Origin of the sequence: Streptomyces sp. NPDC101178, assembly GCF_044767965.1 — a bacterium.
Lineage (GTDB): Bacteria > Actinomycetota > Actinomycetes > Streptomycetales > Streptomycetaceae > Streptomyces.
Map to the genome: position 1 here is coordinate 1 of NZ_JBIWOZ010000006.1, position 57,671 is coordinate 57,671.

The following is a 57,671-nucleotide window of genomic DNA, read 5'->3' on the forward strand; positions in this document are numbered from 1 at the left end:
CCCGCGGAGCGGGTACCCCATCGCTGCGCGATGGGCAAGCGAACCACCGGGCTGCGCCCGGTGGTTGCGCTCCCGCTCCGCGGTTCGCGCTGCACCTCGCTGCGCGAGGTGCTCACCACCCGGACTGCGTCCGGGTGGTGACGGCCTGTCCGCTGCGCTCCCAGGCCGAACCTTGCTGCGCAAGGCCTGACCGGTTCTCCGCTTCGCTCCGCACCGGGTTGGGCCGGTCCGCTGCGCTCCCCCGCCCAACGGCCCTTCCGGCTTCGCCTCCAGGGCAAACGGCCCGCTGGCGCGGGAATCCGGGGTCGCTCGTTCGTGTCGGGTTCTAGTCTAGTGGCTGCTCGGATAGATGCAGCATGTATCGTTGGCAGAAATCTGAGACACCCGCCAGTCACTCGGGAATCTCCCAAGTTCCGAGAGGATGGTCAGATGACCGGTTACCGCCAATCTGCCGGACCAGATTCCGCGCTGAGCAGTGATTCGATGCGTCGGGTGACACAGTATCCGGCGGGTGCGAGCGCCCGGTTGGGACTGTTCGCACTCCTGGAGCGCCGGGGGGTGCCCGCGAGCGAGGCGGACGACCTGGTGGCCGGGGCGCAGTGCGAGGTGGTGGAGCTGGACGGCATGGTGCCGGCTTCTCGGGTGTGCTGTGTTCACGGACGGCTGGGACAAAGGCGTGATGGCGGTGTGCGAGGCCCTGGGGGCATCGCGGGCCGGTACTGGCCACGGCACGGCGGCCGATCGGGCGGGTCGGCTGAGCTGGCCGTGCATTTCGCGGACGTGGGGCAGCGTGAACGGGCGGACCTGGGGCGGCTGGAGGGGTTCGTCCGGGAGTCCGTGCTGCCGCGCGCCCATCCACACACCACGGCGCGGCGCCGGGTGCTGGGCGAGGCCAGTGGAAAGCCCGGCTGGCGCAGGGCGGGTGCGTCGATCTGGAACGGTTCGGGTGCGGCCTGCGTTCCGCACGCGGCCATCGAAGGACCACAGGAATAGGAATCGGGGAGGGCTTAGAAATGATTTTGATTCCGCTCAAGGAGCACCAGGTCGACCAGAAGTCGAGCTTTCGTAACTGGGTCGGATTTCCTGCAAGATCTTTTGTGCCTCCGGAGGGTGCGCGTGCGATGGGGGTGTCCGCGACCGGGTCCGGTAAGACGGTCACCAGCGCTTCGTGCGCTCTGGAGTACTTTCCGGGCGGGCGGATTCTGGTGATGGTGCCCACGCTGGACCTGGTCGTGCAGAGTGCCCAGTCCTGGCGGCGGGTCGGGCATCGCGCGCCGATGGTCGCGGTCTGCTCGGTGGACAAGGACGAGGTTCTGGAGCAGCTCGGGGTGCGCACCACCACCAACCCGATCCAGCTCGCGCTGTGGGCGGGGTCCGGGCAGGTGGTCGTGTTCGCTACGTATGCCTCTCTCGTGGACCGTGAGGACCCCGCCGATGTCTCTGGGCGTGGGGCTGTTCCTGGGCCGTTGGAATCGGCTCTGGCGGGCGGGGAGCGGCTGTACGGGCAGCGGATGGCTCCGTTTGACCTGGCCATTCTGGACGAGGGGCACATGACGGCTGGGGACATGGGGCGGCCGTGGGCGGTGATCCATGACAACAGCCGGATCCCTGTCGACTTCCGGCTCTACCTGACCGCGACCCCGCGGATTCTCGCCGCGCCCCGGCCGCAGCGTGGCCGGGACGGGCGGGAGGTGGTGGTCGCGTCGATGGAGGACGACTCCAGCACGTACGGCACCCGGATTTTCGATCTCGGGCTGGCGGAGGCGGTAGAACGCTCGATCCTTGCGGGGTTCGAGATCGACGTGCTGGAGATCCGCGACCCGGACCCGGTCCTGGGCCTGTCCGAGGACGCCCTGCGTGGCCGTCGCATGGCCCTGCTCCAAGCGGCGCTGCTGGAGCACGCGGCGCAGCAGAATCTGCACACCACCATGGTGTTCCACCAGCGGGTCGAGGAAGCCGAGGCGTTCGCCGGGCAGATGCCGGCGACTGCCGCCGAGCTGTATGCCGCTGAGGCATCCGCGGCTGCGCTGGCCGGTGCGGAGGCGCTGCCCACGTCGTCGATCGACGCTGAGCTGTACGAGCTGGAGGAGGGCCGTCATGTGCCTGCGGAGCGGGTGTGGGCGGACTGGCTGTGCGGGGACCATCCCATCGCGCACCGACGTGCGGTGATCCAGCGGTTCGCCAACGGCATCGACGCCCACAACCGGCGGGTCCACCGGGCGTTCCTCTCCTCGGTACGCGCCCTCGGGGTCGGGGTCGACATCACCGGACTACGCGGAGTGGAGGCCGTGTGTATCGTCGGCTCGCGCAGCTCCCAGGTCGACATCGTCCAGAACATCGGACGTGCCCTGCGCCCCAACCCCGACGGCACGGCCAAGACCGCACGGATCATCATCCCCGTCTTCCTCCAGCCCGGCGAGGACCCGAAGGACATGGTCGCCTCGGCCAGCTACCAGCCCCTGGTCGACATCCTCCAAGCCCTGCGCTCGCACTCGGAACGCATGGTCGACCAGCTCGCCTCCCACGCCCTCACCGGCAGCACCGAACGCCGACGCATCCACCTCCGGCCCGCTCCCGCGGCCGGCCCGGAGAACGAGGACACGCCCGCGGAGGCTGGCGAGGAGCAGCAGGAGGTCGACCGGGTCACCTCCATCGTGGTCAACTTCGCCTCCCCCCGCGACGCCGCCGACATCGCCGCCCTCACCCGCTGCCGCGTCATCCGCCCTCAGTCCCTCGTCTGGTTGGAGGGCTACCAAGCCCTGGTCCGGTGGCGTGCCGAAAACGGGATCACCGGCCTGTACGCCGTGCCCTACGACGTCGAGACCGCAGTCGGAACGACGAAGGCGTTTCCGCTTGGGCGATGGGTCCATCAACAGCGGAAAGCACTGCGGGCTGGTGAACTCGACCCCCACCGCAAGACGCTGCTCGACGAGGCCGGGATGGTGTGGGAGCCGGGCGACGAAGCATGGGAGAAGAAGCTCGCCGCGCTGCGGTCCTACCGGCGGGCCACCGGGCATCTCGCACCCCGGCAGGACGCTGTCTGGGGCGAAGGCGAAGGGGCCGGGGAGCAGCTGGCCATCGGACAGCTCCTCGCCAACCTCCGCCGCAAGGGCGGGCTCGGGAAGGATGCGGAGCGGGCCACGGCGCGCGCGGAGCAGCTGGCGGAGATCGACCCGGACTGGAACTGCCCCTGGCCACTCGACTGGCAACGCCACTACCGCGTCCTGGCCGACCTCGTCGACGCCGACGGCGTGCTGCCTCACATCGCCCCCGGCGTCACCTTCGACGGCGACGACATCGGACGATGGCTGGAGCGGCAGAAGAACCCAGGCGCGTGGGCGCAGCTGTCGACCGATCAGCAGGAACGGCTGAGCAGGCTGGGCATCGAGCCCGTCGAGACGCCCCCTCCCGCCCCGGCGGCTGCGCGGTCGACGAAGGGCCAGGGCAAGGCACAGAAGGCGTTCCAGCGTGGCCTCGCGGCCCTCGCGCAGTGGGTCGAACGGGAAGGCCAACGGCCTGTGCCGAGGGGTCACGCCGAGGAGATCTCGATCGACGGCGAGACTGAGCCAGTGGTCGTCAAGCTCGGCGTATGGGTCTCCAACACGAAAACCCGCCGCGACAAACTCACCCAGGAACAGCTCAACGCCCTCCGGGAGCTCGGCATCGAATGGGCATGAGGCGTACCCAAACGCGCACACCAATCACCGCACAGAAACCGTACCAACCAGTCCTCTAACGAGACGGCGGGAAGCCCTATCCGCCAGTAGGTCTCGTAGGTCCTGGCAAGCCTTTCGGCAGGTCTCAGTGCTCCGGCAGATCCGATGAAGCGAACCAGTGGGGGAACGGCCCGGCGGGCGGGAAGGCGAACGGCGGGGTGCCATCGGTGAGCAGGCGCAGCACGAACTCGACGGTGCCGCAGTCGAAGCGCTGCCACTCACCGTAGGCACCAGGACCGGCCAGCCATAGGCACACAGACGTGCCCTTCCACATGAGCGGGCAGCCAGTAGTGCAGTTCGGGCGCGTGCCCAGGCGGCGTGCAGACGGGCGCACAGTGCGGAGGCGTCCATGCGGCCAAGTGAACAGCACGCCACTGACAACGGCCGGGGGTGGGTTCGCCACATTCCCGGACCTGCCAGCGAAGGAGTTGGGCCTGCTCCCAGACGGCAGCCGATCACGAGGTTCGGTACCCGAAGGCACATTGGCCGGTCTACGGGCGCCAGAACTTTAGGCGACGACGGAAACTGGCTGCTCGTCGCGGCTGCTGCTCGCCGCTGTCATGGGCTGCCAGGAGGCGGCGGTCCCGGTCCTGGTTCTGATCGATTTCCGATGGCGAGTAGCGGCGGCTCCAGCGGATGCGGCCGTCGCGGATCCAGTAGTGCGAACGGCAAGGGAAGGACCAGTTGCCGATCGAGGGGGTGAGGGAGACGTTCTCGCCGTTGTAGGTGAGGGACCACTGGGCTGGGGAGAGTGGTGTGACGACTTCTTGGCCGCAGCCGCAGCAGCACAGATGGCCGCAGATGCGGTAGGGGATCGAGATGTAGAGGACCCCTGCGTCCATGGTCGGGGGGAAGGTCTCGGTGAAGACCGGGCGCAGGGTTTCTTGTGGTGTCACGGGAGGTCCTCGTTGGCGATCTCGTTGGTGATCAGTGAGTACGTGGTGTGGGCCTCGTCGGTGGCGTCGGCGTAGATGCCGAGAGAGCGTTTCCAGCGGATGACGGCCAGGATGGCGTTGAGCGCGTTGAGGTCGGCGGTCTGGATGTTGCTTGCGTAGGCGTCGCGTTCGGGTGCGGGCCGGGGAATGCGGCGGCGTGCGGTGTCTCGGCGGCCGGGGAGGCTGGTGGTGATGCGGAGCAGTCCGCTGAGGTTGCCGTCGATCTCTTCAATGCCCATGCCGACGTCGATGAACGGCACATCGTGGGCTTCGAGCCAGTCCATGACGGGCGGCTTGCTGGCGGCGTCGTCGGAGGCGAGAAAGACGAACGTCGTCCCGTCGAGGAGGTCAAGGTTGTCTTCGTCGATGTACTGCGCGCAGCAGGTCACACCGCGGTGCATGTTGGTGTAGACCGAGGCGAAGTAGGTGGCCTTGGGCGGGCGGGCGCGAAGGGTGTCGAGGGTGGGAGCGCCGGGGGCGCGGAAGGCGTTGTGGTTGTCGAAGGTGTCGCCGTCGATGAGGAGGATCGAGTCGACCTCGGTCTTGGCGACCTGGTCGAGGATGTAGCTGCCGCTGCCGCCGAGGCCGACGATCGCGATGCGCTGGCCCCGGAAGCGGCGGTTGACGGCGGTGATGCCGGCGCGGGACGTGGCGGTGTCGCGGTAGGCGAAGGGGCTGTCGTCCTCGATTTCCTGCCACGCGGCGCCAGGTGTGGGTGTGGCTGTGGGGTCGAGGGCGTGGGCGTGGTCGGCGACGATCCGGGCGTATGCGGTGATCTTCGTGTACTGGTCGGGGTAGCCGTCCGGGGGCTTGCTGGACAGCATGAAGTTGGCCTGCATGCCCTCGGTGATCACCCTGATGTCCGGGTTGGCGAGGGTCAGGGGAAGGCCGTGCTCGTCACAGGGTGTGGAGCCGCCGAACCAGATGCGGTGGTCGGTGCCGGCGACGAGGAAGTCTCCGGCCACCGTGACGGGGTGGGCGAGGAAGCCGCGCTCGACGGTGCGGTTCTCGGTGACGTACGGGATCCGGGCGATGATGTGGCCGGCGACGATGGTGATGTCGTAGCCGTCGTCGAGGAGGCGGGAGAGGTCGGGGTCACGAGCGAGAAGTGCGGTAGACATCGAAGACCATCTCCTTCTTCACTCGGACGCTGTGGCCGGCGGTGAGACTGCCCGTGCCGTGGCCGTCGTGGCCGCGGCTGTAGCGGACGGTGTAGGTGTCCTGGTCGTTCGGCTGCTGCCCGGGGTAGGCGAGGTTGACGACCTGCTCGTAGGTGATCTCCTTCGCCTCCCAGGTGTGGGGGCGGGCGTTGACGATGATCGTGACGGGCTTCGGCTTCTGGTTGTCCTGGGACATGGGGTCCTCCTGAAGTGGGGAGCGTGTGTTGGGACCGGTGAGCGCTGGGGCGTCTGGCGGGACGCTGTCCTGACGTTGGGTCCTGGACGAGAGCTACTTCTTCTTGGGCTTCTTCGAGGTCGACTCGTTGACGGTCGTCGACGGGCTGCGACGGACCGTCGACTGCTTCACGAACCGGCCCGTGATCGCACTACGGCCACGCTTGCCGCTGGATGCACTGCTCTTGCCTGCCATGGGCTTTCCCTTCGACGAGTGCTTGCGACCCTGACGGTCAACAAGTTTCATGCACCTAATAGGTGCATGAAACTTGTTGACCTTGATCCGGAGGATAGCATGGAAGCAGTAGGTATACGGAAGAGGATTCTGAGGTCGCTGGTGGAGATCGTCTTTGAGGACGCCGAGCTCGCCCGTGTCTGCAACAGCGGCCCCGCCCGGAGAGGTCGATTCGGCCACGAAGGCTCGACCACGCTGCTCCGACGCCTCGGCCAGATGTCAGCCGCCTACCAACTGGCTGACCTGCGGCATATCGCGGCAGCGCGGCTGCGACCCGCCGCCAACGGTGACTGCTTCACTCGGCTTGTGTCGCTCGGCGCTCACGGAGACCTCGTCGTCCGCCCGCGGGACGACCCACCTGCCACCCTCGATGACGGCACCCTCGACGAGCACGCCGTACGCGCAGTGATCGTCACCGCGATCCACTGCCCCTGACCCGCCCTCAGGCCCGCCCCGCAGCCTCGCCGACCGAGAGGCACTCACGTGACCCCGCCCGCCGCCACACACCAGCCATACCGCCCGGACGACGTCCTGCCCCCAGGCGACACCCTCAAGGAGCAACTCGAAGCACTGGGCATCCCCCAGGCCGATCTCGCCCGCCGCACCGGACTGTCCACCAAGCACATCAACCAGATCGTCCAAGGCAGCGCCGTTCTCACTCCGGAGACCGCACTGCTCCTGGAGCGCGCCGTCGGCATCCCAGCCTCCCTCTGGAACCAGATGGAAGCCGCCTGGCGCACCCACGTCAGCCGCGCCGAGAGCCGCGAAGCCCTCAGCAGCCAGCTCGACTGGCTCAAGCGCTTCTCCCTGACGGAACTCGTCAAGCGGGGCATCCTGCCGACCAAGGAATGCACCGTAGACAACCTCGAACGCCTTCTGACGTTCTTCGGCGTCGCCGACCCCGAGGTCGCGGAGAGCGTATGGCGCGGCTACCGGACCGCATTCCGGCGCTCCACCGTTCTCAGGCCCGACGACTACGCCACCGCCGTCTGGCTGCGTCAGGCCGAGATCGAAGCCCGCGAACTGATCTGCGCGCCATTCGACCGCACTGCCCTACTGGACCTCCTCCCCCAGCTGCGTGCTCTGACAATCGAAGAACCCGCAGTCTGGCGTGCCGAGATCACGCGCCTGTGCGCCCAGGCCGGCGTCGCCGTGGTCCTCGTTCCCGCGCCCCCCAACAGCCGCGTCTCCGGCGTCACCCGGTGGCTCACCCCGGACAAGGTCGGCGTAGCGCTCAGCGACCGCTTCAAGAAGGACGACCACTTCTGGTTCACCCTCTTCCACGAGCTCGGTCACGTCCTCCTGCACGGCAAGCGCCTCACCTTCATCGACGACACACACCGCGACAGCGACACAACCCCCGAAGGGGACCGCAACGAAGCCGAAGCCGACGCCTTCGCCGCCGACACCCTCATCCCACCGGAACACGCCACCGCCTACCGCCGACTCGCCCAGCGGCCCACGCCCTTCACCAAGATCGAGTCCTTCGCCCGTCAAGCCGGTATCGCCCCCGGCATCGTCGTCGGACGCCTCCAATACGACCGCGCCCTGGACTGGACACACGGCAACAAGCTCAAACGAACCATTGAGATCACGCTTTCAGGCGACCTTGCAGCCAGCCAGTAGCAAACCTCCGCCCCTCACCCAGCTAGGCAGGAAACGCCGGACTCGCTGCCTCGGCCGGACCTCTGTTCTCTTCTCGGATCATGCGTCGGAGGCTGGTGCGTGCCGCGCCCAGGTCCGCCTCAAGGCTCGTCACTCGGCTGTGGAGTGCGTGGTTGTCCTCGGTTGTCTGGCGGAGGGTGTCTTGGAGTCGCTGGTTGTCTTGGGTGAGGTGGTCGACGCGTTCGGTCAGGTCCTTGGTGGCGAGGGCGTCGAGTTGCTGTCCGAGCTGGTGCCGGAGGGCTTGCCGCATCCGCTCCTTCTCGTCGCGGAGGTCTCGGACCTCCTGCCTGGCCAGCTCGAGTTCCGTGCGCAGAATCGCGTTGGGGGTTCGGGTGTCTGCGGGGCGGGTGGCTTTGGGCTGTTGGCGTTGCTGGGCGGCTTCGATGTGTTCGCGGATGCCTTCGGTGTAGGTGAGCCAGGTGGAGACGCCGGCGGTGCGGGCAACCGCGGTGTGCGTGATCCTTTTGCCCTGTTGTTCCAGGGCGGTGAGGGCGGTGAGGGCGCGGTGGCGTTTGTCGAGGCTGTCGCGGCGGCGGGCCTGGACGAGGGTGTGCGCGTTGCCGCGGGGGTTCATGCCGGGTTCGTCCTCGTGATCACGGTGAGGGGCAGGAGGGTGTGGGTGCCTGCGCGAGCCTTGCGCAGGATGGCGCTGGCTTCCTCGATCTCCTGGCGTTCGGCGTCGGGGAGGGAGGCGAGTTGTCGGCGCATGCGGTCGGTGACCTGCTCGAAGGCGCTGATCTGGGCGGTGAGGGCGGTGGTGACGAATTCGGCGGCGTCCATGGCTTGGGCTGTTTCGCGGTCGGCACGGAGTTCGTTGATGTGCTGTTCGATCGCTGTGAGGTAGGAGGGGTCGGGACGGTAGTAGCCGCAGCCTGCGCATTGGAAGCGGATGGGGCAGGAGCTGCCGCCGGCTTTGACGTTGCTGGGTTCGGTGCAGCCGCCGTAGGGGACGGCGACGGAGCGCAGTTCGTAGGCGGACTCGGAGCAGGGGCTGGGCCGGCCGTGGTTGTCGACGACGTGTGCGGAGAGTTTGGTGACGGCGTCGCGTTTTCGTTTGAGGGAGACGGTGTAGTAGCGCTGGGTGGTGCTGACGGACTTGTGGTCCATCAGTTCGCGCAGGACGTCGAGGGGGGTTCCGGCGTCTGCGTGGCGTTGTGCGTAGGAGTGGCGGAAGGCGTAGGCGTAGATGAGGGCCCGATCGAAAGGCAGTGGGTTGCCGTGCGGGTCGGCGCCTTCGCCGTGGAGGTGGGGGATGGAGTCGACCCAGTGGCGCAGGGTTTCGCCGAGGTAGCTGGTGTGCAGGTAGGGGCGGGTGGCGAGGTGGGTCAGTGCAGGGAAGAGGAAGGGTGTACCGGCGGGCGGGAGGGTGGGCTGCAGCTGTTCGCGGCGGGCTCTCCAGGTATGGATGGCTTCGGCGGTGGATGCGGTGATGGGCAGGCGCCGGCGGTGACGGCGGGTCTTGTGGTTGTTCCAGACCAGGGAGATCTGGTCGTTGCGGGTCTCCAGGCAGTCCAGGGGCAGGGAGAGGACTTCCAAAGGTCGTCGCCCGGTGTCCCTGAGCAGGATGTACAGGGTGCGGTACATCAGCTGCAGGTCTGCGGGGGCGAGGGTGCGCTGGCCTCGGGCCTTGCCCTGTCCGAGGGTTCCGAGGTGGGCGTCGAGCTGGCGGATCACCGGCTCGGGGATGGCTTTGCCGATCTCGTCCTCGTTGGCCTCCTCCTGTGCGATCCGGTGGGTTGCAGGGTCGCGGACGAAGGCGGCTGAGAGGTTTTCGGTGGTCCCGGAGCGCCGGCTGTAGTCGATCAGGGCGAAGAAGTGGCTGGCGATGGACATCCGGTAGTTCCAGCCCGCTGGTTCACCGTCCAGTTTGAGCGCGGTGCGGAACGCCTCGACCACCGCGGTGACATCGTCGTAGCGCAGCCGTGCGGGGTCGTCGGTGCCCGGGCGGGGCGCGAGCGCCCGGGAAGCGAGCTCCACCCCGCGCAGCGTGCGGCCGAACTCGTCCGCTCCGGGGCGCTGCTGGATCGTCCAGGTCCGCAGCAGATGGCGCAGCCAGCGTTGCCGGATCGTGCGCAGGTCGACGGACTTGGGGGTTCTGATGCCCGCCGGTGTACGGGACCGCTGGCCCAGTGCCCGCAGGTCCAGGATGTCGTCCTTGGCCGGCGCTGTTCCGGTGTACTCGGCATGGGCGGCGTGGACCGCGGTGCGGACGCGGGTGAGAAGCCTGAGTACGGCGACGGTGGAGCGCGGGCACATCTGCTCGTCGGTGACGGCGCTGACGAGTGTGGCGGTGCCGGCCAGGTCGCGGACCATGCGGCGGACCTGAGCAGGCTCGAAGACCCGCAACCAGGGTTCTGCCTGCTGCAGTCCGTAAAGGACCTCAAAGCGCAGCGGTTCGGGCAGAGGAAGGAGGCTGAACTGGTGCGGGGCGAGGTACGGGGGCTGCTGCGCTGCCCACGGGGCTACCGCGGCGTCAGGGTGGGAGCGGCGGTGTTCGCGAAAGCGCTTCGCGTGGTGACGGCACAGGCCCCGGCCGTAGAGGCCCGGCAGCGGGCAGGCGGGGGCCGGGCATGCAGGGGTGTCGGTGTAGGGGACTGTGGTGTCTTCCCACCGGCCGGGGTGCCTGCGGTTGGTGTGGGTCTTCCACTGGGTGTAGTGCGTGAGGCACAACTGCCGGCAGTGGCGTGGGCGGACACAGCGCTGCCCGTCCTTGCTGAAGCCGCACTGGTCCGGTATCCCGCCGAAGGGCACCCGGTTGCGTTCGGGCGCGAAGGTGCGGGCGAACTCCTCAGCCGGCTGGGGCGACGTCTTCTGGTGCTCCCTGCAGAAAGGACAGAAGACCCCTGCCGGGGAGACCACGGTGTCGCACACGTTCGTGCGGCACAGCGACACCGAGCTCCGGGGCTCATGGACGCTGCCGGTGAAAAGCCAGCAGTCCGGCCGCCACTCAGCAGGCCGCCATACGGTTTCCAGTCGGGCCATCAGCCACGGCCCCCACCGCCTTTGGTCGGAGTCCGGCGGGACAGCGGTGCGCGGTGCGGGTACCAGTGCGGTCACGGAGGGGAGGCTCACGGGCGTTCCTTGAGGGAGTCGACGTACTCGACGGCTGCGCGTGCTTCGGCGTCGTCGACATGGCGGTAGCGTTCCATCGACAGCGGTGAGGCGTGGCCCAGCAGCCGCTGCACCACATCCCGGTCGACTCCGTCGCGCAGCCATCGGGTCGCCGCCGAGTGACGCAGCATGTGCGGGCGGCACGCGTGCCCCGCGGCGCGGGCCAGGCGGTCGAACATCTCCTTGGTGTTCGGGTACGACATGGCACCGCCCAGCGGCGGGCGGAACAGGTTCACCAAGACCATCTCCGACTCTGCGGCCTGGGCCACCCGGTCCCGCTCGTACTGGTAGTCCGTGTACAGCGCGACCAGGTCGGCGGTGACCGGCACGTTGCGGGGGAAGCGGGACTTCGCCAGGGCCCGGTTGGGGTTGTCGGTGCGGCGGCGGACATGCACGTGCGGGCCCTCGATCCCGCAGCCCACCGCGCGCGAGGAGGCCAGCAGGTGCATATCGCCGCGGTGCAGACCGAGCGCCTCGCCGATCCGCAGCCCCGTACAGGCCAGCAGCGCCACCAGGAAACGGTCCCGCGCTCTCGGGGCGGTGGCGATCATGTGGCGGATCTGCTCGTCGCTGAGGTCCTCATAGCCCGGCTCAGCGATCCTGAAGCGGAACGAGGCCGCCTGGACCTCTCGCCGCCGGCCGGACTCGCCCGTGTCGTAGCCGGGTGGAGTGAAGCGCAGCAGCTTCGGCTCCGACAGCAGGGTGGTCGTGGAGGCCGGCACCCAGCCGTGCGTAGCACCGAAGCGTAAGAACTCCGCCACCGCTGTCATCACCGCGTTCGCCGTCGCCCGGGAACGGAACCGAACCGGCCCCGGCCAGTCCTCACCGCGGCGGGACGGCAAGGGCGCCTCGACGAGCCACTGCTGCAGTCCGGCAAGACCGAGGAAGCCCGGCGTCTTCCAGTCCAGTCGCCGCATCAGGCAGTAGTTCAGATAGAGGGCGACTCTGCCGGCGTAGACCCGCTCGGTATTCGGCGAGCAGTCCCGCGCCCGCAGCGAAGCGAGGTAGGCCACCGCATCGGTCTGCAGACCGTAAGTCCGGGAATCGACCACCACCCAACGGGTCACGCCCGTTGCCGGAGACAAAGCCCGCTCCGCTACGTAGATCCGTTCCACGTGCCGAACGTAACCACCACTCCCCCACGCACACACCGGAGTTCACCCGACACCATCCCCGCAGGTGACAACCCAAACAAACATCCCTCACACTCGAACCACCCCTAGATAAAGGCCCTTGCGTTCGCATGACGAACGTCTGGTCGAGGAGCTCGCTTCCCGCGCGCTGACGAGCGGGAAGCGCAAGGTCCACGTCCGGCGTGACGAGAACGGGCAGATCGTCGAAGCCGGCGGCGAAGGTGACGGCGGGGACCAGGGGGACGACGACACCCAGGCCGCTACCGAAGCCGCCCTGCTCCACTTCTCCAGCCCCCGCGACGCCGCGACCATCGCAGCGTTCCTCCGGACGCGGGTCTACCGGCCGGAGTCGTTGGTGTGGCTGGAGGGATACCAAGCCCTCATCCGATGGAGGGCGGAGAACGAGATCACCGGCGTCCACGCCGTCCCCTACGACGTCGAGACCGAGGTAGGGGCCACGAAGGCGTTCCCGCTTGGCCGATGGGTCCATCAGCAGCGGAAATCCCTGCGGGCGGGTGAGCTGGAGGAGCGGCGCAAGACCCTCCTGGACGCGCCGGCAGCCGGGATGGTGTGGGAGCCGGGCGAGGAGGCCTGGGAGGCCAAGCTCGCCGTCCTGCGGTCGTTCCGGCGGGCCACCGGGCACCTCGCACCCCGACAGGACGCCGTGTGGGACGACCCGGCCGGCGGCAGCCCTGTAGCCATCGGGCAGCACCTGGCCAACCTCCGCAGGACGGGCGGCCTGGGCAAGGATCCGGAGCGGGCGGCGCGGCGTGCGGAGCAGCTGGCCGCGATCGATGAGGACTGGAACTGCCCCTGGCCGCTGAACTGGCAACGCCACTACCGCATCCTCGCGGACCTCATCGACGCCGACGGGCCCCTCCCGTACATCGCACCCGGCGTCACGTTCGACGGCGACGACATCGGCACCTGGCGATGGAAACAGCAGAACGCCGGCGTCCAGGCCCAACTGATGCCCCAGCAGCGCGAACGCCTCGCCAAACTCGGCATCAAGGCTGAGCTCCCCGAGACCGCCGCAGCGCCCGCCCGTACGGCGACGGGAACAGGGAAGGGGCCGAGCAAGACGCAGCAGGCCTTCGCGCGGGGTCTGGCGGCCCTCGGGCAGTGGGTCGAGCGGGAGGGGGCCGACCGGCCTGTACCCCGCGGCGCGGTCGTCCAGGTAGCCGTCGATGGCGAGGCGGAGCTGGTACCCCTACGACTCGGCGTATGGCTCTCCAACACCCGCGCCAGGCGGGACCGGCTGAACGCTGATCAGCTCGCAGCCCTCGCCAACCTCGGTTTCGACTGGGCATAGGGTTTCTCGCGGCAATGGAACGGGGCTGCATCGCCCGGTCTGCGGAGCGCTGGAGGGGGTTTCAGGATGGCTGAGACAGAGTGGGTAGCCGGTGAAGTGCCGTGGGCCCGGCGCAGTACGGGGCACCTCCCGTGCTACTTCTGCGGCGGGCGCACGGCGATTCTGGGTTCCGGTGACCGCCCGGATGACCCAGGCCGGCTGGAGGTGTACTGCGACAACCCAATGTGCGATGCGCGAGAAATGGTCGTTCTGGTCAAGCGCGACGGCGCAGGGGATCCTGACCGCGCTGACGTTCGTGCCCTCCGTGAGGTTGACCGGCCGTGCGAGACGCCAGCGGCTCTGGACGTCATGGCTCGCTACGAAGACAACAAGAACATCACGGCACGACGACTGAGCACCACTTCCCTCGCGCTGGTCGTGGAGGCGCACGAAGGAAAGTAGGCGGCGGCAAGGACACCGCAACCACCGGCGCTCAACGCCACCTGGCCAATGACACAAAGCCGGCCCGGACCAATCGGTCCGGGCTGGCGTGTTGCTCGGAGGCGGCCCTACAGCGTCGTGCCGCCATTCCGCCTCGCTTTGGGATTTCGTGGGTCTGGGGCTGTGCCTCGACGCCCGGGCTGGGAATACTGGCCGCAGATACCCGTTGCGGGGAGGGAATTGCTGTGCACCGCCATGAGCCACATACGCCAACGACGGCAGAGGCTGTCCGTGATGGTGCGGCGCTGGTCCGCCCACAGGCCAGGGACGGTGGGCCCTCAGCCGTGCTGATGAATCTGCAGCGCACCGCGGGCAATGCTGCGGTGGCGCGCATGATCGCAGCTGCCCGGGCGAACGAGGAGGGGCCCGTGGGGCGCGCGCCGGTGGTGCAGAGAGCGCAGGAAAAAATAGAGATGCGGCCCCCGCCCCAGGCCGGGTCGGAGACCTTCGGCGGCCCGCTCCAAGAGGACGACCTGCGCCTGCTCACCGAGGCGGTCCACGAAGTCCAGCAGATCGTGAACAGAGCTCGTGAAGAGGATCCGGACAGGAAAATACTGCTCTACATCGGCGTCGGAACCGGCAACCCGACGGGAGGCTGGGGCAACAACACCGTCGGTGGTGTCGGCGGAATCACCGATGAGGACCAGAGCTCTCCCGGCTTTCTGGCGCAGGCCGGGGAGGCGGACTACAAAGTGATCTCACTCAACTTCCAGGTTGGTACGGGCAAGGGAATTTCCCCGTCCGATGGCTCGGGTCCCGTGGTGAAGCTCACGGTGCCAGCCCGGTTCCCGCTCAACGCGGAAGACGAGGCGAAAGCGCAGGACGCCATGACAGCCCTGCATACGATAGCGGACCAGGCCGACCGGTTCGCCATCATGAACGCCGTCACACAGGCTGACTACCAGCCCCTGTTGAACCTGATGGCCGCCAAGAAAGGCGGCCGCGCCGCCTACCTCAAGTCGTATATGGCAACGGGAAAGACGAGCGCCTATTCCCCCATGAGCAAGAAGACGGGCCAGCACATCGAAGACAGCACATTCGCCTCCATGAGCGACGTCTTCCTCGCAGACCAACAGGAATAACGCCCTGACGGGCCCCGCGTACGCATGAGGCAACCCTGCGCGGTGCCGACAACTCAGCGCAGACGTGCCGGCAGGCGGTTCAAATTCTTGCGGCAACCTGACGCCATATATGCGCAGGCGCTGCCGATCGCGGTCAACTGACCGCGCCATGCGGGGCATTTCGCCTCCTCTGACCAGAGCGAAGGCGGCAGGCTCGGCCGCTCCATCCAGCGGCACGCTCCCGCACAAACAGTCCCCGGCACTACGCCCGGGGGCCGCGCACCAATGGGGTGTGACTGAGCGCTTCAGTTGGCGGGTGAGTGGTTGAGTTGGCGAGTTGAGCACTGCGGTGCTCTGATGCCCTGCATGTCGAAGCTGTGTGAATCCGGCGACGGGAAGCCCGCGACACGGATGGGCGGGACCAGGTGCCAAGCCTGCTATCGCTACTACAAGAACCACGGAACCTTCGAACGAACCGGCCGTCGGCCTCCGATCAGTATGGAGGTGGTGCTTCAGCACGTGGAGCACACCGGGTCGGGATGCTTAGTTTGGAAGGGCACGACGGACAAGGGCGGCCGCCCGCTGTACTACGACGGTGGCCGCTACGCGGCAGGAGAGAAACCCCTCGTCTTCGTTCAGCGCTGGGTGTTCGAGTACTACTTTGACGAGCCGCTGGCGCCAGGGCAGACCGTCACACGCGACTGCGAGAACAAGCTTCTGTGCGTCAACCACGAACACGCCCGCTTGTGGCGGAACCTGGGAAGCATGGCCTTCGTCAGCCACGATGCCCGGGACGGTGACGACGTCCCTGGCACTGGCAAGTGCGCGAACGGTCACCTGTTCGGCGACGACAACGTCCCCTACGTCAACCCAAACACCGGGCTGCGCAGTTGTCGGCGCTGTACACGCGACTCGAAGCTGCGCGGACGCGGGATCGACCCGGAAACGGTGCCTTACAAGCCCTATCGGAGGGACGGCACGCGTTGCAGAAGTGGTCACGAGTACGTCGTGTACGGCTTCAAGGACCGCGGGGAGGGCCGTGTCTGTAACGAGTGTGTTCGGATCAAGAATGCGAAGAGCAACCTGAAGCAGAACTACGGCCTGACTTTCGAGGATGTCGCCCGGATGCTCATGGATCAGGGTGATGCCTGCGCGACATGTCTGTCCCCCTTCTCAGAAGTCGATCCTGACAACCACCGGATGGGCGACGCCAATGTTGACCACTGCCACGCTCGTGGGCACAACCGCGGGCTGCTCTGCATGGACTGCAACATCGCCCTCGGTAAGGTCAAGGACAACACGGACACGCTCAGCAGGATGATCAATTACTTGACTGCATGATCTCTGAGCCGCCGACCCGGCCGCTCACCCGCCAACTGAAGCGCTCAGTCACATCGGGGGCCACAGGTGTCGGTGCGGGCTGCTCTTTACAGGTCGAACTCCAGGTGCTCGATGTCCGTGAAGCGGACCTCGTCCAGGGAGCCGGCGCGGCGGCCGCCGTCCTGGAAGTAGACCTCCTTGAGCGCTTCGGCGGCGATCTCCTGGAGGCGGGTGTCGTTGGCGCCCTGCTCCTGGGCGTCGAAGAGGCGGGCGGCGTGGACTGGTGGGAGGGCGAGGGTGAGGTGGCGGATGCGGTCCTGGTCGGTGGATCCGATGGGGGCGGTGTAGCCGAGGCGGGCGCGGGTGTCGATGATGATGCCGTGCGTGGACGCCGCCTTCGCCTTGGCCTTGGCCCGGATCTGCGGCTGCCACCGGGCCTTCACTTCACGGTCTATGCGTCCGGCGAGGTCGGGGCGGGGTTTCTTGATTTGGTTCTTCACGTACCGCTCGACGGTGCGCTGGGAGACCCGGAGCATCCGGGCGACGGCCTTGGTGCCGCCGAGCTGCTTCACCAGATACCGCATCTGCGCACCCGCGCTCTTCGGTGCCGGGCGGGTGAACGCCTTCTGCACCGCCAGGGTGAGACCATCCCCGATCAGGCTCATGCCGGTCTTCTGTGTTCTCGGGCCCGTTGCTGATGTTCTTGCCGTCCGGGTTCGTCTCGTCCCACAAGTCCTTCGAGCAGACGATCGTGACCCGGGCAACGCCGGCGGCCTTGGTCAGCCGGTCGTCATGCTTCGCCAGAGACTGAGTGCAACCTGCCAGCGCGAGGCAGGCGAGAGCGGCGACGGCCAATTTCGCACTGACAGATGCCGCCTAACGGTATTCGTCAAGGCTTTCATCAAGGGACGTGAACTCTGTTGAAGCCACCAGCCCTGGCGTGTCCATTACTTCGGCGACTAGTTCAGCATTTCGCTTCATGCACTTCCGCCAGTCCGGCAGGGGAGATGGTTCGATCGTCCACTTCTCCTCGCTTGGATAGATCCCGGAGCCAGGGCTGATCACTGCTATCGGGCCAAACCTTAGCTCCTTTCCGCCGTCATGCTCCAGGACAACGTCCATGACTCCATACCAAGGGCTATCCGCAACTGATACGGTTTGCGGCCCCACACTGAGCATGAATTTCTCATAGTCGTTGGGCGGTATTTTGTGAGTAAGTTCAGCAGATAGACTGAAAGGAACCCGGTACAGATAGTAATCTTTCCGATTTTTCTGCAGTGGCTGGCCGTCAGGAACCTTAAAGGTGTACTGCCCGGTAAAACTGAGTCCCCCACCCATCGAGTAGCAACCTTCCAAGTATCCGCCTCTCGAAAACACGAGAGTGGCTTTGGATATAAACGATGGAGCTGTTTCAAGGTTCCTGACGGTTACTGCGATGTTCGCAGCGGGCCCCTCCCTCTTCCCTAAATTCCGATCCCCTCCCAAAACTTCCCCTTCAATGTCCTTCAGATCCGCAGTAACCTTCGCCAGTTCCAGCTCCGCTCTATTTTGGGAGTCCTCTCGGGAAATCTGGTTAGCCTGGAGTGAATTCCGCACCTCGGCAAAAGCTATGACTAACGCGCAGATTGCGACGTAGGCCCCAATTATCTCCATCCAAGATCTACTCCGGTGAGCTTCTCTGATCCGGCGGAAAAAAGGATTCCGTTGCGACGGCTCCGGCGGCTCCCCACTCGTACTCACTGGCATCCCCCTTGCGCGTACCTACTTATCGAAAAATCTTCCGGATGAATCGCTGGGATGGCAAGACCGCCTACAGCGGAGCCCCGCGCGCTCCCGGTGTCGGAGGCGGGTGCGACGATGAACCGATACCCACACACAACTACTGACGGCGTTCAGCGAGGCCGACCGGCGGAACCTGCCCGTCACCGCCATCGACCTCAGCGGACTCACCTTCGCAGAGAGCTCCCTCCTCAGCGCCCTGCTCCACGCATAGCGCCGCTACCCACCTCAGAACGACGCCTCGTCCTAAGGCGAACGCGGTAAACCGCTCCTCCGGCTCCTGGCCTGCTCCCGAATCTGCCGCTCGATCGCGGCCTGCATGCTGGGGCCCGGTCTCCGCTGCGCTGCGTCGGCCGTCTCGCCTCTTGTGTCAGTGGCGTGCCTTAGCCTCCAACTGTCAAGGCTCATAAGGTTTCACACCCCGGGGGCAGGATGGCCAGGGACGCCCGTCTGGTGCAGACCGCGGTACTCGACACCGCCGACTCCGAGGATCCGGTGGAGTGCCCCACCGAAGCTCCGGAGATGCTGATCTTCCGCCGCGAGCATCTGGAGCGGACCTTCTGGTGCGGGACCTGGCTGGGCGGGTGCGGCGGGGAACTCACCACCAAACTCTGCACCGGCAAGGTCTGCCATTTCGCGCACAAGGCCGACCCCGACGCCATGGACTCTCCCTGCCGCAGGAGGAGCACCGGGGCTGCCGGCACCGGCAGCGCCGACCACCTCTACATCAAGGCCGCCCTGACTGACTGGATGGCCAGCCACAACACCCCTGGCACCACCCGTATCCCGCAGGACCCCAGCGGACACATGCGACTGGGAGCACAGGTGGCCGCTGAACCCGCCGGTCACCTGCCTCTCCTCTTCATCCTCGACGAAACCGCGATGCCTGCCCTCGGAGAGAGCACCGAGGGCATGGTCTTCGGGGAGAACGTTGAGCCCCCTTCCCGGGTCCTGCGCGAGCGCGGGTTCGTGCACCGGGTGCGCTGTGTCCCCGACGGCGCACACCGGCGTACTCAGATCGGTACCGAGGGCGCCGACGGCTCCGTCGACTGGCGTGACCTGACCGCTGACCATGTGCAGTTGACCGAGCACGGTCTGAGTACCGAGGCCTCGACGGAGATCCACCGACGCCGCACCGAAACGATCCCGATCGGCGCCCGCACCCCACGGCCGGCCGCACAGGAGACCCCGGTCCTCCGCCCTGCCCCCGTCGCCGAACCGGCCGAGGAAAGCGACCGCGACGAACTGGCCGCGGCTCTGCGCACCGCTCTGAAAGAGAAGGCCGGCATCACCCAGCTACAGCGACACCTGGAACGCATGGAGAGCGCGGTTCGCAGCGGCGCGACCCTCACAGAGACCAAACTGCTACGCCACGCCCATGACACGCTGATCCGCTTGCGCCGCGGGGTCGGTGCCCCCGCACCGGCAGCCAAGCCCCGGAAACCGGCGCCCGCCAAGCGCAGCACCCCGCCGTCGGTGCCGTTTGCGCGGCCACGAGCCGTCAGGCCCTCAAGCTCGTCGGAACAGAACGCGCAAATCTCCCGCCCCAAGCTGGAACGGGACACAGACGCGGCGGTGCACACGGTGCGCAGGATCCTTCGCAAGCACTCCAGAGGGCGGACCAATGTCCTCGACAATCGCGGAGTCAGGGCCGACTTCGCAGCGGCCTTGGACCTCGCCCAGGAGAAGCTGCTGTACGGCGAGCGGACCAGTGCGAAAGCCCTCCTCGCCCCATGGTCCGCTTCCTCCCAGCGGCCAGCTGATGAGAAGGCAGGCTTGAGCCCGCAGGTGCTCAGCCGCACGGCCGTCGCCATCCGCGGAGCACTCAAGAAGGCTGCCCGCGCACAGCGCACAACGAGCTGGGAACAGCTCAAAGACCAGCTCGGCTCCGCGCTGCCCCACATGACGCCGGCCGAGCGCACGAAGGTTCTCACCCTCGTCGACCAGAGCAGTGCCGCAACGGACCAACCCCTGCTCTCCGTACTCGTCGCCGCCAGCTCCCCCGCCCTGGCACAGTCCTACCAACAGGTCGTACTGAACCTGGGCATGGCCGTCCCCGACGATGACGAAGGCCTTGCCGATGTCATCGAGGCCGACACCGATCACGTCCACCGCTTCTGGAAGCACCGGTAGGAAGCTCCGTTCACCACGGCCAACGGCGACCGATCCAGGCACGGTTCACGGCCCGTTGATGACCAAGGCAGCCGTTCCGGCCTGCCGGGCGGCACACTCCGCGCGGGCTCGCCGGGGGCGACGGCCTCGGTCACCGTGGCCTGGCAGGGACCTGCACACGGGCCTGGTGGTCCGTGGCCCTGACGCCCGGATTCCAAGACGCGTGCCGCGCCACCGCCACAGTCAAGGCTGCTGCCAGGCAGACCCGTCCATGCCGCCGCCGCGCCCCGGAAGAAAGTTACGGAGCACGGCGGCGGTCGTTCAGGAGGCGGTAACGCCCCATCCGGGGTCCGGGTCCTGTTGGGCGGTGCGCGGGTTCGGTGTGGTGGTCATGGCCGGAGCGTACGCCCGGCAAACCGCTGAGAACAGCCCCGGACTGCTGGTCGCCGGCCCCATCGGGTACCCCGTAAGGGCGATCCGCTTCTCCCGCCGACGTGTTCCACCCTTCAGAGCCCGGACCGGGCAGTAGAGGTGAACAGTGCACCGCGATCCCAGTACCACCCTGACGGAGACCTTCACCGAGACCTTCGGTGAGCATCCCGACAACTGGCCGGACGGCGTCCTGCTGTCCCTCCCCTACTTCGGCATCGTCCTCCAGTGCCTGTGCGACGAAAACATGGATGACGACGAGACGGCCGACTTCCTGAGCCGCGCAGAAGCAGCTCTCCTGGACGACACCCCCGCCCTCTTCCCGCCCACCATCTACAGTGCCCGCCTCGCCGGCAACCTGCCGTCCTGGTGGTCCACCCACAGCGACCGCTCTCAACTCCGGCTGTCGGCCTGGACTGCCCTGACAACGGCCCACCAGATGCTGAGCGAAGAGCGAGACACCTTCCGCTCCTGCATCACGGCCGCGCTCAGCGCCTGCGAACTCATCGAGGAGCAGCAGATCAGCGCCAACCTGCGGGCCTTCGCCGGGCGAACGGCTAGCTGAGCACCGACCACGAACAAGGCCAACCCGAAGAGCCACCGGGCGGGCCCCATCGGCGCGGCCGCCGCAGTGATGGTGGCCAGCCCGGCCCGTCGGCGGCCGACCGCCTGCCGACGAGCGCGCAGCGCCGCCTGGGCTGTGACGACTACCGCTGAGTCAGCCCCTTCTCCGGCCGGCAGACCCGGCACGGCTCGACCTCCGGCATCTCCAGCGCGATCAGCGCGTCGTCCCGGCTGATGTACCCGCCGCCCCCCGGGTACGCTGCGCAGTCACCGCGGTGGAGCAGCGCCGGGGCGTCAGGCTGCTCGGCCTGGAGTTTCCACCGGAGCCCGGCGTGCGCCTGCTCGCGGCGCCCGCGCTCCCGGACCTCTTCGGCTTCGAGCTGCTGGACCCGCTTCTTCGCCTGCCGCAGCTGGTACTCCAGCCACTGGACCACGGCCCGGTTCTTCTCCAGCGGCGTCGGCCCCCGGTCCGCCTGGTCCAGCTCGTACGGCCCCGGCCCCTCAGACACCGTTCGTCTTCTTCGCGGGGAGCTCGCCCGCACGCGACACGCCCACGCCCTGGAAGGCCGGAGCGCAGGCCTGGAACTCCCGCCGGCGGGCACAAGAACCACCAGTCCCGGAGCGCAGCGCCCACCAAGTCCGGTCCGGTGTTCCGCAGGCAACCCCCCGCCCCGCCGAACACCCGCTCCGGGACCACACCCCCCAAACGAACCTCCACATAACCCCGGCCATAAGCAGCACCAGGCCGAGGGACACGGTGGACCACCGGATGAAGCGGGGCGCCGGAACCGCCCTGACCGGCATCGAAACCGGCGACGTCGGTGCCGATGTCTGCGTAGCCGGTAGTGTGCTCCGGTCCGGCCAGCGCGTTCAGAAGGCGGACATCGGCGGCCGAGCGAATCTTTGGTGAGGTCGCCCTCGCCATCGGTGCCCAGCTGCACGATTTCCCGCCCGGCCTTGGTCAGGGGGCGCAGCACGGCCTGCTCGTGGATGATCGGGAAACATCCGACCTCGCCGACCTCAGGGTCGTCACGTACGGCTCCGCCGAGGACGCTGACGTAAGCGTCCGCAAGGTTCTCCGTGAACGGGCCGACCGTCCACGGCCCGGGAACAAGCGGCACATCCCCACCGTGATGGATCCCAAGGCTGAACGACCCGCACACGTGCACATGACCACGGCGGTCATCACCCTTGCCCTCGGGCTGTGGCCGGCCCAGCCCGGTCTGAAGTCGTAGAGCGCTGTTCTGCGTGTCCTGCTGCCAGGACACGCAGAACAGCTCACACCAGGTCCGGCTTCGCCGTGAAACCGGGTGACTCACGGTTGTCAGGGGGCGATGTTGATGCTGTCCCAGATCAGGAGGGGGTTGGTGAAGGTGGGGCCGGTGCTGGTGAACCGCCACAGGCCTGCGCGGTAGGTGTTGTCGGGGCGCTGGCCGTAGTCGTACAGGACGTGGATGTCTGCCTTGCCGTCGCCGTTGAAGTCGCCGGTGACGGGCTGGGTGCGGTTCCAGTCCCAGGAGCCGGTGCCAGAGGTCCACTTGGTGACCGGGGCGTCGAAGCTGTCGCCGTTGCTGGTCCACAGGGTGGTCTGGTTGCGCCCGTCGGCGTGCTGGCCGTTGTTGTAGAAGATGCCGATGTCCGCCTTGCCGTCGCCGTTGTAGTCACCGGCGAACGGCTTGGACCGGGCCCAGTCCCATGACATCGTCCCGGAGTACCACTGCTCGACCGGCGCGTTGAACCCGGCGCCGTTGCTGCTCAGGGTCCACAGCCTGGTCTGGTTGCGTCCCTCGGCACTCTGGCCGCTGTTGTACAGGACCGCGACGTCGGTCTTGCCGTCGCCGTTGTAGTCGCCGGGCACGGGCAGGGACCGGTCCCAGGCCCAGGAGAAGCTCGAGGTCCACTTCACCGCAGGCGCGGTGAAACCGTCACCGTTGCTGGTGAACGTCCACAGCCGTGTGACGCTACGCCCGTCGGCAGCCGTGCCGATGTCATAGAGGACACCGACGTCGGCCTTGCCGTCACCGTCGAAGTCGCCGGCGAACGGCTCCAGGCGGTCCCAGTCCCACGAAGTGGTGCCGGATGACCACTTCATCACCGGGGCGTTGAACCCGGTGCCGTTGCTAAGGAAGGTCCACAGGGTGGTACGGAAGGTGCCGTCGGTGTTCTGACCGTTGTTGTACAGCACAGCGACGTCTGCCTTGCCGTCGCCGTTGAAGTCACCGGCGACAGCCTTGGACCGCTCCGCTTCCCACGACCCCGGCCCAGCCGCCAGGTTGTCCCACGCCCGCACCGGGTTGTACGAGCCCGCAGCCGTACTCGTGAACTTCCACAGAGCCGCATGCCGCGCCCCACCGGTGACCGGCGGGTAGGCATGCAGGACCGCGGTGTCAGCCTTACCGTCACCGTCGAAGTCACCCGACAGCTCCTGAGAAGCGGCAGCACTCTCACCCGCCTGCCCCCAGCGCGCGCCCGTCGCCATGGCGATCCACGGTCCGAGCCCGTCCACCCGCGTGTCGAGCGCACTGGTGCTCACGTTGCTGGGAACGGTACCGAGGCAGCCCGCCTGCCCGGACCGCGAATTGATCCCGACCAGTTCCGGCGTGCCGTTGACGGTGCGCAGAGCGGGACCGCCCGCGTCGCCCTTGCATACGGTGGCGGTATCGGAGCCGGTCAGGGTGACCGAGGTGTCGGTGGTGGAGGCCACGGTGAAGACACCGGTGTGGAGCTTCTTGGGCACCCACTCGGTCTTGGTCCGGCCGAAGCCCGCCTTCGTCAACTCCTCACCCTGGGCAGCAGGCGTGGTGGAGATACGGACGGGTCTTATCACCGGGTCGGTGATGGCCTTCGCGAGCCGCACCAGAGTCAGGTCACGGTCCGGGTGCGGCACGAGGTCAACGGCCTGCTGGACACTGCCGCCGGCCTGCGTGAGGTCGACACGGCCCACAGTGACGGTAGTTGCGACGGGCGGCTTACCGAGGGAGGGCGCCCCATCGGGGGAGAAGCACGAGGACGCCGTCAGCACCCACTGCGGGGCAACGAGAGCCCCCGTGCAGGCGGACTGCTGTCCGACGTTGATCTTCGCAACGAAGCTGAGCTGCGCGGGAGCTGGGGTCCCGTTGAGCGCACTGGCGGGTGCGGACGCAAGCACCATCGCAGTAGCGGCGACAACGGTGGTACCCCACAAAAGGCGGGAACGTATCGCGGACATGAGATTCCTTTGAATTCAACAGTTGGAAAGGTCGACATGACCAGCGGGGCAGGACTGGCCGAAGTGCAGTGCGAGCAGCGCATGACCTGTGATGAGGGAGAGGCGGCGCGTGGCCGCATTGTCATCGGCGTGCTTTTCCGCGCGTGGCACGTCTCACGAGCGGACGAGGCCTGCGACCTGGCAGGCCCGGCCCGGCTAGGGGCGCAGACCGAGGGTCTTGGTGGCCATGCCTCAGCCGGTGACGCGGATCTCGACCAGCACCGATCGCAGGCCTGTGTCGCCGGACTCGCCGACCGACGTCAGGTCGTCGGCCGGTGCGTTGACGACCGTTGTGTCGTTGGTGCCCTTGGGAGTCAGCTTTGCCTGAACGGGTGATGCCCCGGTCCAGATGTTGAACGTGTCCGGTAGTTCCATCGTTAGGTAGCCGGTCTTGGCGTGGGTGTGGAAGCAGAACTTCCTTGTTCCCGTGTGGGCCTCGACCCAGATATTCGCCGTGTCCGCACGGCATTCACCGAGGTCGGTGATCGAGGTGAGGGTGATGTGCCCGTCGCCGCGCTTCAGCTTGATGCCCCTCTCCGCCAGGAGCCCATCTGCGCCGGGGTAGGTGAAGTCCTCGACCGCCGCCGGCATATCAGCGGCCGCACGGGGAGCAGCCGGAGCAGCACTCCGGGGTGCGGCCAGTGCAGTCGCGCCGAGCCCGACCACGAGCGCAGCCGTCGCGCCGCCCAGCATCAGCTTCCGGCCAGGGGATATCGCCATGTTGAGATCTCCAGAAAGGTTGAACGCGTGAAGAAAACGTAAGGGGGCAACCCCACATGTTTCACAAAAGTAAAGCAGATGTAAGATCCACCCAGCGCGCCGCCCCTCCCGCACCTAGCGGGGCCTGCGTGACGGCTTGACCCGCCTCACGTCCACGGCACCCGGGCTAGTTCATACCCCCGCACCGCATATCGAAATACTCAAAAATGGACATATACGCCAATCCTTGTCTATTTCTTGAAAAGTTGCCTTTCCTTTGAGAAGGATCGCCGGGTGAAACACCAAAACCACCTCATATCGCTGAGTCGAAGAACCAAAACCCCGGGGGCCAGAGCAGCCCGAGGGCTTGGCTTCCGTGCAGCATGCGCCACCACGATGGCCGTCGCATTGGCTGTCGGCTTGCTATCGGCATCACCAGCAGTGGCAGACGAAGACCCAGAGATCCCCGCGCTTCGCAGTCAAGTTGTCGAGCTATGGGAAGTGGGGGGGACTGGTATCCGGGAGGCCGCTGAGCAAGCACTCCTAGGTTCAGACGAAGACATTCGGGCGTTCCTGACAGACGTGCCTGCACTTCAGGTAGTTGATGACCGGGTGGATGCTTCCCGGGTGGTGAATGTTGGTGGCACGTCAGTTCGGGAGGCGGCAAAGAGGGCGCTCGCCGGTACGCCCGAGGACGTGCAGGCGTTCCTGGCCGACGGCTGGAAGGCCCCGCATGAGGCGGATCAGCGGGCCGAATCCTCCAAGTTGATCAACTTCGGTGGAACGGCTGTGCAGGAGGCGGGCAAGGCCGCGCTGCAGGGCACACCCGAAAATGTGAAGCAGTTCCTCGAGGTCGAGCAGTGGACCGCGCAGGAGTCCGACGACCGAGCCGAACTCTCCAAGATTTACGGCGCAGGTGGCCCGAACGTGAGGGCGGCGGCCAAGCTGGCGCTGCAGGGCACCTATGAGGACGTCCTTGAGTTCTTGGATGTCGGTCAGTTCGTGGCACGTAACCGTGACCAGGAACATGCCACGATCGCGCAGCTGATCCAGCAGGCCGAGGCGGCCGGTAAGCAGGCCAAGCAAGCTACCGACAAGGCCAAGGAGTCCTCGGCCAAGGCCGTGGCCGCCGCGGTGCTCGCGGAGGAGGCCGCGAAGCGGGCCGCCAAGGAGACGGAGGCTGCGAAGGACGATGCGCAGCGCGCGTCGGTGAAGGCGAAGCAGGCCGCCGACGCCGCCCGCGCTGCTGCCGATGCGGCCCAGACTGCGATAGGCGCGGCGAACGCCGCCAACCGTTCCGCTCGCCGAGCCGCTTTGGCTGCCGCGCAGACCGCCAACGCGGCTGTGGCCGCTGCCGAGGCAGCCAGCCGGGCGTCGAGCGCGGCCATCGCGGCCGGTATGGACCGGGACAAGGCCGGTGAGGCCCGCACACGTGCGGCCGAAGCCAGGAAGGCCGGCGACCTGGCCCGCAAGTCCGCGAAGGCTGCCGAGCAGGCCGGCCTTGCATCCCTTGCTGCGGCAGATGCGGCCGGAGCGGCGCTGTCAGCGACCGGCAACGCCCAAAACGCAGCCGATGCCGCCGACGAAGCGGCTGGCCATGCGGAAGCCGCTGGTGGTTCTGCGGCGGAGGCCAGGGCTGCGGCGGCCGAGACTCGCCGTCATGCAAATGAGGCGCACCGTGCAGCGACCGCTGCCGAGTCGCTGGCCCGCAAATCGGCCGCGGCTGCGAACCAGGCACGCGACGCAGCCAACGCTGCGGCTGCCCATGCTGATAAGGCTGCTGATGCGGCCGAGGACGCGGCCAACTACGCGTGGAAGGCGTCGGAGCAGGCAACCAAGTCCAGTGCACAGGCCAAGCTCGCAGATGCTGCGGCAACAACCGCTGAGCGAGCCGTCGCCCTGGCGAAGACGACCTTTACCCTGGCCCGGGAAACCGAGGCCGAAGACCTTGCCACGCGCACCAATGCCGCTATCGAGCGGGCCAATACGCAGCAGGCGGTTACGTACGAGTTCACCCGGGACGTGGCCAAATCGGTCGCGGACGGACAGGCGATCGAGGACGATATCAAGGACCTCGCCGCCGAACTCGCCAAGCCCGGAGTGGACAAGACCGCTATCGCCAAGCAAGGCCGCGAGATCGCACTTCGTGCGATGAAGTACTTCGGCTCTTGGCGCCAGCAAGCCGCTGCCCAAGCCCTGAGTGGCACCGACGAGGACGTACTCAACTACCTGCGCACCGGCTGGCAGGCCGGTGCCGCGGACGAAATGCGTCAGCAGGTCGCCGACCTCTCCACCACCAGCCCCTATGAGGCTGTACGTACCAGAGCGGCCGAGGCGTTGAAGGGTACGGACGAGCAGATCCGGGACTTCTACCTGACCGGGCAGCACGAAGTTGCCGAGTCGTACTACCGCGCGGAGGCCAGCAAGATCCACAACACCGGTGGCACCAGCACGAAGGAAAAAGCGAAGGCGGCATTGGCGGACGGCAGCAGCACCGCACTGCGTGCGTTCCTGAACAACACGCAGTACTCCGCCCGCAATACCGATGAGCGGGCCGCGGCCTCGAAGCTCCACAACGACGGCGGCCCCGAGGTCAAGTCAGCTGCGAAGATCGCGCTGAACGCACCCGCCGACGAGCTCCACACCTTCATCCAGGCCGGCCAGTACATGGCCGACCGCAAGGACCAGCTCGCCTACACACACATAGCTCGGGTCGACCGGCTCATCGCCGAAGGCGAGAAGATCGCCTCCAAGGCCCGGGAAGACAGCCACCGTGCAGCCCAGGCTGCATTCATTGCCAACAACGCGGCCGCGGACGCGGAAAAGTCCCGGCTCGCAGCCGTAGCCAGCGCCAAGAAGGCAGCCGGCTACGCGACCCAAGCAGACGCTGCCGCAGCCCGCGCGGAGACCAGCGCCGCGCAGGCCAAGGCATCCGCCACCACGGCACGCAACGCAGCCGACCGTGCCCAGCAAGATGCTGCCAAGGCCGAAGAATCCGCCGCCGATGCCGAATTTTCAGCCAGCTACGCGCGAGCATCTGCCGAAGAGGCCCATCAGTCGGCTGACGATGCACGTTACGCAGCTCTGGATGCAGGAAAAAGCGCCGATGAGGCCAAAGCTGACGCGCAGGCAGCCTGGGATGGCGTCGTCACAAAGCGGGAAGCCGAACTCGCAGAGCAGCGCCGGCTAGCCGCCGAGCAACGCAAGGTAAAGCAGGAGCAGAACAAGAAGCCTAAATGCTTCATCAACATGTACCGGGACACTCTCCCACCCTGCATTATGGGTGACGTAGATATTATCATTCCCAAGGTTGATGAGGTCACATCCGAGATATTCTGGGAACTCACCGGGCTAAATGACATCAAGCGATGCGTAGCTGACCCCACCCTCAGCGACTGCCTATGGGCGGCAGTAGCTGTGACTCCGGCAGGTAAAATTAAATCCGTCAAGAGTCTCGGCAAAATCGAAGATATTATCGATAAATCGCGCGCGGGGCGGGTAATCAAGTGCGCAACGTGTTTCCTCGCTGGGACAAAGGTGCTCATGGGGGATGGCACCCGAAAGAACATCGAGTCGATCAGACCGGGCGACATGGTCACCGCCACGGACCCGGTTGCCGGAAAGACTCAATCTCGCGCCGTTGAGAATCTCATCGTCACGGATCAGGACCAGTCCTTCAATGAGCTGACAGTCAAGACCGGTCGCGGAATCGAGTCCTTGATCGCGACGCATGAGCACCCCTTCTGGTCACCCACTCGCGATGAATGGGTAGAGGCGGCGGATCTCGAACCGGGTATGGACCTCAAAACGGCAGACGGAGCACGTGCCTCAATTGAGGGAAATCGCCCCTTCATCGAGAAGGCCCGCACGTACAATCTCACGATTGCGGTGGTGCACACCTACTACGTGATGGCGGGTAATGCTGCCATCCTGGTGCATAATGAAGTCTGTGGTGTAAGGATATCCACAGCTGGCAAGGACTGGCCCACGAAGGGTGCGCACGCACACGTTGGGGCGGATGAGATCGGTATCTTCCCCACCGACGGCGGTAGGATCGGCGTCAAGCCGCTACGCATGAGTCACGGATGGGCATCCGATAAGAGTGTTGAGAAGGTACTGGATACGCTTAATAACAGTAAGCCTCTGAGGGACGATCTGATCGCGAAGGCGAGGTCCGCACTGACAGAGATGAACGCCCACAACTGGGGTAACGCCAAGAATCGCGCAGCAGAAATGCACTTCCTGATCAAGGCGCTGGAGAAAATGGGATGAAGTGTCAAGAACTCATGGCAGAGATTATCTGCACTGGAGCTGCGCTAGGCTTCAGGGTGGGCGCGAGGCTTAGTGAAGTGGCCGAGGATATGCCACTCCAGTATGCGGATGACATTCAAGGGAAAAGAGAAAATAGGGTACTGCGTCGGGACTATGGAATCCTGGAGGTGACCTGCATCGATCAGCCTGACTGGGTAATTCAGTCGGTGACTGTCCAAGTGCATAGGCTGGCTTCACTTCCGGGCCTCCGGCGCAGTATGTCCGAAATCTTTCAGGTTGACTGCGAGCCTTACATAGCCTGGTGGGAAGTAGAAGAAGAACTCCGGAAAAGGGCAGATCTCCGGCTCATAGAGCGTGAGCTCAACTACCCTGGATACCGTATCGTTCACGCCGACTCGACCGGCGTATCCGCCTACGTGGTGAAGGATCCCGAAGTGGAACGTGGGACTTACCCAGCAGACGGCGACCTGTGGAGCCTTGAGGTAATCTCTCCAGATTTCATGTCGTAGTCATCACGATCCCCTCTCAAGAGCCGTGGGGAATGACGGTCGGCCTGCATAGCCCATACGGGTTGTGCAGGCCGCCAGCGTTTAATGCGATTAACCTCGGGCTTTCACCTGGACCGCTGTCCGACAGGTGATCGCGAAGCAGAACGGGCATCCGTTGCAGGTGAACCGGCGCACGGCAGCAGCGGCTACACAATGAGCCTTTTCCAACCTCACGCTGATGCGTGGTGAAGGACGACGACGGCCTTCACCACGTCGGTGATGCGGTTGGTGCTGCAGCGGAGCTTCCGCAGGAGGCGCCAGCCCTTGATGGTGGCCATGGCCCGCTCGCCGAGGCAGCGGATCTTGACGTGGGTGGTGTTGTGGCGACGCTTCCACCGCTTGAGGCGGCGGCCCCGAAACGGTACGCGGACGGGTCCGCCGGCGCCTTGATAGGCCTTGTCCGCCCAGCATTTGAGTTCCGCATCGGCGAGGGCTTCGATGATGCCGTGCTGCCGCGCGGCGGTCAGGTCGTGAGTCGAGCCGGGCAGAGCCGGCAAGGCCCAGAGCAGCCGTCCGAACGGATCGGTGAGGACCTGGACGTTCATGCCGTGGCGTTTATGTTTCCCGGAGTAGTACGGGGTGTCGACGGCGATGCGGTCGATCGGCAGCAGGGTGCCGTCGAGGATCACGAACGCCTTCGTCCGGATCGTCTTGATCGCCTCGGTCAAGGGCGGGGCGAGGGCGGCCAGGGCCTCGACGGCTTCACGTATGTAGCGGTAGACGGTCGCGATCCCGATGCCGAACCCGGCAGCGAGCTGGGCGTAGGTGTCACCGCACCGAAGATGGGCCAGGGCGAGCAGTGCCTGACGTGCGGCGGAAGGCGCCGTCATCGTGTTCCGATCACCTGCCGCCGGGCTGTCAGCTGTCCGGTCAGGAACCGCAGGGTGCGGCTGGACAGATCAATCGAGGACGGGTGGACAAGCACGCGAAGCTCCTGGCGGATAAGGGTGATCTTGGTCGAGAACCCGTCTACCAGGAGCTTCGTCGTTGCGCAGGACAGTTCAACTCGCGCTCAGGCGGCACAGCTTGAGAAGGGTTCGTTGCCCCCATCGTGGCCGATGGGGTGCGGGTGAAGTGGGGGACCTGCGTCGGTGCGGCGTGCTGCGGTTTCCCATGAAATCCGGTGGAGTCTCAGCGGCCGGAGGTGGTTGGGTCCTGCTCAATGCTTCGCTGACACGGTCCGGCACAGTGCGAGGCGCAAGGTCCGAGTCGCAGCGCGGTCTCGCCCGCGTGTCGTCGAGTGATGGAGGTTTCGCGGTGGCTGGTTATGGGGCGCTTTCCGACGTATACGAGTGGCTGATCGGGGACGACAGGTTGACCCCCACCGAGGCAGCCGCGGTTTACTACAGTGATGTCGTGGGCTCTGTGCCGCCCAACGCGCGTGTCCTGGACTGCACATGCGGAACCGGCCAGCTCGCCGTCGGGCTGGCGAGTCTTGGCCTGGACGTGGTCGCCGCAGATGCCAGCAGTGGGATGGTTCGCCGGACCGAGAAGGTCGCCGACGAGCAGGGTGTCTCGCTTCGAGCGCTGCGCGCGAGCTGGGACGAGCTGCCCGACCACCTGGAGGACTCCACGTTCGACCTGGTGTTCTGCGTCGGCAACTCGCTCGGGCACGCCGAGGGCGCAGCCGGGCGCCCGAACGCACTGGAAGCGATGTCGCGGCTGCTGAATCCGGGCGGACGCCTTGTGCTGCACTCTCGCAACTGGGAGCTCGTGCGCTCCGCCGGCTCACGGGTAGACGTCCGTGATCGACTCATCCGCCGCAACGACCGCGATGCGGTCGTCAGCTACTACTGGCAGATCGAGCAGCGCTGGGAGGAGGAACACTTCCTCGAGATCGTGGTCGCCCAGATCGAGCCTGATGGGGCAGTGCGAGCATGCTCGGAGCGGTTGTCCATCTGGCCCTACCAGTACGAGGACCTCGTGGCGCAGTTGCGGAGTGTCGGGCTCACGGTGCAGTCCACGACCTTCGCCCCCGAGAGCGATGGGTACCTGGTGGTCGCCGGCCGCGACCAGGCGCGAGGCACGTCGGAGCCGGCGCGCTGATCCGTCTTTCGTCGTCGTTGCCGACCTGCCGGCTCTCGACCGCCTGCAGCGCCTCGCGAAGTGTTCAGCGCTTGAAGCGGCTGCTGCGGGTGCGGTCCTCACCCTGTATCTGACCTGCTCAAGCTGAGGTTGGAAACAGCTCAAGGTTTACGCGTAAAGATGAGGTGGCCCCGGAGGAAGGCCCGGGGCCACTCGGATATCGCTGAGTCGTGAATTGTTTTCGGCGGGTGCTGGGAGCGGTGAGGGGTTATCGGAGGAAGCCGAAGAGGCCGTTCTTTTTGGCTTCCTCTCGTGCTGTGGTTTCTTCGGCAGCGAGCGCTTCGGCTTCCTGCTGTGCGGTGCGCTCGGTGCGGCCAGCCCTCACCACCAGGAGCACCAGACCGATCCACGGCGGGCACGGTCGGCGCGGGAAGCTGTGCGGGTCCAGGCTTCGCGGGTGGCGGCCTGGACACCGCTGAAGTGGGTCCCTACTTGCGCAGCTGGCGCCAGGTGGACGGCCCGACCTTGCCGTCTCGTGTGATACCTCTGGCAGCCTGGAACTCCCACACCTTGTTGAAGGTTTGCGGGCCGAAGTCCCCGTCTACGGGGAGTACCTTGCCGTGGTAGTTGAGGAGGCACTGGATTTCCCGGACCCGGTCGCCGGTGGCTCCCTGGACGACAAGGACGTTCCACGCCCAGCTGTAGCCGGCGGTGAGTCCGTCGTAGTCCACGCCGTCACGCCACACGACAGAACACGCGGCCTGCGCCGAGACGGTTGCGGAGTTCCGCTCTACCTCAGTCAAGGCCACTGCTGCACCGGGACTGGCCAGCACAGCCCCGAGCGCGAGAGCGGAGCAGAGAGCGGCTCCGGTGAACGCGCCACGGGAGCGCGTCAAGGACCCTTTGCCTCGCAGTAACTGCATGCTCATTCGTTTCTCCTTGATTGGTCCGCTGTGCCGTGCATCAAGCTGGCTCAGGCTGATGCGGCGAAACACTGGCACGACAGGAAAACGCATACCAGCGACTGCGACGCCATCTGGACAAACCGAAGATGGCAAGCAGCAGCCTTGTTCAGCCACAGACCGTAATCTTTCAGTACCGGCGGCTATCAGCAGCCGATGATCTTCTGTGTTCCACCCCAGAACCCGCTGTAGCTAGATAACCGACCGCTCGAAATCCCGGGTCTCTGCTCACTCCCACACTCACATACCAGGTCAACCGGCCTACCCAAAAACAGGAACCTTGTAGAAACCATCACAGAGGCGTGGAAGAAATCGCTCCAAGACAAAGCGCAAGCGGCACCCGCGGCACAAGGACCTTCGAAGCACGGTCACCACCATGACCTCGTCTTGAGGACCAGGGAATTCGCTCAGCGGCCGAAATCCCTTGATCGTCATCGAAGTTAGTCGCCGTCAACCTGGCTCGGAGTGACGGTCTCGGGTCACCACAGAGACCCCTCGTACGAACAGCCGGCTCCCTGACAGGGCGGGGACACACCACGGCTGGCAGCCGGGTAGATCCGAGGGCTCGCGATCGCGACCAGGTCCGCACCGGCCACGCAAACGCCGCCGCGCCCGGTAACACGAGTCTGGTCACAACCACGCGGGAACGTGGCTGCGCATGGTCCCAATGGTCGGCTGGGGCCGAGCGGAACCCCTGGACGGGCGCTGCACCGGCCCGGCGACATGCCCTGCTGTCCTGTCGTATCCGGCAAGGTGCGCACCGAATCAGAAGGTTCCGCATTCGGCTCAAGTTGCCTATTCAGCGGCGGCGGAGAAGGAGGAGGGGCCGGAAGTGAAGTCGCCGGATTTGCCGCTGCCGGAGTCAGGGCCCTGGCCGGAGGCGGAGACGGGTTCGTCGGCGGAGGAGGCGAGCTGTTCGGTTGCCGCAAGGGGAAGGCTCAGGTTGCCACATTGGTTGATGGGACCGCCGGTGGCTCGGTGGCCCATCAGGGGCCTGAGAGGCCGCCGAGCCTCTCTGCCCGCCCGGCGCCCCTGGATCGCGGCGGCCACCGGCCGACACGATCACCCACAGCCAGCGCAGCGCCCCGCCGGCTTCCGAGACCGCCACCACCCCACTCCCCCACAACACCGGGAACAGGAAGGGCAGCAGAAGAGGAAGTCTGGGTAACTCACCACAACGATTTGTGGGCTGGCCAGCGGGAATGACCGAGGCCACCATTTTTGAGTGTCACCCCCTCTGTCACCCTCCATGTCACCGCCTTCGTCACCGCCTGCGTCACCCGCTGTGTCACCCCCTTTGCCACCCGGTTGACGCGGGACGGCTGGACCGGCCGCTCGCCCGTACAAGCGGCTGGAAGGGGCCGGCGGCCCTCAGGGGCCGGGGCCGCCTCGCGGGACCCTGAGAGACCGCTGAGCGCTCTTCCCGCCCCATCCCCGGAGCGCGGCGGCCAGCCGACCGGCTGACCGGGCCGAGCGAACGGACGGGCGGGCGCGGTCGGTACGCGGAGCCGGCACAACGCGCGGCAGGAGCCCGCACACCGCAGACGGCTCACCACGCCGCACTCACCACGGCATGGTGAGTACTGCATGGTGAGTACGACGGACCGCGTGGTGAGTAGCCGGGAGCAGGGCGCTGTGACCTGCCGCGGTGAGTGCGGCCAACGTCGTCGCGGACGTCAGGGAACGCCCGGTACATCACCAGGAAGACGCACGCCGGTCAGCGCCAGGAGGCGCGGGGCGCGGGGCGCGGGGCTTGGCGCCCCTTGAGCTACCGCGGGCTGGCGTGCCAGACCCGCCGCCCGCCGGAATTCACCGCCTCACGCGCTGATGTATGCCGACGAGGGCCAGGAGCCAGGGGCGCTGTGGCCGTCAACCGACCGGAGGGCGAACCGCCGACCGATCCGCTGCGAGTCCTGCCTTTGGTGCCGGCACCAAAGGCAGGAGGAAGGATCACGTGCAGGGCGGGGTGCAGGGGCAGGGCGGGTGGTCGGCGGCGTCGTTGATGTGGTTGGTGTGCGGAGCGTCCGGCTCCTCCGAGCGCGTGGTGCTGCCCTCGACGATCTGCGGGACGGCCGGCGGAGTCGTGCTCCGGCTCTTGAAGTGAGCGAAGAGCGCTGCCCCGGTCGCGCAGACGAGGTTGGCGGCGATGTTGCCCGGGAGGTCGAGGAGGAAGCCGACGAGGTACGGCTGGAGCGATGTGAACGCGCTGAGTGCTGCGTCGATGAAGGTCATGCCTCAATCTCAGCCCGCCGCACCCCGCTTGCTCCAGCCACCCGAACGGTCTCGGCAGGACTCGGACGCAGCGGTTGGATGTTGGACGGAGCGGGCCTGATCATGAACGATCCTGTTGTTCAAGATTGTTCGACAATTTCCCAGACCGTCCGTCTACTCGCTCTCTAAGCTGCGGTGATGACAGCTCAACAGCGACCACGGGAGACGACACAGCGATGACAGTGCCGGCCGATGCCGCTCCAGAAGACAGTGCGGCCATCGTGGCAGCCGCGGCTGCTCGGGCTGCCTTCGCCCGAGATCTGACCGCTTTCCGCATCCGCTCGGGCGAGCCCTCCTACCAACAGATCTCCAAGGCCGCGACCCGACACCGGGTGACGCCTTCCGGGATCTCAGACATGCTCTCCGGCAAGCGTCTGCCCACATACGAATTCCTGATCGAGTTCGTACGCACCGTCGAGCAGCTCGGCACAGACATCACCGGCACTCCCCGGTCCGACACGCTCGTCAAGCGGTGGTACGACCGCTGGGTCAGCGTCAGAGACCTGGAGGAAGAGGTACGGGCGCCCAGGAAGCGCGTCATCGACGCCCTCATCCAGCAGGCTCGGAACGATGCCGCCGAGATCCTGGCAGCAGCCCGCCGCGAGGTGGAAGCCGCCCTCGCCGCAGCCGGCAACCGCCATGTCCGCCACGCCCGGGCCAATCAGCTCCAGGAGGAACAGCTACGGCAGGCACAGGAAGCAACTGAGGAACTACTGAGCACCGCCCGTCAGACAGCGGACACCATCATCCGCGAGGCGCAGCATCACAAGGACGAGGCCGAACGAATGGTGCGCGTTCTGGAGCAACGCGCGATTTACGTCAGCGACGAAGCCGAACGGCTAGAAGCCGAGGCAACTCGCCTGGCTGCGGTGAAGGAAGAAAACCTGGCCGAGGCCGCTCGCCTGGCCGAGCTAGAGAAGGATGAGAAGGCCCGGATCGAAGCCGATTACTATTACACGCTAGCGGAGCAGGAGATGCCCGAGGCTGCCCGCCTAGCGAAGCAGGAATGGGATAAGGTCATTGAGGCTAACCGCCGCAAAACCGGGTCCACAGGAAATAGTACTTCCTGGCCGAATGTCAATGCCTCCCGTTTACGGCCACGATAAATACGGCCAGGATTGCGGCGAATACAGCAATGCTCGTAGTACCGGCCATAACCGGACGATCGAGCGCCGGGCTACGAACGCGCCCACTCACACCTGGTTACTGGCCCGGGCAAGTCGCAGCGGTGCGGGCAAGCCTGGCCCGACCCGGGCAAGCCCTCCTCCGAGACGGGCTTGCCCGAGTCCGCTTGCCTTACCGGGGGCTCAATGCCCGGGAGATGGTCCATAGAACACCGGCAGCGGTGATGAGCGAGCCGATGATCGTCGCGGTGGCTTCCAGCGGCTCCCTAAAGCCGGGGCGATCGGCCAGGACATAGAGGAGACCGGCGGCCGCGAGGAAGCCGACGGAGGCCGCCAGGAGGAGCACAGACCGCCGCGACGCGGGAACCGGCAGAACCGGGGCCGGGACCGGGACCGGCGGAGCCGTGGACGGGACCAGGGGAACAAGGGCCGAGGCCGGGGCGGTCGGGGTGGGAGGCTGCGCGGGTCCGGGGCGGACGGCTGGCGCGTGGCACCGGTGACGGAACGACAGCCCGGACGACTCCCACCGGCCTGCCATCTCGCAAGCGCCCGACACGAGTACCCGGTGAGGCTGGCCCCGAAGCACCAACCCCGGGGGAGAGACACCGAAACAAGATGGCCTCCCGGTGAAGCACTCCGCAGGGGAGGATCACAGCGTGATCAATTTCCTCAAGGAGCACCAGGCGCTCATAGTCTGGCTCCTCCCCATCGTGGTCACCTTCGCTGGGGTCTGGCTCGGCTCCCGGGTGCAAGCCGGCGGGGGCGTCGCGCAGGCCAAAGCCGCGAAGGAGGCAGCGGAAACGGCTGCGGCAGCGACCCTCCAAGCAGTCCGGGAACAGGCCGAACACGCCGCATCTGCGGCCCTCGCCGCGGCTCTGCGTGAGCAGCGGATAAGCGCGGCGACGGACCTGATCCGCGCTGACAGGGCGTTCGGCCGAGTTCTGCACACGTTGTACCGGGAGCCCGACACGGGCGCCTCCACGCCCGCTTACGACGAACTCCTCCACGCCTGGGGGGCGGTCCAGCTTGTCGCTCCCATCTCCCTCACCACCGCGTCCACGCGCGTTCTGAATGCGGCGCAGAACGTCCAACGGCTCGCTCGCCAGCGAGGTGAGGCGTACCGGCTCCATATGCAGCTGACCAATGTCCGTGCCTGGATGCCCGAGTACGAGGATGCCCGCCGGGCTGTGGAAGCCCTGGATTCTTTCCGTGCCGCGTATGGAGCCGGTTCCGCGAACATGGTGGAGGTGCACGACGCGGCCTCCGCAGCCCTCGACCGGCTACCGGCCCTGGACACAGGGCAGGCGTCGGCCCTCCTCGGCGACTGCATGGAGCCTGAGATAGGCCCCCTGCTCGAACAGTGCTGGAGAGAGCACAACGAGGCCATGAAGGAATTCCTCAGCTGCGCGCGCACAGTCCTGGGCATCAACGACTAGGCCGTTTCTGACGAGAGGTCCTGGTACAGGTCCAGGGCTGACGTCCCAGCTACAGAAGCCCCGGGACCTGCCGCGGTGCGTTCGCCCCGCACTCCCCGGCAGCTGCCCGGGACAGGACGTGACATGGGAGAGTGCCAGGGCCCGAGGCGGGCGGCTGGCATATAGGCCGGTGAGTAGCCCCTCCCACGGCAGCCGATCAACCGCTTGCCAGGCAGAGAACAGCAGCCACTTGATCACCTCATGACAGCGAACATGCCCGTAACCAGCTTCGTGGCCAGGCGCCCAGCGCCCTATCCCGCTGACACCCGGCCGATGCCACGAACACGCCCACTCACAGCAGTCGGCCCTCTCCCGTGTCCGCTGTGGGGCTGGCGGGCACCGCCGGGAAGAGGCCCCGGCCCCGGGGCGGGGCGCGGCTGTGGGAGGCTGCCCGGTGCCCGGGGCGGGCGGCTGGCGTGTGGAGCCGGTGACGGAACGCCCACCCCGGGCGACCCACCGCCCGCCGGAGCTCACCGCCTCGCGCGCGCACGACACGCGCGCACCCTGGCACCCCCCGGAGCACACGGCCGCGGCGGAACTCGCGGGTGCCGGTGATCCGGGCGGTGCGCAGCAGGCGCCCGGACGGCGAGGCGCCGGGGTCACCTGCCCGCAGCTTCTGGCGGATGGCGGGCGGCGGTCCGGACCACCGAGCGGCACTCCGGTGGTACCGGTGAGCAGCGTCGCCACCGTGATCACCCGGAGCTGTCGGAAAAGTACACGGTCCGGAGCGGGCCGGGCCGTCAGGCTGGCGGGAGGCTCGGTCCCGCAGACTCCCTGTCGGCACGACCTGCCCGCGCCCTACCCCAGCACACAGGCGGCCGGCTGAGCACGTACCCCGGTCACACGCCCGCCCTGGGGCGCCTGAAGATCAGCAACTTACTACCATCGTCGAAGGTCTCCGACCCTACGAACTCCCACCCCTGCTCGCTATTAACTCTCAAGAGCTGCACGAACCGAAGCTTGTCAATCGCATCGACAGTTTGGTACTCCCACGTCGTCATGCCGTGTCTCCTCCCAGCTGATATGAAACGGACATCCTCTCCAACAGACCGAAGACGCGCCAGCGCTTGAATCTGTCGGTGGTGGTGTGCTGCCTGGATGGCTTGCGACGACTTCGTGAGGCCGCTCCAAACCGCCCCGAGCGTGCCTGCGTACGACGCGGTTCGCTGAAGGCCGCCGGCCCTGGATTCGCGGCTGAGCGTGGGGCCAGCCTGGTGTCTCACGAGGGGAGAGCCGGAATCGCGCCAAGAGACAGTTTATGTGCCAACTCCTCCATGCAGTTCCCCAGGTCCTCACGTGCGTATTCGTACGCGTTTTTCGACTTTCCTGGCATCCGCAGCCGACGAATACGTCCGGCGTCGACATTCATGCTGAATTCGAGGATGTCGTGAACGCGGCGGAGAGAGGGTTCATTCTGCAGCTCCGACGATTTCATTACATCAAGAGTAACGAAGAGGCGAGTCGCTCCAGCCTTTTCCCACCAGGCAATCCATTCCAGCGAATCCTCGATCAATTCTTTGACTTGCTCGACGGACTCCTCGTACACCTCCGGGATTTTGATATCCGAACCGAATCGGACGTCCAACCAGCCCCTCAGGGCGGAGTGCTCGGGAATCCGTTCAAGGAAACCAAGCACTTCTGGAGCAGCCCGCACCAGCAAGGCGGACTCGTCGCATTCCCACCGGCGGTCTTTGAATGCTGCTGGATTCTCAAACACCTGCGCGTAGACCGGTCTGCCTGCCGCTACAACCGCACACGCCTGCGACTCGGTGAGCGAGAGTCCCGTCGCAGATGCGAACTGACGGAGTTCGGTCAGGTGTTCTTCGAGGATTCTCTGAAATTCTGCTACATGCTCGTCTTCCTCGCCCAAGAGAATTTCAGTCAACTCATGTACTGACGCTTCGTCGGCACACCCTTCCAGTTCTTCGATAATTTCCCAGAATCGGTCTTCTCGCACGACTATCCCTTCTCAAGTCCGATGGGGTGTCCCGATAAACCGGGACACCCCATCGATATCAAGCCTGCGGATCAGCGGCAGCTCTTGAGCTGCCCCGGGGGGCAATGTCCGTGGTGACCCACGTACTTGGTTATCTTTCCAGCCTCCCACATGCGTGCATTGTACCAACCTTTGCCACGCCAAATGATCTTGTAGCCGCAGGCTCGCTTGTAATACCTCTCGCAGGATCCGATTTGGGACTTGGGTCGGGACGGCCCCTTTCTCGTGATGCCGTACTTATAGATCCGGCCGCCGTTCTTCCGGTAGATCTTGTAACCCCAGTAGGTTTTTTTCTTGTACTTCTTCGCTGTCTTGGACTGCTTGTCCGGCCACGGTATCCGGACGCCCGTTCCCGTAACGGTGATCGAGCAGCCGAAGGTGTGGCAAATCCACGCCGTGACGGATGCCGCGATGAGCGCGATTAGCGCTGTCAGCGCCCACTCCGCCGCGAAGTAGACGGGGATGGCGATGACGAAGCGGCCGTCCAGGTCATAGGTGTTGACGGGATCTGCCGGGTAGACGTAAGCGTTGGTGTTGCCGCCGTACACCGGGTCCGTTTGCAGGAATCGACCGGTGGCCGGGCTGTAGAGGCGGCTGCCCATGAGGGTGAGGCCGCTGACAGTGTCGGCCGACCGCTGGTAGCCGCCGAGCCATCCGTAGGTGGCCGCCGCTGTGCCATCCAGGGGGTTGCCGTATTCGTCGTACCGCTGCACCTCGACCGGCTTGGCGCTGTCCAGGGGCAGACGGACGGCTATGTCGCCGTGCAAGTTGGTCAGTTGGAGGACTGTGTCCCCCGTGGACGAGGTGATCGCGGCGAGGCCGCCTGTCGGGTCGGTGACGTTGCGTGTCACGATCCCCTGTTCGTCCTGGCTCCAGGAGGGGCTGTCACCGCTTGCCCCATAGTGGTTGGTGTCGGTGCCCGATGTCGTCCAGGCGCCGCCGGAGTCCTGCGTCTGTGTGACCGCCTTGTGGAGACGGCCCACCCCGTCCAGGCTCCAGGTCTTGCGTGTGGTGCCGGACGTCTCGGAGCGCACCAGGTCGTTGGTGAAGTACGTCAGCTCAGTGCCGTCGGTCCGCATCGTGCGACCGTAGGCGTCGTAGGCGATGTTCTCGCCGAGCAGGCGGTCGGCGCTGTCGTAGGTGTATGCGGTGGAGGTGTTCACCGTGTCTGCGGTTGTGCTGTCGCAGTCGTCCGACGCGGTGGCGCGACGGGTCCGGTTGCTGTTCTGGTCGAAGGTGTAGGAGCGGGCGGTGCAGCCTCCGGCCGTTCGGTCGGCCACCTGGGTCAGGCGGCCGACGCTGTCGTAGGAGTAGTCGGTCTCCGTGGTGGAGCCGTCGGTCTGGCTCCGGCCGGCCTGTTGTCCGTGCACCGTGTATGACGTGATGTCGGAGAGCACGGTCGTCCCGACGGCGTTCTTGTACTCCTTCGCCCGTACGGCGCCGACCGTGTCCGTGTCCACGGTCAGGACGAGCCCTCCGGGCAGCGTCTCGGTGAGGAGCGAGTCGTCGGCGTCGTAGGTAGCGGTGAAGGTGCCCGCGACAGAGTCGGTGAGGGTTTTGATCCGGTCTGATGAGTCGTAGGCGTACGTCCTCGTCGACGGGGCCGAGTCGGTGACCTTCGCGACGCGGTCGAGCTTGTCGTAGCTAGTGGTGGTGTTGCCGGTGCCGTCCTGGTAGGTGACCTGACGTCCAAGGGCGTCGAATCCGTAGGAGACGGAGTTCGCGCCAGTGGACATTGCCGCCAGCCGCCCGGTCTCAGCACTGTAGGTGTACTCCGTGGCGGGCGTGGTCTCACCCACGCCTCCGGTCACGTTGAGCTTCTTCGTGCGGCCGGCGGAGTCGGTTGTGGTGGTCGTGGTGCGGATGACGCCGTTGGCGGACTCCCTTTTGACCACCGGCTGTCCCCAGCGGTCGTAGGTATAGAGGGTAGTGACGAGTTCGGCGGGTTGGTTTCCCCCTCCGGTGATGGTCGCGGCCGGCGCCGTCTCGCACAGTAGGCCCGCCCACTCGGTCCGGCCGCCGCAGATCCCGTTTCCGTCTGCGGTGTAGTACCGGTAGGTCAGCGTCCCTGCGTCCAAACCGGAGGAGGCGGCCTGGCGCGTGGAGGTGACTCGCCCGTCGGAGTCGTAGGTCGTCGCCACGGTCAGCGCCTTGCCGGTCGGGTCCTCGACGGCGGCCGTCTGGTGGCCGTTGGACCAGTCGTACCGGGTGCTCCAGGTGCGGCTGTCGGCGTCGTTGGCGTATCCCTCGACGTATGCTCCCGTCGTCGTCGACGTCGCCAGTCCGGAAACGGCGGCGTCCGCCGGGCGTCCCTCGTCGTACCGGTAGGAGACATGCCGCCGGGCGAGGACGTTCGTGCCCGCGGGCAGGGTGGCTTCGCTGGTGGAGCCCACCAGCTCCTTCGCGAGGGTGGTCGAGCGCAGCGGGGCGTACTGGTCGGTGAGCCGCTCGCCGTCCGCCGAGTACACCGAGATGTCGGACAGGGCCTCCGCCCGTTGCGAGGTGGTCAGCTCACCGAGGCCGAGTTCCGCGAGCTTCGCCGCGGCGTCGGTGGAGGTGCCCAGGGCCAGCGCACGGTTGGCGGCTGACAGCTCCGCTACTACGTTGCCGAAGGCGTCGTACTCGGTCACGTCCAGGGCGCCTTCAGCGGTGGCCGTGTTGGTCTCGTCGCCGTTCGCGCTGAGGTAGGTGACAGCGGCTCGGTTGTAGGCTCCGGCGTCGAGTTCGGAACCGTTGTGGGAGGCGGGTGTGACATCCGCCGGGAGGACGGCGGTGGCGTCTGTTGGGGCTTCTTCCTGGGCCCACGTGGAGACAGTCGCCGTGTCCATCTGGTGGGGTGCCCGAGTCCCCGTCAGCGGCACGCCGTACACCACCGACGTGGCTGAGGTTCCTGACACTGTCGTCGTGGAGCCCTCCTCCAGTGCGGGGCGGGACGCTTTCAGAAGCATGCCAGCACCTGCGGTGGGCGCTGATCCTGCCTTGCCATAGGTGAAGGTCCAGGGAAGCTCGTTGGCTTCCGCGCGGGTCTTCACCAATCCTTCGGAGTCGTAGGTGTAGACGGTCTTGAGCGCGGGGGTGATGCGGGGATCCCACGCTTCGCGCAGCCGGCCGGAGGAGTCGTAGGCGTACCGGGCGACGGTCTCGGCTGTGGCCTTGGTGGCACCGGGGTCGGTGGCCCACAGTCTGATCGACTGGGTCTGTGCCTTGAAGTCGCCCAGCGACCCGCCGGTGGCCGTGGTCGCGTTGGAGTACACGTACTCGAGGACCCGGCAGCCCTTGGTCGACGGGTCGGCCTGGCAGACCGGAGCCTTCGCGCCTGCGTTCGGTGCGATGACGTACTTGGGGCGGGTGACGGATGCATCGTCCGCCGAAACGGCTTCCGACACCACCGTGATCGTGGTGTCGTCGACGGCGGCCGCGCTTGAGGAGAACACCCAGGTCGGGGTGGCGCCCGCCGCCTTGGCGAAGACCGTGACGTTGGCGTCGGTGTCCTTGATCGTGAACTTGTCGCCAGTCAGGCTGCCGGTGAGCGTCAGACCGCTGACGCCCGACTCGGTCGCCCATCCTCCGGTGCCGGTGGCCGTGAAAGCGATCGCTGAGCCGTCGGCCGACAGCAGCTCCACCGAGGTGGCGGACGTCTTCCTGATCTGCGTGTATTGGTCGTCCGCCACGTCTCCGACGATCGACGAGATCCATCCTGGACCGAAGATCCTGGCCATGCCCTCCTCGTCGGTGCTGTTGGCGCGGGATGAGAACGTTCGGGCCACGGCGCTGTTGAATGCCTCGGCGTCCGTCTCGGACAAGGTGAAGTCACCCGTCAGGAGATTCACCTCCCCAGGACCGACATCACTTGACTGCGCGTATCCCGCGTCGCGATCGAGGGTGAACTCGACGATCTGGGTCTGTCCGACGGTTGTGCCGTCGGTGAAGGCGGCGCGCAGCTCGACCGCGCCGTCCTCCGCGAGCGTGTCGGTCACGTTCCAGACGAGCCTGGCCGAGGTGCCGCCGGTGACCTTGACCGGCCACGCCGAGACAGCGCTTCCCGAGGCGGTGACATTCACGGCCGGCACGATGCGCCAGGTGTCCTCCTCGCCCCGTCGGTATTGCCAGGTGACTCCGGTGTAGGAGCTGAGCCCCTTCGCGGCGAGGGTGATACGCCGGGCGGTGTCGTCGCCGTCCATGGGCGAGAGAATGGCCGCCCCGTCGGTGCCGACCCCGAAACTGTAGGCGGAGGGCTCGCCGGTCGAGAGATTTCCGCCGGAGTCGACCGTCTTGGCGTAGAGGGTGTGCCATCCCTCGGCGGGGTTGATGCTGACGGTGAGCGCGTCTCCGCCCGTCCCGTTGGTCGTGTCGAGCTTCTTGTTGGGCAACGCCTTGTTGTCGAGTCCCCAGTGGTAGCCGGCCCCGTCGGTTGACTCGGTGTCGAGCTTGCAGTTCACCGCAGTGTCGGACTTAGCAGACCAGCTGTTGGCGGCGTACGTCTCGCAGGTGATGACGGGAGCAACGGGCTTGGCGGTATTGAGCTGGAACGCGGTGTAGCCCGTCCAGGGTCCGTAGTCGGTCCCGTCGTGCGCCCGAACCCGAAATCTCAGGCCCGCTCCGGAGGGGAGGGTCTTGTTCGCGGGGACGGTGAGACTCGCTGTCGAGCCCGAGGCCACGGCGCCCGAGGAGCCGGTGTAGGTGTACGTGGTGTTGGCGGTGGCCGGATCGGGTGTGATCTCAAACTCGGCCTTGGTGCGGGACCCGTCGGGGTCCGTGACCTTCGCGCTCAACGTGGGGTTCAGCGACGTGACGTATCGCTTGCCGTTGTAGGCGTTGACCTGAGCCGGTGCGATGGCAGTCGAGGACGGCCCTGCGGGAAAGGAGTTGTACGTGACGGTGAGGTGAGGCTCGCTCGAACCGTCGCCCGAGACGTAGTTCGCCGACCGGAAGCGCCGCCAGGTGGTGGAGTCGCTCTCACTGGCTCCGGCGACGCGCAGGCCGTAGTTGGGCGCGCCATCGGCCCACGCCTGCACGATGGTGTCGATGCCGAAGTCGACCGTGCCCGCGGGGCAGGAAGACTTCCACCCGAGTGCGGCCTTGTTCGTCACCGCCCCCGTCGCCGTAGTGGCAGGTTGCACCGCCCAGGTGATCGCGGAGGACGACCAGTCGGCGGTCACCCGCCGGACCTGCGTACCGGCCCCCGTGGTGTCGCAGGTGGAGGAGTAGTACGAATACAGCGCCAAGTTGGAGTCGATGATGTGCTTGCCCTTGAACGGCGTCACGTCGAACTTCAGGTAGGAACGCGCCTTGGTGGTGCCAGCGTCATACGTGCCCGACTTCAGCTCCGTGGAGGAGACCTGGGAGTCGTTGTAGTTGGTCGCCACCCAGGTGTCTGTGGACGCGGCGAGGGTTGAGGTGGGGTCCACGGTGACGGGGTAGGTGAGGTCCTTCTCGAAGAACCCGGCGTCCGGTGACAGGACCAAGGTCTGCGCGCCGTCGCTCGCGGTCTCGACGGTGGTCTCCACCTCCGCGAGGTGCTTGGACTCGCCGGAGCGCTCGTCCTTGGAGGAGTCCCACATCATGGGAGCCGGGGCCTCGGCGACAAGTCTGTTCTTGGTGTCCTTCAGCAGCAGTCGGCCGGAGGGCGCCTTCGACAGCGTCAGTCCCTTGACCACGATGGGGATGCGGTACTCCAGTGGCCGGTCGGGTGCCTGGTCAAGGACGACGCTCTGTGCGAATCCCTGCGACAGCGCGGTGACAGTCAGCTTCTGGCCGTCACCGATGTCGTATCGGGCGGTGTCGCCGTCCACAGTGGGAGCTGGGAGCTGCTCCTCCCAGCCCATCGCGAAGGACTTTCCGTCCTTGGTCACCGAAGCCAGCGCGGTGTCATCGCCGTCGGAGACTTTGATGACCGCGGCCGCCACATCCGGTTCGAGTGCGGTTCCCGTATCCGTGAGACTCGTGTCGATGTCTCTCCACTGCCCGCCATCGTCCTTCTGCCACATCGGGCCCGCGTAGCTCGTGGTCTGCAACGCGCCATCGGGCAGAGCGTAGGTGGCGGTGGTCGCCGTACGCTCCGACAGTGCCTCGATCTTCCGTCGCTGGGAACGGGCCATCAGCAGCGCCGCGGCAACCGAATCGGCCGACGACGCGGCCGGCTTGTCGTTCTCGGCGCCGGCGGGCACCTGCTGCACCGGGCGCGTCGCGCCGAAGGCCGCCCCTGTCTCGAAGGACATCGACGCCGCCTGCGCCGCCAGAACGGCGGCGACACCGAGGGCTATTCGTCGCAGCAACGCTGGTGCAGCCGCGCTTCCCGAGCGGAAGACCCCGCCCGTGCATCTCTTCATCACAATCCCTACATAGTGTGGAGTGATCGTGATTTTGACATAGGCATGCCCCCGGTACGCACCAGCAGTCGGAGCTCCCCCGTTCAGAAGGTTGAGCTGTAGCCAGGACCGCGCTTCGACAAGCGCCGCGGGATCATGATCAGCCGCCGGCTCGACGCGAGCCGGCGCCCGCCCAAGAGCCAGCCAGTCATCACCATGAACGCCGGGGCGATGCCGCGACCGAGGCCGACTCTCCGGCAGGCGCCCGGGAGACCTTCCTTCATCGCCGGGAGGCCGACAACTCGCTCACCCGCCCGGCAGCACAGATCGCGACGTGTAACACCGTGCCCAAATCGCGCTGTTCGTTCAGATTGGGCCGCCTAGCGATCAAGCAGTTTTCGATGTAGTACGACGTAACCGTGACGTCCTTTGACGGCAAGGAGCAGTTCGTAGGGGTTCTGGATCTCCTGAAGCGTCCAACCGGCAATCCAGTCACCGGTGAGAGGGACGCCCCCCAATCGGGCGGCCCTTGGCCATGGCGCTCCGGTGGCGTTCCTGGATCTTGGTGGCGGCGGTCAGGATGGTATCGCGCAGTGCTGCCCATATCGCAGGGTCGACGACCCCTCGGTGCTCGAGTGAGAGTGTTCGCGACCTGCTCGACGGCAGTAATCGCCTCAAGGCTGCCCTGCAGGTATGAAGACCAGGAAGGCACCAGGCTGCCGGAGCTACTGTCCGGCCCTCCAGTAGCGGCTGAGAGCGCCGGGGCCGGCCACGACGTTGTAGAGCAGGTTCGTAGGGGCCACGGCCGGGCTCGGCACGCCGAGCACACTGACCTGGACCGGTAGCAGGAAGACCGCTCCGGAGACGCCCATGGGCGTGAACCCGAGCAACCCCTTCGACCACTCCACGACATCCCCTTGGGCCCTCTTCATCCGGCACCCGGAACGGGCTCCGGATCAGGCGCCTGCCGCTCTCCAGAACATCGACCCCGGCCTGATCCAATCGCCTCCCGAGGCGGTGAACAACTGCCGTCCAAACTCGGAACAAAGCCAGGAGGGCGCAGCTGGACATGCTGGGCGGGTTCCGGCTGCGGTTCCGTAGACATGCTGATAGTCGCCGTGTGGTCGAACTAGGCTGAGGTCCTTGTCTGTTGGATGCGGGGGAATGCCATGTTGGTCGAGGGACTCATCGCTGTCGCGGCTGCCGGAGGTAGCGCGGTGGTGCAGGCTGCGGGAACGGATGCGTGGAGCGGGATCCGGGAGGGTTTCGCCCGCCTGTTCGGCCGGGGAGAGCCGGGACGCGAGCAGGCCGAACTGGAGCGCCTGGACCAGACCAGGTCGGTGCTCGAAGCAGCCGGCGACGGTGAAGGCGCACAGCGGGTGCAGATCGCGCAGGTCGCGCGGTGGCAGACGCGCCTGGAGACGCTTCTGGAAGAGCTGCCCGTTGCAGAGCAGCGGGTGGTGGTGGCCGAGTTGCAGGCATTGGTGGCCCAGGCCGAGGCCGCCAAGCCGGTGGAGGCGGTGCATAACGACTTCAGTCAGGCTTCGTTCACGAACAGTCAGGTGCTGGGCAGCGGGACCATGACCGTCACGAACAACTACGACAAGTAGGACATGGTTGTGGGGGGCAAGAACAGCGCCAAGCGTAAGAGCAAGGGCAAGAAGAGCGGGAAGCCTCAGCAGCGCCAGGTACAGGCGCCGGGGGCGGCGGGGAGTGATTTCCGCGGTGCGGATTTCGCGCACAGTCAGGTGTTGGGGCACGGCACCATGACCGCGAACACGTACGTGCAGCAGTACGCGCCGGTGCCTACGGCGCTGGACGCGCTGCCGCCGCCGCCCGTCGGGTTCACCGGGCGTGAGGACGACCTCGCGTACATCCTCGGTGTGCTGGATCCCGACCGTGCTGATGAGGGGCCCGCGGTGGCTGTGCTGTCGGGGTGGGGCGGGGTCGGGAAGACCACCCTCGCCTACGCCGCGGGGCACGCCGCACAGAACCGGGGTTGGTTCTCCGGTGTGCTGCTGGTCGACCTGCACGGCTATGACCCCCAGCCGGCGCGGGCCGAGGAGGCACTGGAAGCGCTCCTGCGGTCGCTCGGTGTGCCGCACGAGCACCTCCCGCCGCCCGGGGCCGGACGGGACGCGCTCTACCGGTCCCAGCTCAACGCCCGGCAGGCGAAGGGTGAGCGGCTGCTGGTGGTGGCGGACAACGCCTCGGCGATCGCGCAGGTGCAGCCGCTGGTGCCGCCGGGCCATCACGGGATGCTCGTCACGTCCCGGAACCGGCTTACCGGGCTGGGCCGGATGCGGACGGTCAACCGCCTCCAGCCCGAAGACGCCGTCGCCCTCCTCGAGGCAGCCCTGAAAAACAACGACCCGGACGACCCGCGGGTCGGAGAAGACCCGGAAGCGGCTGAGCGGCTGGCATTGGCATGCGGTTATCTGCCGCTGGCCCTGCAGATCACCGCGGCCCTGCTGGCCCAGGACCCAGGGCAGCCGCTGTCCGAACGCGCCGACGCCCTCGGCAGCACAGAAAGCGTCCTGGACGGGCTGGACGACGGTGAACGCAGTCTGCGGACCATGTTCGACCAGTCCCTGGAACGCCTCACCCCGCAAGAACAGGACCTGTTCCGCCTGCTCGCCCTCAACCCCGGCCCCAATATCTCCACCCCCGCCGCGGCCGTCCTGGCCGACCAGCCGCAGCCGGCCACCGAACGCCTTCTCGCGCGGCTCGCTACCAGCCACCTCATCGAACGCACCCCAACCGTCCGCGGCAGATGGCAGATGCACGACCTCCTGCGCGCCTACGCCCACGAACAAGCCACAGCCACCATGGACCGCGCCCGCACACCCCGGCGCCGCTACGACCAGGCCCGCGACCGGCTCACCCACCACTACATCCAACACGCCCAAGCAGCCAACACCCATCTCAACCCCCCTGGCAGCCCGGTCTCCGCCCGGTTCACCGACCGGGACCAGGCGCTGGACTGGTTCGACGCCGAACGCCAAAACCTCATGGCCACCGCCCACACCCCCCCACGCCGCCTTGAACTTGAGCTCCGCACTCGGCCCCTACCTGCAATGGCGACGACACCTCCAAGACCACGTCGTAGTCAACGCCCTCGCACTCGACGCCTGCACCAAGCTCAAAGACACTCGGAACAAGGCCGATGCCTGGAACAACCTCGGCACCGCGCTCCGGGACCTGCGCCGCTTCGACGACGCCCTCCACGCCCTCGAAACCGCCCGCGACCTCCACCAACAGATGGGCAACACCCACAGTGAAGCCGATGCCTGGAACAACCTCGGCACCGTGCTCCGGGACCTGCGCCGCTTCGACGACGCCCTCCGCGCCCTCGAAACCGCCCGCAACCTCCACCAACAAACCGGCAACACCAACGACGAAGCCGATGCCTGGAACAACCTCGGCACCGTGCTCCGGGACCTGCGCGGCTTCGACGACGCCCTCCATGCCCTCGAAACCGCCCGCAACCTCCACCAACAAACCGGCAACACCAACGACGAAGCCGATGCCTGGAACAACCTCGGCACCGTGCTCCAGGACCTGCGCGGCTTCGACGACGCCCTCCACGCCCTCGAAACCGCCCGCAACCTCCACCAACAAACCGGCAACACCCACAGCGAAGCCGGTGCCTGGAACAACCTCGGCAGAACGCTCAAAGAGCTGCGCCGGTTCGACGAAGCCCTCCACGCCCACCAAACCGCCCGCAACATCTACCAACAGATCGGCGACACCCACGGCGAAGCAACCGCCTGGAACAACCTCGGCACCACGTACCGGGGGCTGGGCCGCTTTGATGAGGCTGTCGTGGCGGGGAAGCAGGCTGCTGCGATGCTGACCGCGGCAAAAGACTGGTTCCGGGCGGGTGAAGCGTGGGGCGAGCTGGCCACCACACTGACCACCGCCGGCGCCGATGCGGCTCAAGTGCGGGAGGCATGGGAACAGTCCGCCCAGGCATATACCCAGGCAGGCGCGGACGAGGAAGCAGCCGCCTCCCGGGAACACGCGAACAGCACGAAGAGCGCGGAAACGCAGCTACCCGCAGCCACAGACCTGCCTGAAACGGATACGGCTTCGGAGCCCGGATGAACCATCAGCCGACGACGGACCACCCCATGAAGGCAGAGGCCTGCCGACGGTGAGTCGGGCCACCCCAGACCGGGGCACGGCAACCGGCACACTGCGGGAGACAGAGACCAGCCCCGCAACCCCTGCTCGGTCTGTTGTAGGCATCACCGTGCCGGTCCGGTAGCAGGCGACTCCGCCGCCACCATCGTGGTGCGGGCGGGCACCACCACCATGGTGGGGACGAGCACCACCAGGAGCGCAACGACGAGACCCGTCCCTCAGTCGAAGCGCGCTAGGCCGGCGGAGCTTCGTCGTCCACGGCACCGGCCCCGAGAACCCGACGCGTGCCTGCGGTCCCAGGGAGGCGGGACCCGACCACCCCACGCGCTCGTAGCTCAAGAAGGTCCGGCAGGCGTATGCCGGGCAGGGCGTCGCTGATGTCGGCTTCGGCTGCGCGGATACTGCTGGACCCGGAAACCTGGGGTCCTGCGCCAAGAGCGCGGCGAGTGGTCACAGGAGCATCGTAGAAGCACCGCCCACGCGCAGACGGCGTACGGCGCTGCAGGCCGGCACCACGGTGGCCGAGGACGGGTACCTTCCCGTGTCCCGGGGCCGGTACGTGCCGCATGATCGGACGCTGCCGGACCAGCGAACACTCCTCGCCGGTCCGGCGCTCCTGCCGGCCGCCTACTTCTCCGAGGAGTTCCAACCGGCCCACCCGGCGTTCCAACCGGCACACGACGTTGGAAAAGCCCTCCCGCACTCCGGCTCCTGGCAGAGCGGCACCAGTTTCAACCGGCGCGGGAACCGGGGCCAGTTTCAAAAACCGGCCCCCGCACGAGGCGTGTGTCTATGCGGGCCCCGACGGTGTCCTGGCGAATTCATTCCAGTGGAACAGCCGGGACAGCCACAGCCCGGAACCGTTCCAACCGGCAGGGGCCAGTTGGAAAATTGCAGGTCAGGGCGTTCCAACTCCGGTGCCTGCTGAGGCGTGGCCGGGCAGGATCGTGCTCGTCGGCTGGACGGCCACGACGGTGTCATCGGAGACGTTGAGGTCGCTGACCGTCATGAACGGCGCGGCCTCGGAAAGGGTCGTCGATGCGGTCACCGTCCTCGCAGTAGCTCCGGGAGCCGGTGATGAACGGCTCCCGACCTCCGTGCGCAGATCCGAGACAGGATGCGAGGAGTGGCGAGGCGTGGGTGTTTGGCCGTCTGGATCAGGGAGAGCTGAAGAGCAGCTCGGGACGGCCCTTTCTCATCTCCCGCCGATGGGGGCCGACCAGCTGCGGCTCCTCCGGCGTGACCAAGCCCGCCGGAGGAGCCGACCCCTGGACAGAACCCGACCCGTCCCCCTCCCCCGTTCGACGTCGCGCCTTCGGGCGGCGGTACGGCTGCGCCCAAGGCTCTGGGCGTCGGTGGAAAGGTACGCTCGCCCCGCCGGCGCGGCCCCTCGGAGTGGTGTCCTGAGCCGGCCTGTACCCGTCACGTCTGCGTGAGCGAACCCCAGGTACCGTGCCACCCACAGCAGCGAGCGGGAGAACGGCGGCGATGAGCCTGATCGGTGACGGCCTGGACGCCGCCGTGCAAAAGGCGTTCACCCGCCCCACCCCCAAGTCCGCGGGCGCGCAGATGCGGTACCTGGTCAAGCAGCTCGGTGGCACCAAGGCGGTCGCGCAGATGCTGCGGGTCTCGCAGCGCACCGTCGAGCGGTACGTGAAAAGCCAGATCAAGAAGCCCCGCCCCGACCTCGCCGCCCGCCTGGGCCGCGAGGTCAAGCAGCGGTGGCAGCCGCAGGTACGGGCCAGGGCCAAGGCGAAGGCCGGGTCGTCGGGCGGCATCATCATCGACACCCGGGCCCGCCTCGGCTACACCGCCCCCATCGGGTCCACCGACCAGGACCGCATCCGGCACCTGACCGTGGCCCTGCCCCCGCAGTACGCGGCCCGGCTCTTCGACGCCCAGGAGGCCGGGGCCGGGGACGCCCGGCTCCAGGAGATCGCGGCCGAAGCGCTCAAGGACGTCTACTTCCAGGACGGCGGAACCCGGGCCGGGAGCCTGGACGAGGTCCGGTTCACGGACATCGAGCACCTGGAGTTCGACCTGTAGACAGCACCGACGCCCGTACCGGGAGTGGAGGGCGTGCGCCTGGTGCCGGGACAGTTCAGCCACCGACGCCAGGGGTCCAAGGCCGTACTCCAGGAGACCCGGGCCTATCCCGCACACTTCATACGGCACGGTCTGCCCGGAGACCCTCCCGGACAACAACTCCACCCGCTGAAAGCGGGGGCATCAGGTGTAGATGCGTGTCCAGGAGCAGTACTTCCCGGGACCGTCGGACCCCTTCTGAAGGCAGGTACGCAACCACAGGGCCAAGCCCTCCGAGTACGACCAGTTCCGCGTGTCGCCGCCGGCGTCCTCCCCGTCTTCCTCCTTCACAAGAAGCTCAAGGCGGGTGTCTGAGTAAACGCCGGCCCAGGCGTGATACCCGTCCCCGGCCTGAGTGTCCCTGACGTACAGGATTTCGCCGTGGGCCCTCCATTCGGCCATACCACCTGGTTCGTTGTCCGTGGTGTACGCGCGGGTGATCTCAGCAGCCATGGCGCTCGGCGATACCGACACCACAAGCAATGCCGCTAAGACGGCAGATCCCGCGAGCGCTCTCGTCTTCGTCATCATCTTCACCCGGCGAACACGAATGGCGTGCCCCTGACAAACACAGGGCGGAACGCGCCGTTTGCCAGCACCCAATGCGCCGAAGCACCGGCACCAGCCCGACTCATGCTCCAGGGGACCCGGACCTGTCCCGCACACTCCATGTCGGCACGGTCTGTCCCTGACCTAATCCAGTGTGCTCCGGGTCGGCCGGTCCCCGCGCGCCCTCGGGTCACAAGCGGGTGAGACGATGCGCCGATGCCCCCCACACCCCCTCCTGCCCGCGTGCACTCCTACGAGGAGAACGGCACCTTCGTGGTGGCGGCGTCGGGTGAATTCGACCTGGACGAACAGGAACAACTCCTCGCAGCGCTCGGCGAGGCCGACCGGCGCAACCTGCCCGCCACCGCCGTCGACCTCAGCGGTGTCACCTTCGCAGACAGCTCCCTCCTCAACGCCCTGCTGCACGCATGGCGCCGCCACCGCACCTCAGGCCGCCGCCTCATCCTGGCCGGCCCCCTGCACCCCACCGTCACCCAACTCCTCACCGTCACCGGCACACTGGAACACTTCGAGATCGCCGAAACGCTCTCCGAGGCCCTGGCCTAACCCCCGCGCGGCCGCTCAGCGGCTCCGCAGGCCGCGCCGGGGTGGCTTCGGGCTCCCCAGATGGCAGGTCTCCCATCCTCTACCCGTCCGCGTGATCAGTCCCCACCCTTCAAGCCGGTCGAGCTGGTAGGCGACGGAGCTGGTGGAGGAGATACCAACTCGCTCGCCGATCTGCCGGATGGTCGGGGCCTGCCCGTGCTCGACGATCCAGGACCGGATCACTCGCATGATCGCCTCCTGCCTTTCCGACAGAGCGCGGTCGAACCTGAAGTTGCACCCCGGGCCCGGCCCTCAGCGGTCCGCTGCCGCATTTCCACGCGCGTCGCAGGCGTACGGCCCGCCGGGGTGGACCAGAGTCGTCATCGCGCTCGATCGCCCGCCGAGTGGGCTGCTGCCCGCTCCAGCCGTGCCGCTTCAGCAGCCGCCAGGTGCCCTCGAGCGTGTAGGCGACATGGAACAGCTGGCCGATCAACGTCTTGATCCGTGCCAGCGTCCACCGCTGGTCCGCCCAGCCGTGGGCCAGTGGACCACGCTCCAACTCCCGCTCCAGCCTGGCGATCTGGGCTTCACTGAGCCGCGGTCTTCCCGGCGATCTCTTCGACAGAATGCCTGCCTCGCCGCCCTCGCGCCAAGCCCGGCGCCACCGCTCGACCGACCTCGCACTGAGCCGCAGAGCAGCGGCGATCTCCATGTTCTTCTGCCCGCCCTCGAACCGCTCCACGGCCTGGAGCCGTAACAGCTCCCGCGTGCTTCTCTCGGCGTCGGTCAGCCCGCCGCCCTGCGCGTACCTCACACCCCAGGACGACCGTTACCCACGACCAGCTGTCCGGTGAACAGCACCGACATCACCCGATCAAGTTCAGTAGTCACCGCCGCTGTGTCTGTGGACAGAGATCGGGCCTACAGGAACGCCGCAGGGGCAAGGGTCCCGGTGAATGTGGCTGGCACGGGCGCCGAACAAAGCTGGCCGAGCAGCTGCGCGCACTTCTCGATCGAGGCCGAGCAGCTCGGTGGGCTTCTTCGTCGCCTCCCGGGCGGACACCGTAACCCGGCGGATCTCCGACGCGCCGGCGACTATGGCCCAGGCGCGTCAGGTGGCTGATAGAGACTCACCGACGGTGCGATCGCGCCAGGTCCCCACGGTTTACTGAGGTCGAACGGGAGCAGTGCGGCCTCCGGGTATGGCGTATGGGGGCAGGTCTGACCGGATACCGGTCGTCAACCGAGAGGAGCGGTGGCAGGAAAGATCTGTTTTTCTCCGGCCCATTCTCAGCCAGCTGACGAGGCATGTATGGTGCGGCCCTGGATGCGCTGGCCTCCGTACCGACGCCGCGGGCCTTACGACAATGGAATATAAGGAAGCTGATGCTGGAAATTATCGGACCTGGTGAAATGCTTTGGGTATGGGATCACGAAGGGGATGAAGAGCGCTACGATCTTGCACTTCGCACCTCGATCGAAGATCAGGAAATCAAGAACAAGCTAAAATTCCGCGAACGGGTGACGGAAGAGGCCCTTCAACAAGCCGCATTAAAGCCAACATTTATCGCAGAAGTGTTCGAGCTCACACAGTCGCAATACCGGGACTACCGCCGCGCCGTCCTGGAGGTAGACCGCTCCCAGGAGGACTACCGCCTTGCGCGCGCCGAATTGACGATGGAAAAAGAATTGTTTATATTCCTGTCATCACTGGCCGGGATCCTGTTTTATTCAATCCTTAAGATTTTATCGACTACTGGATTGCCCGATGTCCGGGTCCCTCTTCTGGCGCACTTGGCTCTTGTTCTTTTAACTGCCCTGCCGGTTGCCATTAAAAGGAGGTCGAGACAAAATGCAAGGCATGCCGCACATGTCCTCAACCTGAGAATTGATCTTGCCATTCTTCGATTCATCAGTCAGCAAAAGCGTTCCGCCTGGGACGCAGCGATCGTGAATAATGCGATGTTACCCCTGATGAGAGCGGAAGTCGACCGGCTAATGGGGGATGACCAGACATCGCTATTTGACCTTGAAGATCACGGAGGATTGAGAGGAACGCTGAACCCACAATTCCTAGTTCCTACTCCTTCCGAACGGCATCTACGTCAGAAGATGGACCAGATAGAGGGGGGAACCATTGCAGTCTGTGGTCCTCGCGGCGCCGGGAAGTCCACGCTTCTGCGATCATGTACGGAATCGAGAGGAGCGCGATTCAGTGACCTAACCGTTTTCGTTCAAGCGCCAGCAGAATACGCCCCTCAAGAATTTCTGCTGATGCTATTTGGCAAAGTCTGTCAAGCGCACCTTCAAAGCACTTACTCCAGCCCAAGAAATTTTGACGAGATATTCTTCAAATTCGGTCGAAAATCTTTAAGGGATTTTTGGCATTTTGCCATGCTGGTACTTCTTTTCTTGTGTGGACTGTTCTTATTGGGTGTGGGACTCGTTTCGATCACGAAACTTCTATACGGGCGCTATCTGCGCTCCGACATTCCGGATCGAATTTCCTCGATGTGGGAGCGTATTCAAAATGAGGGTGTAAGCAGCTACCTAAATTTGCCGCCACATGTAAGCATAGGCTGCGCGACTTCTGGTGTACTTATACTAATACTATGTTATCGCGCTCGTCGCGTATCCCAGACCTTGGAACAGGAGTGTCGACGCTACCTCTACAGGCTTCGCACCGTGCAGAGCTCCACTAATGCGTTGAACTTGGGGCTTCCAGCAGTGCGCTCCACAACGATGAGCGGGAGCCGCACATCTTCGATACCTTTTAATCTCCCTGAACTGGTGAGTGAATTTAGAGAACTTCTGATGAAGATTTCTCAGGAAGCCGCCCGTGCAGACGGCAGAGTAATCATAGCAATCGACGAACTCGATCGACTCGGCGACGTTGAGACAGCTCGTAGGTTCCTCGCGCAGATCAAAGCAGTTTTCGGTATACGCGGCGTCTACTATCTCGTCTCAGTGGCAGAGGACGTTGGTGCTGCATTTGTGCGCAGAGGTCTCCCCAATCGAGACGTAACCGACAGTTCACTGGACGATTTGCTGTACCTGCAGCCGCGGACGGCAGAGGAGTCTGCAGAGATCCTGGCCGTACGCGCCCCAAGCTTGACTGCTCCATACTGCTTACTACTACATTCCTTGTCTGGAGGAATACCGAGGGATCTAATCCGCTACGCGCGTCGCCTACTCGAGGTGCATCATTGGACAGAACGTACCGAGCTCAGGGATCTCGCCCCTCAGGTTATTCTTGAGGAACTGGCCGAAACGCTAGAAGGTTTCCGTACCCTATTGGCATTTCAAGATCAGGCCCCAGACGGAGGGCCGTTACTACACCGACTTCTTATTCTCGTACGATCCCTCCGATCTCCCCGCCAGAATGACGATGACACAACATCCAAAATCGAATCTCTAGCACTAAGCGCAAATTTAGAAAGTTTCCCAGAGTATTCCGCAGAAGTAGTCAGATCCCTCGGCATAACAACCTTGGAACTATGGCAGGAAATCTCTGCATACGCTTACTACTCCCTGACGCTGCTGCAAATTTTCGGCGCCCCAAGTTTTGATAGCCGATATAAGTCAGTGAAGACTCGATTGAATGGATCGATTGACGGCGACCTGCAGCGATTGGCAGAAGCGCGCCTGGAACTTGCCGTATCGCCGTACAGCGCTCGCCTCCTACTCGATGACATCCGTGTCGCGTGGGATTTGCCTCCCTCTGACCGCCCTGAATAGGCACGACCTGCTCACGGCCACGGGCTGCCATCACGTTTGCGCACCTCTCATGAATCAGGGCGTGCGGTGATCATCAGTAATCGGCGGATCACGGGCCTGGCTGCGGGAGTGATTGCTGAACTCGTCGAGGAGATCGGCCCGTTGTGGCAAGAGCGTCACCAGGCCCGGCTCACCTCCCGGCCACGGAAGCGGGCCGTGGGCACCGGCGCAAAGCACCGGCTGGTGTTTGTCGATCGGCTGCTGGCCACGCTCGTCCATCTTCGTCACGGGGTCACCCACGACGTACTGACCTGCTGGTTCGGCGTGGACCGCTCCACCATCACCCGGGCCGTCGGCGAGGTGCGGCCCCTGCTCGCCGAGCGAGGCTGCACGGTCAGCCCCGACGTGCGGCTGCGAACTCTGGCCGACGTCGTCGACCACCTCGGCGCGAGCGG

41 protein-coding genes and 5 pseudogenes (1 of these 46 running past the window's edge) are annotated in these 57,671 nt (G+C 66.2%); 22 read left to right on the forward strand and 24 right to left on the reverse strand.

Annotated features, from left to right (window positions below):
- Positions 1–492 precede the first annotated feature (492 nt).
- Both ACIRR8_RS18370 and ACIRR8_RS18375 read left to right on the forward strand, forming a co-directional pair.
- Positions 493–993, forward strand: a complete 501-nt coding sequence (locus ACIRR8_RS18370) for a hypothetical protein (RefSeq protein ID WP_404065555.1) — start codon at positions 493–495, stop codon at positions 991–993.
- A 20-nt stretch (positions 994–1,013) separates the two neighbouring features.
- A complete protein-coding gene (locus tag ACIRR8_RS18375) occupies positions 1,014–3,677 on the forward strand; it encodes a Helicase associated domain protein (protein ID WP_404065557.1) in 2,664 nt (887 codons plus the stop codon).
- A gap of 124 nt (positions 3,678–3,801) precedes the next feature.
- Here ACIRR8_RS18375 and ACIRR8_RS18380 read toward each other — a convergent pair whose 3' ends face one another.
- From ACIRR8_RS18380 to ACIRR8_RS18400, 5 genes are all read right to left on the reverse strand, one after another.
- Complete coding sequence (locus tag ACIRR8_RS18380; RefSeq protein WP_404065560.1) at positions 3,802–3,972, reverse strand: hypothetical protein; 171 nt, start codon at positions 3,970–3,972, stop codon at positions 3,802–3,804.
- A 235-nt stretch (positions 3,973–4,207) separates the two neighbouring features.
- Positions 4,208–4,612, reverse strand: coding sequence for a DUF6527 family protein (locus tag ACIRR8_RS18385; protein ID WP_404065563.1), 405 nt, complete (start codon positions 4,610–4,612; stop codon positions 4,208–4,210).
- Positions 4,609–5,772, reverse strand: a complete 1,164-nt coding sequence (locus ACIRR8_RS18390; RefSeq protein ID WP_404065565.1) for a ThiF family adenylyltransferase — start codon at positions 5,770–5,772, stop codon at positions 4,609–4,611. The genes ACIRR8_RS18385 and ACIRR8_RS18390 overlap by 4 nt, the downstream gene beginning before the upstream one ends.
- Complete coding sequence (locus tag ACIRR8_RS18395; RefSeq protein WP_404065568.1) at positions 5,747–6,007, reverse strand: multiubiquitin domain-containing protein; 261 nt, start codon at positions 6,005–6,007, stop codon at positions 5,747–5,749. Before ACIRR8_RS18395 ends, ACIRR8_RS18390 begins: the two co-directional genes overlap by 26 nt.
- Positions 6,008–6,100: 93 nt before the next feature.
- A complete protein-coding gene (locus ACIRR8_RS18400) occupies positions 6,101–6,241 on the reverse strand; it encodes a hypothetical protein (protein WP_383064940.1) in 141 nt (46 codons plus the stop codon).
- Between the two features lie 99 nt (positions 6,242–6,340).
- Between ACIRR8_RS18400 and ACIRR8_RS18405 the strand changes: the two genes are divergently transcribed.
- Both ACIRR8_RS18405 and ACIRR8_RS18410 read left to right on the forward strand, forming a co-directional pair.
- Positions 6,341–6,715, forward strand: coding sequence for a hypothetical protein (locus ACIRR8_RS18405; protein WP_404065571.1), 375 nt, complete (start codon positions 6,341–6,343; stop codon positions 6,713–6,715).
- 48 nt (positions 6,716–6,763) lie between these two features.
- Complete coding sequence (locus ACIRR8_RS18410) at positions 6,764–7,906, forward strand: ImmA/IrrE family metallo-endopeptidase (protein ID WP_404065573.1); 1,143 nt, start codon at positions 6,764–6,766, stop codon at positions 7,904–7,906.
- Between the two features lie 22 nt (positions 7,907–7,928).
- Here the strand turns inward: ACIRR8_RS18410 and ACIRR8_RS18415 are convergent, their stop codons facing one another.
- From ACIRR8_RS18415 to ACIRR8_RS18425, 3 genes are all read right to left on the reverse strand, one after another.
- Positions 7,929–8,519: a DUF6262 family protein gene (locus tag ACIRR8_RS18415; protein ID WP_404065576.1), complete on the reverse strand. Its 591-nt coding sequence runs from the start codon at positions 8,517–8,519 to the stop codon at positions 7,929–7,931.
- Positions 8,516–10,258, reverse strand: a complete 1,743-nt coding sequence (locus ACIRR8_RS18420; protein ID WP_404065578.1) for a tyrosine-type recombinase/integrase — start codon at positions 10,256–10,258, stop codon at positions 8,516–8,518. The genes ACIRR8_RS18415 and ACIRR8_RS18420 overlap by 4 nt, the downstream gene beginning before the upstream one ends.
- 755 nt (positions 10,259–11,013) lie before the next feature.
- Positions 11,014–12,069: a tyrosine-type recombinase/integrase gene (locus ACIRR8_RS18425; protein WP_404065580.1), complete on the reverse strand. Its 1,056-nt coding sequence runs from the start codon at positions 12,067–12,069 to the stop codon at positions 11,014–11,016.
- 220 nt (positions 12,070–12,289) lie between these two features.
- Between ACIRR8_RS18425 and ACIRR8_RS18430 the strand changes: the two are divergent.
- From ACIRR8_RS18430 to ACIRR8_RS18440, 3 genes and pseudogenes are all read left to right on the forward strand, one after another.
- A pseudogene (locus ACIRR8_RS18430) lies at positions 12,290–13,501 on the forward strand (helicase associated domain-containing protein); the annotation flags it as partial.
- A gap of 764 nt (positions 13,502–14,265) precedes the next feature.
- Positions 14,266–15,063, forward strand: coding sequence for a hypothetical protein (locus ACIRR8_RS18435; RefSeq protein WP_404065581.1), 798 nt, complete (start codon positions 14,266–14,268; stop codon positions 15,061–15,063).
- A gap of 345 nt (positions 15,064–15,408) precedes the next feature.
- A complete protein-coding gene (locus ACIRR8_RS18440) occupies positions 15,409–16,383 on the forward strand; it encodes an endonuclease domain-containing protein (protein WP_404065583.1) in 975 nt (324 codons plus the stop codon).
- Positions 16,384–16,469: 86 nt separating this feature from the next.
- Here the strand turns inward: ACIRR8_RS18440 and tpg (ACIRR8_RS18445) are convergent, their stop codons facing one another.
- Together tpg (ACIRR8_RS18445) and ACIRR8_RS18450 are read right to left on the reverse strand one after the other, a co-directional pair.
- On the reverse strand, positions 16,470–17,027 hold the full coding sequence (gene tpg, locus ACIRR8_RS18445) for a telomere-protecting terminal protein Tpg (protein ID WP_404065586.1): 558 nt from the start codon (positions 17,025–17,027) through the stop codon (positions 16,470–16,472).
- A gap of 211 nt (positions 17,028–17,238) precedes the next feature.
- Positions 17,239–18,015, reverse strand: a complete 777-nt coding sequence (locus ACIRR8_RS18450; protein WP_404065589.1) for a hypothetical protein — start codon at positions 18,013–18,015, stop codon at positions 17,239–17,241.
- Between the two features lie 579 nt (positions 18,016–18,594).
- On the opposite strand from ACIRR8_RS18450, the gene ACIRR8_RS18455 reads away from it, so the two are divergent.
- Positions 18,595–20,274 (forward strand): hypothetical protein, encoded by a 1,680-nt coding sequence (locus ACIRR8_RS18455; RefSeq protein WP_404065592.1) that lies wholly within the window; start codon positions 18,595–18,597, stop codon positions 20,272–20,274.
- Positions 20,275–20,791: 517 nt separating this feature from the next.
- Positions 20,792–21,247 carry a hypothetical protein gene (locus tag ACIRR8_RS18460; protein WP_404065595.1) on the forward strand — a complete coding sequence of 152 codons (456 nt, stop codon included), beginning with the start codon at positions 20,792–20,794 and terminating at the stop codon, positions 21,245–21,247.
- A 142-nt stretch (positions 21,248–21,389) separates the two neighbouring features.
- Here the strand turns inward: ACIRR8_RS18460 and ACIRR8_RS18465 are convergent, their stop codons facing one another.
- The 3 genes from ACIRR8_RS18465 to ACIRR8_RS18475 all read right to left on the reverse strand — a co-directional run bounded on the left by ACIRR8_RS18465 (position 21,390) and on the right by ACIRR8_RS18475 (position 25,213).
- On the reverse strand, positions 21,390–21,755 hold the full coding sequence (locus ACIRR8_RS18465) for a DUF6233 domain-containing protein (protein WP_404065597.1): 366 nt from the start codon (positions 21,753–21,755) through the stop codon (positions 21,390–21,392).
- An 815-nt stretch (positions 21,756–22,570) separates the two neighbouring features.
- The gene (locus ACIRR8_RS18470) at positions 22,571–24,454 is read right to left on the reverse strand and encodes an FG-GAP-like repeat-containing protein (protein WP_404065600.1); all 1,884 of its coding nucleotides are present in this window, start codon (positions 24,452–24,454) and stop codon (positions 22,571–22,573) included.
- 231 nt (positions 24,455–24,685) lie between these two features.
- Entirely contained in the window at positions 24,686–25,213 is a 528-nt protein-coding gene (locus ACIRR8_RS18475) for a hypothetical protein (protein WP_404065603.1), read from the reverse strand.
- A gap of 375 nt (positions 25,214–25,588) precedes the next feature.
- Between ACIRR8_RS18475 and ACIRR8_RS18480 the strand changes: the two are divergent.
- The 3 genes and pseudogenes from ACIRR8_RS18480 to ACIRR8_RS18490 form a co-directional block, all read left to right on the forward strand.
- Positions 25,589–25,759, forward strand: a pseudogene (locus ACIRR8_RS18480) (ALF repeat-containing protein); the annotation flags it as partial.
- Between the two features lie 15 nt (positions 25,760–25,774).
- Complete coding sequence (locus ACIRR8_RS18485) at positions 25,775–29,464, forward strand: polymorphic toxin-type HINT domain-containing protein (RefSeq protein WP_404066546.1); 3,690 nt, start codon at positions 25,775–25,777, stop codon at positions 29,462–29,464.
- Between the two features lie 14 nt (positions 29,465–29,478).
- On the forward strand, positions 29,479–29,973 hold the full coding sequence (locus tag ACIRR8_RS18490) for a hypothetical protein (RefSeq protein WP_404065605.1): 495 nt from the start codon (positions 29,479–29,481) through the stop codon (positions 29,971–29,973).
- Between the two features lie 209 nt (positions 29,974–30,182).
- Here the strand turns inward: ACIRR8_RS18490 and ACIRR8_RS18495 are convergent.
- Positions 30,183–30,937, reverse strand: a pseudogene (locus ACIRR8_RS18495) (transposase family protein).
- Positions 30,938–31,269: 332 nt separating this feature from the next.
- Here ACIRR8_RS18495 and ACIRR8_RS18500 point away from each other — a divergent pair.
- Positions 31,270–32,058 carry a class I SAM-dependent methyltransferase gene (locus ACIRR8_RS18500; protein ID WP_404065608.1) on the forward strand — a complete coding sequence of 263 codons (789 nt, stop codon included), beginning with the start codon at positions 31,270–31,272 and terminating at the stop codon, positions 32,056–32,058.
- A gap of 467 nt (positions 32,059–32,525) precedes the next feature.
- On the opposite strand, the gene ACIRR8_RS18505 is transcribed toward ACIRR8_RS18500, so the two are convergent.
- Both ACIRR8_RS18505 and ACIRR8_RS18510 read right to left on the reverse strand, forming a co-directional pair.
- Complete coding sequence (locus ACIRR8_RS18505; RefSeq protein ID WP_404065611.1) at positions 32,526–32,768, reverse strand: peptidoglycan-binding protein; 243 nt, start codon at positions 32,766–32,768, stop codon at positions 32,526–32,528.
- A 2,181-nt stretch (positions 32,769–34,949) separates the two neighbouring features.
- Positions 34,950–35,231 (reverse strand): hypothetical protein, encoded by a 282-nt coding sequence (locus ACIRR8_RS18510; protein WP_404065614.1) that lies wholly within the window; start codon positions 35,229–35,231, stop codon positions 34,950–34,952.
- Between the two features lie 215 nt (positions 35,232–35,446).
- Between ACIRR8_RS18510 and ACIRR8_RS18515 the strand changes: the two genes are divergently transcribed.
- Positions 35,447–36,376 carry a hypothetical protein gene (locus tag ACIRR8_RS18515; RefSeq protein ID WP_404065617.1) on the forward strand — a complete coding sequence of 310 codons (930 nt, stop codon included), beginning with the start codon at positions 35,447–35,449 and terminating at the stop codon, positions 36,374–36,376.
- 190 nt (positions 36,377–36,566) lie between these two features.
- On the opposite strand, the gene ACIRR8_RS18520 is transcribed toward ACIRR8_RS18515, so the two are convergent.
- Positions 36,567–36,740, reverse strand: coding sequence for a hypothetical protein (locus tag ACIRR8_RS18520; RefSeq protein ID WP_404065619.1), 174 nt, complete (start codon positions 36,738–36,740; stop codon positions 36,567–36,569).
- Positions 36,741–37,050: 310 nt separating this feature from the next.
- Between ACIRR8_RS18520 and ACIRR8_RS18525 the strand changes: the two genes are divergently transcribed.
- Positions 37,051–37,830, forward strand: a complete 780-nt coding sequence (locus ACIRR8_RS18525) for a hypothetical protein (protein WP_404065621.1) — start codon at positions 37,051–37,053, stop codon at positions 37,828–37,830.
- 1,258 nt (positions 37,831–39,088) lie between these two features.
- Here ACIRR8_RS18525 and ACIRR8_RS18530 read toward each other — a convergent pair.
- The 3 genes and pseudogenes from ACIRR8_RS18530 to ACIRR8_RS18540 form a co-directional block, all read right to left on the reverse strand.
- On the reverse strand, positions 39,089–39,826 hold the full coding sequence (locus ACIRR8_RS18530) for a DUF4240 domain-containing protein (protein ID WP_404065624.1): 738 nt from the start codon (positions 39,824–39,826) through the stop codon (positions 39,089–39,091).
- A 71-nt stretch (positions 39,827–39,897) separates the two neighbouring features.
- On the reverse strand, positions 39,898–46,083 hold the full coding sequence (locus tag ACIRR8_RS18535) for a DNRLRE domain-containing protein (RefSeq protein ID WP_404065627.1): 6,186 nt from the start codon (positions 46,081–46,083) through the stop codon (positions 39,898–39,900).
- An 821-nt stretch (positions 46,084–46,904) separates the two neighbouring features.
- Positions 46,905–47,081 (reverse strand): annotated as a pseudogene (locus tag ACIRR8_RS18540) (sulfite exporter TauE/SafE family protein); the annotation flags it as partial.
- Positions 47,082–47,342: 261 nt separating this feature from the next.
- Between ACIRR8_RS18540 and ACIRR8_RS18545 the strand changes: the two are divergent.
- The 3 genes from ACIRR8_RS18545 to ACIRR8_RS18555 are packed head-to-tail and all read left to right on the forward strand — an operon-like array spanning position 47,343 to position 50,280.
- Positions 47,343–47,783, forward strand: a complete 441-nt coding sequence (locus tag ACIRR8_RS18545; RefSeq protein WP_404065630.1) for a hypothetical protein — start codon at positions 47,343–47,345, stop codon at positions 47,781–47,783.
- Positions 47,784–47,792: 9 nt separating this feature from the next.
- Entirely contained in the window at positions 47,793–49,454 is a 1,662-nt protein-coding gene (locus ACIRR8_RS18550) for a hypothetical protein (protein ID WP_404065633.1), read from the forward strand.
- Positions 49,375–50,280 carry a tetratricopeptide repeat protein gene (locus ACIRR8_RS18555; RefSeq protein WP_404066549.1) on the forward strand — a complete coding sequence of 302 codons (906 nt, stop codon included), beginning with the start codon at positions 49,375–49,377 and terminating at the stop codon, positions 50,278–50,280. The genes ACIRR8_RS18550 and ACIRR8_RS18555 overlap by 80 nt, the downstream gene beginning before the upstream one ends.
- Before the next feature lie 937 nt (positions 50,281–51,217).
- Here the strand turns inward: ACIRR8_RS18555 and ACIRR8_RS18560 are convergent.
- Positions 51,218–51,367: a hypothetical protein gene (locus ACIRR8_RS18560; protein ID WP_404065635.1), complete on the reverse strand. Its 150-nt coding sequence runs from the start codon at positions 51,365–51,367 to the stop codon at positions 51,218–51,220.
- Positions 51,368–51,807: 440 nt separating this feature from the next.
- Here ACIRR8_RS18560 and tpg (ACIRR8_RS18565) point away from each other — a divergent pair, with 440 nt between their 5' ends.
- Positions 51,808–52,365, forward strand: a complete 558-nt coding sequence (gene tpg / locus ACIRR8_RS18565) for a telomere-protecting terminal protein Tpg (protein WP_404065638.1) — start codon at positions 51,808–51,810, stop codon at positions 52,363–52,365.
- Positions 52,366–52,548: 183 nt separating this feature from the next.
- Here tpg (ACIRR8_RS18565) and ACIRR8_RS18570 read toward each other — a convergent pair whose 3' ends face one another.
- Positions 52,549–52,932 carry a hypothetical protein gene (locus ACIRR8_RS18570; RefSeq protein WP_404065641.1) on the reverse strand — a complete coding sequence of 128 codons (384 nt, stop codon included), beginning with the start codon at positions 52,930–52,932 and terminating at the stop codon, positions 52,549–52,551.
- A gap of 237 nt (positions 52,933–53,169) precedes the next feature.
- Between ACIRR8_RS18570 and ACIRR8_RS18575 the strand changes: the two genes are divergently transcribed.
- Complete coding sequence (locus ACIRR8_RS18575; RefSeq protein WP_404065644.1) at positions 53,170–53,520, forward strand: STAS domain-containing protein; 351 nt, start codon at positions 53,170–53,172, stop codon at positions 53,518–53,520.
- A 15-nt stretch (positions 53,521–53,535) separates the two neighbouring features.
- Here the strand turns inward: ACIRR8_RS18575 and ACIRR8_RS18580 are convergent, their stop codons facing one another.
- Complete coding sequence (locus tag ACIRR8_RS18580) at positions 53,536–53,748, reverse strand: hypothetical protein (protein WP_404065646.1); 213 nt, start codon at positions 53,746–53,748, stop codon at positions 53,536–53,538.
- Between the two features lie 139 nt (positions 53,749–53,887).
- Positions 53,888–54,313 (reverse strand): annotated as a pseudogene (locus ACIRR8_RS18585) (winged helix-turn-helix domain-containing protein); the annotation flags it as partial.
- 572 nt (positions 54,314–54,885) lie between these two features.
- Between ACIRR8_RS18585 and ACIRR8_RS18590 the strand changes: the two are divergent.
- Together ACIRR8_RS18590 and ACIRR8_RS18595 are read left to right on the forward strand one after the other, a co-directional pair.
- Positions 54,886–57,237, forward strand: coding sequence for a P-loop NTPase fold protein (locus tag ACIRR8_RS18590; protein ID WP_404065648.1), 2,352 nt, complete (start codon positions 54,886–54,888; stop codon positions 57,235–57,237).
- 195 nt (positions 57,238–57,432) lie between these two features.
- Positions 57,433–57,671: the 5' portion of a transposase family protein gene (locus ACIRR8_RS18595; RefSeq protein WP_404065651.1), read on the forward strand. Its footprint extends 112 nt past the window's final position; 239 of the gene's 351 nt are visible here — the first part of the coding sequence; it begins with the start codon at positions 57,433–57,435; its stop codon lies off the right edge, out of view.

What these genes read in the sequence shown, in the direction of transcription:
- ACIRR8_RS18375 (WP_404065557.1), top strand. Translation starts at nt 1,014, where the DNA reads ATGATTTTGATTCCGCTCAAGGAGCACCAGGTCGACCAGAAGTCGAGC.
- ACIRR8_RS18390 (WP_404065565.1), bottom strand. Translation starts at nt 5,772, where the DNA reads ATGTCTACCGCACTTCTCGCTCGTGACCCCGACCTCTCCCGCCTCCTC.
- ACIRR8_RS18395 (WP_404065568.1), bottom strand. Translation starts at nt 6,007, where the DNA reads ATGTCCCAGGACAACCAGAAGCCGAAGCCCGTCACGATCATCGTCAAC.
- ACIRR8_RS18400 (WP_383064940.1), bottom strand. Translation starts at nt 6,241, where the DNA reads ATGGCAGGCAAGAGCAGTGCATCCAGCGGCAAGCGTGGCCGTAGTGCG.
- ACIRR8_RS18405 (WP_404065571.1), top strand. Translation starts at nt 6,341, where the DNA reads ATGGAAGCAGTAGGTATACGGAAGAGGATTCTGAGGTCGCTGGTGGAG.
- ACIRR8_RS18415 (WP_404065576.1), bottom strand. Translation starts at nt 8,519, where the DNA reads ATGAACCCCCGCGGCAACGCGCACACCCTCGTCCAGGCCCGCCGCCGC.
- ACIRR8_RS18420 (WP_404065578.1), bottom strand. Translation starts at nt 10,258, where the DNA reads ATGGTCCGCGACCTGGCCGGCACCGCCACACTCGTCAGCGCCGTCACC.
- ACIRR8_RS18440 (WP_404065583.1), top strand. Translation starts at nt 15,409, where the DNA reads ATGTCGAAGCTGTGTGAATCCGGCGACGGGAAGCCCGCGACACGGATG.
- tpg (WP_404065586.1), bottom strand. Translation starts at nt 17,027, where the DNA reads ATGAGCCTGATCGGGGATGGTCTCACCCTGGCGGTGCAGAAGGCGTTC.
- ACIRR8_RS18450 (WP_404065589.1), bottom strand. Translation starts at nt 18,015, where the DNA reads ATGGAGATAATTGGGGCCTACGTCGCAATCTGCGCGTTAGTCATAGCT.
- ACIRR8_RS18470 (WP_404065600.1), bottom strand. Translation starts at nt 24,454, where the DNA reads ATGTCCGCGATACGTTCCCGCCTTTTGTGGGGTACCACCGTTGTCGCC.
- ACIRR8_RS18475 (WP_404065603.1), bottom strand. Translation starts at nt 25,213, where the DNA reads ATGGCGATATCCCCTGGCCGGAAGCTGATGCTGGGCGGCGCGACGGCT.
- ACIRR8_RS18490 (WP_404065605.1), top strand. Translation starts at nt 29,479, where the DNA reads ATGGCAGAGATTATCTGCACTGGAGCTGCGCTAGGCTTCAGGGTGGGC.
- ACIRR8_RS18510 (WP_404065614.1), bottom strand. Translation starts at nt 35,231, where the DNA reads ATGACCTTCATCGACGCAGCACTCAGCGCGTTCACATCGCTCCAGCCG.
- ACIRR8_RS18515 (WP_404065617.1), top strand. Translation starts at nt 35,447, where the DNA reads ATGACAGTGCCGGCCGATGCCGCTCCAGAAGACAGTGCGGCCATCGTG.
- ACIRR8_RS18535 (WP_404065627.1), bottom strand. Translation starts at nt 46,083, where the DNA reads ATGTCCTTCGAGACAGGGGCGGCCTTCGGCGCGACGCGCCCGGTGCAG.
- ACIRR8_RS18545 (WP_404065630.1), top strand. Translation starts at nt 47,343, where the DNA reads ATGTTGGTCGAGGGACTCATCGCTGTCGCGGCTGCCGGAGGTAGCGCG.
- tpg (WP_404065638.1), top strand. Translation starts at nt 51,808, where the DNA reads ATGAGCCTGATCGGTGACGGCCTGGACGCCGCCGTGCAAAAGGCGTTC.
- ACIRR8_RS18570 (WP_404065641.1), bottom strand. Translation starts at nt 52,932, where the DNA reads ATGACGAAGACGAGAGCGCTCGCGGGATCTGCCGTCTTAGCGGCATTG.
- ACIRR8_RS18575 (WP_404065644.1), top strand. Translation starts at nt 53,170, where the DNA reads ATGCCCCCCACACCCCCTCCTGCCCGCGTGCACTCCTACGAGGAGAAC.
- ACIRR8_RS18580 (WP_404065646.1), bottom strand. Translation starts at nt 53,748, where the DNA reads ATGCGAGTGATCCGGTCCTGGATCGTCGAGCACGGGCAGGCCCCGACC.
- ACIRR8_RS18590 (WP_404065648.1), top strand. Translation starts at nt 54,886, where the DNA reads ATGCTGGAAATTATCGGACCTGGTGAAATGCTTTGGGTATGGGATCAC.